Annotated in this window: 50 protein-coding genes (1 of these 50 running past the window's edge); 17 read left to right on the forward strand and 33 right to left on the reverse strand. The window is 63.3% G+C overall.

The features are described from left to right. A protein-coding gene (gene tagH / locus O7A05_RS24645) for a type VI secretion system-associated FHA domain protein TagH (protein WP_337095523.1) crosses the window boundary here: on the reverse strand, nt 1-227 show its start. It extends 853 nt beyond the left edge of the window; 227 of the gene's 1080 nt are visible here — the first part of the coding sequence; it begins with the start codon at nt 225-227; the stop codon falls past the left edge of the window. Nucleotides 228-534: 307 nt separating this feature from the next. On the opposite strand from tagH (O7A05_RS24645), the gene O7A05_RS24650 reads away from it, so the two are divergent. The 3 genes from O7A05_RS24650 to O7A05_RS24660 are packed head-to-tail and all read left to right on the forward strand — an operon-like array spanning nt 535 to nt 4383. Continuing rightward, nucleotides 535-2859 carry a type VI secretion system Vgr family protein gene (locus O7A05_RS24650; protein WP_337095524.1) on the forward strand — a complete coding sequence of 775 codons (2325 nt, stop codon included), beginning with the start codon at nt 535-537 and terminating at the stop codon, nt 2857-2859. A gap of 8 nt (nt 2860-2867) precedes the next feature. After that, nucleotides 2868-3293: a DUF6484 domain-containing protein gene (locus O7A05_RS24655; protein ID WP_337095525.1), complete on the forward strand. Its 426-nt coding sequence runs from the start codon at nt 2868-2870 to the stop codon at nt 3291-3293. A 25-nt stretch (nt 3294-3318) separates the two neighbouring features. Beyond that, nucleotides 3319-4383, forward strand: coding sequence for a HEAT repeat domain-containing protein (locus O7A05_RS24660; protein WP_337095526.1), 1065 nt, complete (start codon nt 3319-3321; stop codon nt 4381-4383). Between the two features lie 17 nt (nt 4384-4400). Here O7A05_RS24660 and O7A05_RS24665 read toward each other — a convergent pair whose 3' ends face one another. The 18 genes from O7A05_RS24665 to tssA all read right to left on the reverse strand — a co-directional run bounded on the left by O7A05_RS24665 (nt 4401) and on the right by tssA (nt 25069). Beyond that, entirely contained in the window at nt 4401-5348 is a 948-nt protein-coding gene (locus tag O7A05_RS24665) for a type VI immunity family protein (protein ID WP_337095527.1), read from the reverse strand. A gap of 12 nt (nt 5349-5360) precedes the next feature. Further along, on the reverse strand, nt 5361-5921 hold the full coding sequence (locus O7A05_RS24670) for an SMI1/KNR4 family protein (protein ID WP_337095528.1): 561 nt from the start codon (nt 5919-5921) through the stop codon (nt 5361-5363). Between the two features lie 15 nt (nt 5922-5936). Beyond that, the gene (locus O7A05_RS24675; protein WP_337095529.1) at nt 5937-6881 is read right to left on the reverse strand and encodes a DUF4150 domain-containing protein; all 945 of its coding nucleotides are present in this window, start codon (nt 6879-6881) and stop codon (nt 5937-5939) included. Nucleotides 6882-6889: 8 nt separating this feature from the next. Beyond that, nucleotides 6890-7897 (reverse strand): beta-ketoacyl synthase N-terminal-like domain-containing protein, encoded by a 1008-nt coding sequence (locus O7A05_RS24680; RefSeq protein WP_337095530.1) that lies wholly within the window; start codon nt 7895-7897, stop codon nt 6890-6892. Between the two features lie 50 nt (nt 7898-7947). Next, entirely contained in the window at nt 7948-9012 is a 1065-nt protein-coding gene (locus O7A05_RS24685; RefSeq protein ID WP_337095531.1) for a DUF2169 family type VI secretion system accessory protein, read from the reverse strand. Next, nucleotides 9012-9554, reverse strand: coding sequence for a type VI secretion system-associated protein TagF (gene tagF / locus O7A05_RS24690; RefSeq protein WP_337095532.1), 543 nt, complete (start codon nt 9552-9554; stop codon nt 9012-9014). Before tagF ends, O7A05_RS24685 begins: the two co-directional genes overlap by 1 nt. Beyond that, the gene (tssM, locus tag O7A05_RS24695) at nt 9536-13075 is read right to left on the reverse strand and encodes a type VI secretion system membrane subunit TssM (protein WP_337095533.1); all 3540 of its coding nucleotides are present in this window, start codon (nt 13073-13075) and stop codon (nt 9536-9538) included. The genes tagF and tssM overlap by 19 nt, the downstream gene beginning before the upstream one ends. A 1-nt stretch (nt 13076) precedes the next feature. Then, entirely contained in the window at nt 13077-14402 is a 1326-nt protein-coding gene (tssL, locus tag O7A05_RS24700) for a type VI secretion system protein TssL, long form (RefSeq protein WP_337095534.1), read from the reverse strand. 4 nt (nt 14403-14406) lie between these two features. Next, a complete protein-coding gene (gene tssK / locus O7A05_RS24705) occupies nt 14407-15741 on the reverse strand; it encodes a type VI secretion system baseplate subunit TssK (protein WP_337095535.1) in 1335 nt (444 codons plus the stop codon). Nucleotides 15742-15777: 36 nt separating this feature from the next. Further along, entirely contained in the window at nt 15778-16230 is a 453-nt protein-coding gene (tssJ, locus tag O7A05_RS24710; RefSeq protein ID WP_337095536.1) for a type VI secretion system lipoprotein TssJ, read from the reverse strand. Nucleotides 16231-16234: 4 nt separating this feature from the next. Further along, nucleotides 16235-17677 carry a type VI secretion system-associated FHA domain protein TagH gene (gene tagH, locus O7A05_RS24715; protein ID WP_337095537.1) on the reverse strand — a complete coding sequence of 481 codons (1443 nt, stop codon included), beginning with the start codon at nt 17675-17677 and terminating at the stop codon, nt 16235-16237. Further along, nucleotides 17677-18741 carry a type VI secretion system baseplate subunit TssG gene (tssG, locus tag O7A05_RS24720; RefSeq protein WP_337095538.1) on the reverse strand — a complete coding sequence of 355 codons (1065 nt, stop codon included), beginning with the start codon at nt 18739-18741 and terminating at the stop codon, nt 17677-17679. The genes tagH (O7A05_RS24715) and tssG overlap by 1 nt, the downstream gene beginning before the upstream one ends. Further along, complete coding sequence (tssF, locus tag O7A05_RS24725; RefSeq protein ID WP_337095539.1) at nt 18705-20579, reverse strand: type VI secretion system baseplate subunit TssF; 1875 nt, start codon at nt 20577-20579, stop codon at nt 18705-18707. Before tssF ends, tssG begins: the two co-directional genes overlap by 37 nt. Before the next feature lies 1 nt (nt 20580). Next, nucleotides 20581-21333, reverse strand: coding sequence for a type VI secretion system baseplate subunit TssE (gene tssE / locus O7A05_RS24730; protein ID WP_337095540.1), 753 nt, complete (start codon nt 21331-21333; stop codon nt 20581-20583). Beyond that, a complete protein-coding gene (locus O7A05_RS24735) occupies nt 21320-21769 on the reverse strand; it encodes an Hcp family type VI secretion system effector (protein ID WP_164772067.1) in 450 nt (149 codons plus the stop codon). Before O7A05_RS24735 ends, tssE begins: the two co-directional genes overlap by 14 nt. A gap of 72 nt (nt 21770-21841) precedes the next feature. After that, the gene (gene tssC / locus O7A05_RS24740; protein WP_337095541.1) at nt 21842-23347 is read right to left on the reverse strand and encodes a type VI secretion system contractile sheath large subunit; all 1506 of its coding nucleotides are present in this window, start codon (nt 23345-23347) and stop codon (nt 21842-21844) included. 3 nt (nt 23348-23350) lie between these two features. Beyond that, nucleotides 23351-23887 (reverse strand): type VI secretion system contractile sheath small subunit, encoded by a 537-nt coding sequence (gene tssB, locus O7A05_RS24745; RefSeq protein WP_095765809.1) that lies wholly within the window; start codon nt 23885-23887, stop codon nt 23351-23353. A gap of 6 nt (nt 23888-23893) precedes the next feature. Continuing rightward, complete coding sequence (gene tssA, locus O7A05_RS24750) at nt 23894-25069, reverse strand: type VI secretion system protein TssA (RefSeq protein WP_337095542.1); 1176 nt, start codon at nt 25067-25069, stop codon at nt 23894-23896. Nucleotides 25070-25390: 321 nt separating this feature from the next. Here tssA and tssH point away from each other — a divergent pair, with 321 nt between their 5' ends. From tssH to O7A05_RS24775, 5 genes are all read left to right on the forward strand, one after another. Then, on the forward strand, nt 25391-28219 hold the full coding sequence (gene tssH / locus O7A05_RS24755; protein WP_337095543.1) for a type VI secretion system ATPase TssH: 2829 nt from the start codon (nt 25391-25393) through the stop codon (nt 28217-28219). Between the two features lie 331 nt (nt 28220-28550). Continuing rightward, nucleotides 28551-28982, forward strand: coding sequence for a hypothetical protein (locus O7A05_RS24760; protein WP_337095544.1), 432 nt, complete (start codon nt 28551-28553; stop codon nt 28980-28982). Further along, nucleotides 28979-30199 carry an NRAMP family divalent metal transporter gene (locus O7A05_RS24765; RefSeq protein WP_337095545.1) on the forward strand — a complete coding sequence of 407 codons (1221 nt, stop codon included), beginning with the start codon at nt 28979-28981 and terminating at the stop codon, nt 30197-30199. The genes O7A05_RS24760 and O7A05_RS24765 overlap by 4 nt, the downstream gene beginning before the upstream one ends. Further along, on the forward strand, nt 30199-30558 hold the full coding sequence (locus O7A05_RS24770; RefSeq protein ID WP_337095547.1) for a hypothetical protein: 360 nt from the start codon (nt 30199-30201) through the stop codon (nt 30556-30558). The genes O7A05_RS24765 and O7A05_RS24770 overlap by 1 nt, the downstream gene beginning before the upstream one ends. A 2-nt stretch (nt 30559-30560) precedes the next feature. Beyond that, complete coding sequence (locus O7A05_RS24775; RefSeq protein ID WP_337095548.1) at nt 30561-30923, forward strand: hypothetical protein; 363 nt, start codon at nt 30561-30563, stop codon at nt 30921-30923. Between the two features lie 800 nt (nt 30924-31723). Here O7A05_RS24775 and O7A05_RS24785 read toward each other — a convergent pair. Then, nucleotides 31724-32242: a YciE/YciF ferroxidase family protein gene (locus tag O7A05_RS24785; protein ID WP_337095549.1), complete on the reverse strand. Its 519-nt coding sequence runs from the start codon at nt 32240-32242 to the stop codon at nt 31724-31726. Nucleotides 32243-32354: 112 nt separating this feature from the next. Continuing rightward, complete coding sequence (locus O7A05_RS24790) at nt 32355-32657, reverse strand: DUF982 domain-containing protein (RefSeq protein ID WP_337095550.1); 303 nt, start codon at nt 32655-32657, stop codon at nt 32355-32357. 555 nt (nt 32658-33212) lie between these two features. Between O7A05_RS24790 and O7A05_RS24795 the strand changes: the two genes are divergently transcribed. The 3 genes from O7A05_RS24795 (at nt 33213) to O7A05_RS24805 (ending at nt 35152) form a co-directional block, all read left to right on the forward strand. Further along, nucleotides 33213-33899, forward strand: coding sequence for an NRAMP family divalent metal transporter (locus O7A05_RS24795; protein ID WP_337095551.1), 687 nt, complete (start codon nt 33213-33215; stop codon nt 33897-33899). A gap of 61 nt (nt 33900-33960) precedes the next feature. Further along, the gene (locus tag O7A05_RS24800) at nt 33961-34542 is read left to right on the forward strand and encodes a divalent metal cation transporter (RefSeq protein WP_337095552.1); all 582 of its coding nucleotides are present in this window, start codon (nt 33961-33963) and stop codon (nt 34540-34542) included. Nucleotides 34543-34597: 55 nt separating this feature from the next. Then, entirely contained in the window at nt 34598-35152 is a 555-nt protein-coding gene (locus O7A05_RS24805; protein WP_337095574.1) for a sigma-70 family RNA polymerase sigma factor, read from the forward strand. Nucleotides 35153-35164: 12 nt separating this feature from the next. Here O7A05_RS24805 and O7A05_RS24810 read toward each other — a convergent pair whose 3' ends face one another. The 11 genes from O7A05_RS24810 to O7A05_RS24860 all read right to left on the reverse strand — a co-directional run bounded on the left by O7A05_RS24810 (nt 35165) and on the right by O7A05_RS24860 (nt 44117). Continuing rightward, entirely contained in the window at nt 35165-35335 is a 171-nt protein-coding gene (locus O7A05_RS24810; protein WP_337095553.1) for a hypothetical protein, read from the reverse strand. Nucleotides 35336-35515: 180 nt separating this feature from the next. Beyond that, complete coding sequence (locus O7A05_RS24815) at nt 35516-35734, reverse strand: hypothetical protein (RefSeq protein ID WP_337095554.1); 219 nt, start codon at nt 35732-35734, stop codon at nt 35516-35518. Between the two features lie 64 nt (nt 35735-35798). Beyond that, nucleotides 35799-36656: a class I SAM-dependent methyltransferase gene (locus O7A05_RS24820; protein ID WP_337095555.1), complete on the reverse strand. Its 858-nt coding sequence runs from the start codon at nt 36654-36656 to the stop codon at nt 35799-35801. 50 nt (nt 36657-36706) lie between these two features. After that, the gene (locus tag O7A05_RS24825; RefSeq protein WP_337095556.1) at nt 36707-37696 is read right to left on the reverse strand and encodes a GNAT family N-acetyltransferase; all 990 of its coding nucleotides are present in this window, start codon (nt 37694-37696) and stop codon (nt 36707-36709) included. Next, the gene (locus tag O7A05_RS24830) at nt 37693-38757 is read right to left on the reverse strand and encodes a glycosyltransferase (RefSeq protein ID WP_337095557.1); all 1065 of its coding nucleotides are present in this window, start codon (nt 38755-38757) and stop codon (nt 37693-37695) included. The genes O7A05_RS24825 and O7A05_RS24830 overlap by 4 nt, the downstream gene beginning before the upstream one ends. A gap of 60 nt (nt 38758-38817) precedes the next feature. Then, nucleotides 38818-39750: a beta-xylosidase gene (locus tag O7A05_RS24835; RefSeq protein ID WP_337095558.1), complete on the reverse strand. Its 933-nt coding sequence runs from the start codon at nt 39748-39750 to the stop codon at nt 38818-38820. Beyond that, complete coding sequence (locus O7A05_RS24840) at nt 39743-40504, reverse strand: TIGR04290 family methyltransferase (RefSeq protein WP_337095559.1); 762 nt, start codon at nt 40502-40504, stop codon at nt 39743-39745. Before O7A05_RS24840 ends, O7A05_RS24835 begins: the two co-directional genes overlap by 8 nt. Nucleotides 40505-40507: 3 nt before the next feature. Continuing rightward, a complete protein-coding gene (locus tag O7A05_RS24845) occupies nt 40508-41308 on the reverse strand; it encodes a nucleotidyltransferase family protein (protein WP_337095560.1) in 801 nt (266 codons plus the stop codon). Further along, nucleotides 41308-42408 carry a CgeB family protein gene (locus O7A05_RS24850; RefSeq protein ID WP_337095561.1) on the reverse strand — a complete coding sequence of 367 codons (1101 nt, stop codon included), beginning with the start codon at nt 42406-42408 and terminating at the stop codon, nt 41308-41310. The genes O7A05_RS24845 and O7A05_RS24850 overlap by 1 nt, the downstream gene beginning before the upstream one ends. A gap of 12 nt (nt 42409-42420) precedes the next feature. Continuing rightward, on the reverse strand, nt 42421-43017 hold the full coding sequence (locus O7A05_RS24855; RefSeq protein WP_337095562.1) for a histidine phosphatase family protein: 597 nt from the start codon (nt 43015-43017) through the stop codon (nt 42421-42423). Then, nucleotides 43014-44117 (reverse strand): inositol-3-phosphate synthase, encoded by a 1104-nt coding sequence (locus O7A05_RS24860; protein ID WP_224581654.1) that lies wholly within the window; start codon nt 44115-44117, stop codon nt 43014-43016. Before O7A05_RS24860 ends, O7A05_RS24855 begins: the two co-directional genes overlap by 4 nt. A gap of 198 nt (nt 44118-44315) precedes the next feature. On the opposite strand from O7A05_RS24860, the gene O7A05_RS24865 reads away from it, so the two are divergent. From O7A05_RS24865 to O7A05_RS24890, 6 genes are all read left to right on the forward strand, one after another. Further along, a complete protein-coding gene (locus O7A05_RS24865; protein ID WP_337095563.1) occupies nt 44316-44768 on the forward strand; it encodes a c-type cytochrome in 453 nt (150 codons plus the stop codon). 86 nt (nt 44769-44854) lie between these two features. Then, complete coding sequence (locus O7A05_RS24870; protein ID WP_337095564.1) at nt 44855-45931, forward strand: c-type cytochrome; 1077 nt, start codon at nt 44855-44857, stop codon at nt 45929-45931. Between the two features lie 483 nt (nt 45932-46414). Next, the gene (gene coxB, locus O7A05_RS24875; RefSeq protein WP_337095565.1) at nt 46415-47149 is read left to right on the forward strand and encodes a cytochrome c oxidase subunit II; all 735 of its coding nucleotides are present in this window, start codon (nt 46415-46417) and stop codon (nt 47147-47149) included. Beyond that, on the forward strand, nt 47146-49059 hold the full coding sequence (ctaD, locus tag O7A05_RS24880) for a cytochrome c oxidase subunit I (protein WP_337095566.1): 1914 nt from the start codon (nt 47146-47148) through the stop codon (nt 49057-49059). Before coxB ends, ctaD begins: the two co-directional genes overlap by 4 nt. Next, complete coding sequence (locus O7A05_RS24885; protein WP_337095567.1) at nt 49060-49656, forward strand: cytochrome c oxidase subunit 3; 597 nt, start codon at nt 49060-49062, stop codon at nt 49654-49656. Next, nucleotides 49656-50396, forward strand: a complete 741-nt coding sequence (locus tag O7A05_RS24890; protein ID WP_337095568.1) for a cytochrome c oxidase assembly protein — start codon at nt 49656-49658, stop codon at nt 50394-50396. Before O7A05_RS24885 ends, O7A05_RS24890 begins: the two co-directional genes overlap by 1 nt. 62 nt (nt 50397-50458) lie before the next feature. Here O7A05_RS24890 and O7A05_RS24895 read toward each other — a convergent pair whose 3' ends face one another. Then, complete coding sequence (locus tag O7A05_RS24895; protein WP_337095569.1) at nt 50459-50617, reverse strand: DUF3309 domain-containing protein; 159 nt, start codon at nt 50615-50617, stop codon at nt 50459-50461. Nucleotides 50618-50755: the final 138 nt, after the last annotated feature.

Consider the following 50755-nt stretch of genomic DNA (forward strand, 5'->3'; position numbering starts at 1 on the left):
CTGGACCCGTTGACGAAAGTGCCGTTGCGCGAGAGATCGTAGAGCCAGAACGAACCCGCCTGGTAGCGGATCTCGCAGTGCCGGCCCGAAATGAACTTGTCCGGGTCCGACAGTGTCCAGTCGCAATTCTCGCGGCCGATCTCGAAACTGCGGTCGCGGGCGGCATAGCTGGCGGCGGTGCCGGCCGGCAGCCTGTCGACATTGCTGATCTGGAGCGAGATGAACATCCGGAAGCGTCGCCCAACTTGGTCAACAAATGCTTATTTTCCGCGCAATTCCAGGCGGAAACGCCAACGCACCTTTCCTGGAATTGCCTTGGCATTCTAGCAGCTTGCGAGCGCGGCGGGAGAGGAGCGTTTCACACCGGCGCACGGGGCGGTTTAGCCACAGCTGTTATTTGGCGGCCGCCAAACATATGCTAGGCTGAAAGCGGTCCGGTGCGGTGGGCGTGAAAAGTTCCCGAACGTGATGCGGTTAACATAGCGGGGGCTTCAATCCATCATACTGGCGGCCGCGTCCAGGAGGGGCACGACCATGCCGAACGAACGCGCCACGGTTGTGCAGACGCCGGCGGGCGCCGACCTGACCTTCACCCATCTCATCGGCCGCGATGAGATCAGCCGCTGTTTTGCCTATACGGTCGGCTTCGTCTCGAAGAACCGCGACATCGACCCGTTGAAGATGCTGGGCGGCGTCGTTTCGGTCGAGGGCGAATCCGATCCGAAGCGCTGGTTCAGCGGCCTCGTGTCGGATTTCAAGCTGACCCGTATCGAGGACCGGCTGGCCTTCTACGAGGCGACCGTCAGGCCATGGCTCTGGTTCCTCGGCAACACCACCGATTGCCGCATCTTCCAGAACATGACGGCGGTCGAGATCGTCGAAAAGATATTCTCGAAATACGGCATCGCCAAATTCGAGAAGCGGCTGCAGGGGTCGTATCCCCAGCGCGAATATTGCGTCCAGTACGACGAGAGCGATCTCGATTTCGTGCAGCGGCTGCTCCAACACGAGGGCATCTTCTATTTCTTCGAGCACGACGAGGGCAAGCACACGCTCATCCTCTGCGACGCGATGAGCAAGCTGAAGCCGGCGCCCGGTTACGAGAAGGTGCTTTACAATTTCGAGGGCCAGGCCTCGCGGCGCGATGTCGAATACATCACCGAATGGATACCTGGCAGCGCGGTGCGGCCGGGCGTCTATGCGCATACGGACTACGACTTCGAGAAGCCCGGCGCCGATCTGATGGCGAAATCCGCCCAGCCTTTCGCCCATAAGGAAGCCTCGGGCGAGAACTACCGCCAGCCCGGCGCGCATCTCGATGTCGGGCGCGGCGACAAGATCGCCGGGATCCGCCGCGAGGAACTTCAGGCCGTGCACCAGCACAGCACGGCGGTTGGCACGGTGCGCGGCCTTTTTTCCGGCTGCAAGTTCACGCTTGAAAGCTTTCCGCGCGACGACCAGAACCAGGACTATCTGGTGGTCAGCGCCGAGTACCGGTTGTTCGATCCGGGTTATCGTACCCAGAACGAGGCCCACAGCGAGAACTTCAAGGTGGTGCTTGGCGTGGCGCCCACCAAATTGCCCTACCGGCCGGCGCGCATCACGCCGCGGCCGATCATGCGCGGCCCGCAGACGGCGACCGTCGTCGGTCCTTCGGGTGAGGAGATCTTTACCGACAAATATGCGCGGGTGAAAGTGCAGTTCCACTGGGACCGGCTCGGCAAGAAGGACCAGAACTCGTCCTGCTTCGTGCGCGTCTCGCAGACCTGGGCCGGCAGCAATTGGGGCTTCATCCAGATCCCACGCATAGGCCAGGAGGTCATCGTCGACTTCATCGAGGGCGATCCGGACCTGCCGATCATCACCGGCCGCGTCTACAACGCTTCGCAGATGCCGCCCTATGGATTGCCGGCCAACGCCACGCAATCCGGCTGGAAGTCGAATTCCTCGAAAGGCGGCGGCGGCTACAACGAGCTGATGTTCGAGGACAAGGCCGGCTCCGAGCTGGTCAATTTCCAGGCCCAGAAGGACCACCACCTGCTGATCAAGCACGACCGCAACAAGACGGTTCAGCACGACCAGTCCGACCGCATCGACCACGACGCCAAGCACTCCGTCGGCCATAACCTCGACGAGGACGTCGGCAACAACAAGACCGTCAAGATCGGCGTCGACCAGACCACCAACATCGGCTCGAACGACACCGAGACGGTGGGCAAGAACAGGTCGCTGACCGTGATGGCAAACGAGACGATTCACGTCGTTTCGAATTCGACGGAGAACATCGACGCGAACCACTCGCAGACGGTGGGGCTCAACCAGACAGTCACGGTGGGTGTCGCGCGCGTGGATACGGTGGGGGCTGCGGAAGCGAGGACCGTGGGTGCGTCTCAGACTAATACGATCGGGGCGACCCGCGCTGTCAGCGTCGGCGTCAGCCAGAGCCATGATATCGGGGCTGACGATAGCTGGAATGTCGGAGCCGGGCAGACCGTCAATATCGGCGCCGACCAAAGCGTGACCATTGGGAGCGCTCAATCGTTCAATGTCGGTGCTGCGCGCAGCGCAAGCATTGGCGCCGATGACTCGACAAATGTCGGCGGCGCTCATTCTCTGAGTGTTGCCAAGGACAGTTCAATAGGCGTCAGCCAAAACAGCGCGATCAATGTCGGCAAGAAACTGGTGATCAATGCCGGCGACGAGATCCTGATCCAGACCGGGTCTGCCAAGATCATGATGAAGAAGGACGGCACGATCGCGATCGAGGGCAAGGATATCTCAGTCAAGGGATCGGGCAAGATCGTCATCAAGGCCTCGGGCGACATCACCATGAAGGGCTCGAAGATTGCGGAGAACTAGGAGGACACATGGCAAAGCTTCGTAACCGTATCGACGGTGTGGTCATCGGCCAATTTCTCGGCTTTGACGACGAGAGGCCGCTTGTTGTTTTCCCCGGCAATCCGCGGGAGACCGCGCTTCCCGCGCGCAGTCTGGCGGCTTTGAGTTCCGACATGATCGGACAGGAGGTGGCGCTGCTGTTCGAAGACGGCAACCCGCAAAAGCCGTTGATCGTCGGCCGCATCGTGGAGCCTGCAAAAAAATCGACTGGGGCCCAGGTCTTTCGCGATGGCGAGCGCGTGACGATCCATGCCGAGGAGCGGCTTGAACTGCGTTGCGGCAAGGCCACGATCCTGATGGAGGCGGACGGCCGCATCACCATCCGCGGCACGTATGTCGCCAGCCATGCGAGCGCGATCAATCGCATGCGCGGCGGGTCGATCAGCCTGAATTGACGGTCACATGGCGGGCGCGGCGAAATTGAACCAGCCGCCTGTCGCGGCGCAAGAGCAGATCATCCCCGATATCGTACGCCAGCACGTCGAGCAGGCCGCATTCCTCTGGGCGCAGCGCGACTTGCTGGCGGCGCAGGAACCGCCGGACGAGAAGGTCATCGCGGATATCGATCGGCGGCTAGAGGCCAATCTGGACGGCGTGCGTGTCGCCGGCTCCGCCGTCTGGCCTTTCGTCATCGCTGCCTACAATGACTTTCCCGAGAAGGGCGAACTGTTCCTCTATGGCTGGACGGCAATAGAACAGACGGATGGGCAGCGTATTCTCGAAGCCGTCGAGGAGGGCCGCACGCGGGACGACGACGCGCACGGTCTGGTCGGCGCGCTCGCCTGGCATGACGCCAAGGCAATTAGACCGCTGGTGCGCAACTGGATCGCGTCCGAGGACGAGTTCAAGCGTTATCTGGCGGTTGCCGCATGCCTGGAGCACGGTGTCGACCCCAAGGATCTCCTGGTCCGCCTTGTCCGCGATCCTGATATGCGCGTGCGCGCAACAAGCCTGCGCCTTGCCGGCACTGCGAAGCGCGGTGACTTGGTGCGCGAGATCGCCACCGCGCTAGAATCTCAACACGAGGCGGTGCGCCTTTCCGGTGCCCTGGCGCTCAATGAGCTTGGTCACGCCGCCCTGGCAAAGCCCGAACTGCACAAGCAGGTCCTGGCGAACGGACCCGACGCGCTGATCGCCTTGCGCGCCATTGTAAAGATCGGGCCTGACAAAGATGTGCGTACCTGGATGGGCGGGTTGCTGAAATCGCCTGATACTGCGCCGCTTGCCGTGCGCGGGGCCGGCATGCTGGGTGACCGCACGATCCTGAACTGGCTTATTCGTCAGATGCGCGATCCGACGCTCGCCGTGGCGGCGGGCGGCGCGCTGCTTGAACTTTTTCCGGAGGCGCGCAACGCGGATCTCTTCACGCTCGACCCGGCTGATATCGGCCAGGCATTCGAGGACCATTTCGGAGATTTCAGTCCGAATTTGCCCGTGGCCGACAAAGTGGCGGCCTGGGGAAGGGCGGCTGCCCTGCTTGGCTGACCGAACCGGGTCAAGGTTCATGCGGACGTCCAGGCGCTCGGCGCGGCAAATCGATGGATCCAATCTACGGTGCATGCCCTCTCGGCGAACGGTCCTTCGAATTCAGTGATGTCCGTCAGCAACACCGGATCGAGGAAAGTCCCGGCCGCGAAATAGGAGGCTAGTTCGGGCTCCAGGCGGTGTCGATCGCCCAGGATGGGTTTCTCCCCGAGTTGAAGTAGTGCGCCGGACCCGCAGGGCTTGAGCACCGCGCTGGGGATCGTCTTCAACGACTGTAGCTGAGGCTCGAGTTTCGGATCGGCCAGGAACTTGGCGCCGATGAATGTAAGCCAGGAAATTGCCTTCATGCCGTTGTGCATGAACGGCAAGGCCGCGTTCAAATCCTCGACATCGACAGCCCAGTAGCGCTTCGCCCACGGGAAAATCTGGGCGAAAGCGGTTGCCTTGAAGTAGGGATCGTACAGGTGACAAAATCCGGCATGGCCGGACAGATATTGGATGTGTTTTCCCAATTCGTTGGCCAGGCTCGCCACGAGAGCCGGCGCCGTGTCCCAAGGAAAGAGAAACCGGTAGAAGGCGTGCTCCGGCTCGTCGGTCTGATGCGCGAGCCGGTATATGCAGGCGCTCCAGCTTTGCGAGAGCTTGCCGTCCCAGATGCGAAATTCCGTGCGCCATCCTCGGATCGTCCGATGACGGATACGGTGCAGGAACGGAAAGGTTGCGTTATCCGAAAGCGGAGCGTTGATATAGTCGCCGGCCGGCAGCCGGTTGAAGCCGATATCGGGTGAAGCTTTGACCTTCGTCCACACCTCTGCCGGCGCGTATCTACGGTAGACCTCGAGTACCGCTTCCCATTCCTCCACCGACAGGCGTTCCGCATAAATCGTGAGGTCGAGGCCGATCTCCAGCAGTGGAACGCTTGGATCCCCAGGGGAGGGCCGCGTGAGGAGCGAGGGAGACGTCATCTGGAGCGCAGCTTACTTCGCATCGGAGTCAGGCCCAGCATCCGCGCCTTTCTCCTCCTTGATCCACTCGCGCACCTCTTCGTAATTGCTCTTCAGGTATGCGAGCATGTCCTTGTGCCGGGCCAGTTCTCCCTCTTCATAGGTGTATTCTACAATATCCATTTCGCCGTCGGCTCGGCGGGTATCGATGTCGAGGTAGACGACGAAGGTCGTATCGGCGCCGGCGACCACTAGCAGATTGTTTGGATTGTAAGGGTCTTCCCCTTCGCGCATCATTCTCTTGAAGCTCGCGACGCGGTCACGGATTTCCTCTTCGCGGCGCTGCGCTATGGACAACAGGTCGGCTTCGTCCTCCATGGCCTTCCAGCCATCGTGCAGCAGCAGCATCTGGCGATAGCTTGGAGGCAACTGGTAGCCGAGGCTGCGTTCGAAGCTCTGCAGCTGTTGCTCGGAGGCGGGCGGTCCTAGAACCTGGTCGGCCGATTGCCCGAAGGCAACCTGATAGAACTCTTCCCGAACCTCATACAGTTTCGAGACCAGGGTCTGTAGCTGCGTGCGGATGTCCTTAGCCATCGGTTCTGTCCTCGTCTATTTGCAACAATCGAGTGCGACGCCCGTGTGCGCCTTGACCTTTTTTCCGTTCGCGTACGTGAAATCCGTGGTCTTAAACCCCTTCATCTTCGAACCCATCCATTCGTTCGGCTTGGACGGCATCATCTTCAGGTTCGAGAAGTCCTTGGTCAGACCGCCGACCTGGATTTCTTTCATGTGGTCGGGACTCATTCCGGGCAAGTTGGGTTTGGCGCCCTGTTCCTTCCACCTTTCATGCGCGCATTTGTGCACGAAGTTGTCCCTGATATCGTTGGGCGTTTCGCCAGCGTTGAGCCGATCGGTCAACGCCTTGCGGTAGGCGTTGGCCCCTGCGTTACCTAGCTTTCGCAGGCTCTTCCGCCCGCCTGAGCGAGGTGCGTGCGAGGCCTGACGCCGAAAATTCCCCTGGTTGTTCATCTCCAGGCATTTGGCGCACATACACTTTATATCGCATTCGCGCTTCTCTTTGTTTCTCTCTTCCTTGTAGTCGGAGCATTTGATGACCATCGGATTGTCGCCGGCATTGCACACGTCTGGTATGATTCCCGCCATACAGATCGTGTTGCCGTGATTCATCTTCAGCTTGTCGCTGAACCGGCACACGTTTGCCCCGTCCATCTTCACATCGAAGGAATACGTGATCCACGTCGCCTCCTTGATAAAGGTGCTCGACACGACGCCGCCGGCGGTTCCCGCCTCATCCCCCGAACAGCGACTGAGTTCAGAGCCCTTGATGGCGCAGGAGTTCCCGTCCGCCGTCACCGTGGTGGTGCCATTGGCCAGGTCGCTGGCGTTCGAAATGATGATGGGATATGGGATGGGCACAGGTCCGCCTGGGCTGGGTGTCTTGCACACGTCGGGAGCCGTGCTCATCGCGAAGTCGGAGCTGCCCTTGTGGACGATTCCGTTCATCGTGCCGTTGATCTTGACGGTTACCGACATCAGCGGGCCTATGCCTCCGTGCGATCGTGGACGAGGAACCCGCAGCGTTCGCCCGACTCCGAACTCGTGAATGCCGCTAGGACAGGTCCTGCGGCGTAGCGTTTCCTGGTAGCCGCCTCGGCCAGCATGAGCAGCAGCGGACCGGAAGCCGCCCCCACATCGCCCCAGCAATCCGCCGGTGCCGTAAAGGCGTCGGGCGCGCGGAACAGCTCGGCCGCGCGGATGCTCGCAAAGCCAAACTCGTCCGCCCGGTAAGGCTCGCCGTTCAAATCGCAATAAAGATGATCCACCTTGATTGCGGGCGGGTCGCCGGCCAGGATTCGAAACATCGCTAGCAGGCCTTCGCCGGTGCACACCGCATCGGTCTTGATCAGTTTGGTTTCGTGGGCGAAGGCGACCGACATAAGCTCCAGCGCCGCTGAGAGCTGGTATCTTTGAGCCGCGGCTGTGGTCGTCAGCAACACAAATCCCGCGGCCTCACCGGGGATGAAACCATAGGCATTGTTCTCCGCACCGGCCGAGTGAACCTGATCGTTTTCTTCCAGCCATTCCAGCGTTTCTGGCTCCAGGTAGGAATCGACGCCACCCGCCAGCGCGAACTCGCTGGCGCCTGACCGCAACGCCTGCCATGCCCTTTCGATCGCCATCGTTCCGGCGGCGTGCCCAGATTCGATGACGACGGTTTTGTCGATGCGGCAGAGGGGGCCTAGTTCCTCGCGCAACCGGGCGATGACGATGGGAGCCAGGTCGCTTTCGCGGCCCGGACGCGCAGGCGGCAAACCGACGAATAGGGAAACCGGCAGTTCCCCGGCCCAAGGTACCGATGAAGGTCCGACGGCCTCAGCCGCGGCAAGCGCTGCCAGTTCCGCCAACCTGGCGGCGCCCCTCACATCTATGTCGACGTATGGTGCCAAAGCCACAATCATGCTCTTGCCGGCAGTGTCCACTACGAAGGGATGTTCGCCGAAACCGGCAATACCGGCACGCACGGCGGCAGCCGTCGCCGCAGCTGTCATGCCAACGGCCGTTCGGGCTCCTGATCCGATAAGCACCACTCTCACCGCCCTCAACCGCCTTCTTCTTCAGGATCGCGCCAACCCTCATCGATCCCGGATGGGACCGAGCGCGGGTGTGCATTCGTCACCGACAACAGGCTCACGCGCGTCCGGTCCAGCCGTTGCACATCGGCGTGCGCCGGCAACGAGGTTCGCCAGACCAGCACCACCCGCGGTACGTCCGGCTCGAGGATGACGGTGTGCAGGGTCCCCCGGTGCGTAATACGCGGCTTGCCCTTGATGTCCGTTTCAAAACGGAAGGCGAGGCGAGGCAGAATAAACGCCATCCGCCCGGTCGGCGTCAGGTTCAGCAATTCCACAGGCTCTCCCCCTCGGAAGAAATGTTTCGGTCGCTGGTCCTCGGGAGAGCAAAGAAAGAAGCGGTCATCCAGGTCGAACGGATAGAGCGGGAAGCGATTTTTCTGCCACGCTTCATCATAGGTGCCGGCGTGTTGGGCACGCTGGCGCCAATGCGCGGGGATCGGTCCGAAACCGGCCGCCTTGCTGCCACCGTTAGAGCCCAAGGTTTCAATATTCGGAGCGATCTTGCCGGGCACGGGCACCAGTCCGGTCCCGACTGGGTTGTATTGATCGAAGTGGGGCCGCTCCGGATCCTTGACCGGATCGGGCTCGCACCCGCCATACGCGCGCTCGTAGACCAGCGGCATGCGCATGAAAGGCTGCGGCGATCTGACACTGACACCGGACACTGAGTGCTGGTAGACGCGATCCCCGGTGACTCGGAGAGATTTTTGCAGGTCACCTATTCTCAAACTCACGTCCACGGACGTCGCGGGTTTGCCCCCAACAGCGTAGGCATGGCCGCGCAGCAGCACGTCGGTCGTCGGTTTCGTCAGGTAGAAATCGGAATCGTACACCAGACTGCCGGCGCCCGGCCCGATGCCGAATTTGGGGGCCACGACCGGAGGCTCTTGTTCATCGGCGACAGCCGTTGTCCCATCCGGATTGACGCGCAGGCTGCATCGTACGGCGACCATCCAGACCTCGCCTCCGTCCCGGCCTCTGGTCCAGAGCCCGCTTGCTATGAACGGCGTGTCGTTCTCGACCTGCCACATCAGCTGGTCTCCCAACTAGCGGCGAAGATCTGCTCCAGCGTCGATTGAGGCGCCTGCGGATCGACGTCGAAAATATCCGTATGCGCGGTCCACATAACCAGGTCGTCGACGACATCGCCCTCGCCTTCGACAAGCGGAACCGGCATGGCGGCCACGGCCGAGTCGAGCTCGTCGGGAGTGAGCTCGCCCCGTTGCGCGGCGAAGGCGGCGGCTTCGATGCCATAGAACCAACCGTCCGAATAGGCCAGCTTCAGCGGCGCCTCCGAAAGTCGGGCGACGACGCTCAATGGAAATTGCCGGCCGACCCTGTCCGCGCTCTGCAGCACGATGCCAGCCGCAGCGCCGAACGAAGCGGGGCCGCTAAGGAACCGCAGCGCCGTGTCCGCCGGCCAGGTCTCTGCCCCGAACAGCGGCACGATGTGCTGCGCCAGCCAGCGGTCCCACACGCGCACGAAATCGCCCGGCAGCCGGCGCGTGACGAAATCGCCGGCGGCAGGCATCTTGCCATAGAAGCCGGGCAGGATCAGATCTGCGGCGGACATGTGAACTTCTTGAACATTTCGAGCGTGTAAGGGTTCTCGACGCTGGCCGCCTTGAGCTCGAAATCGGCCCACATCCCCTTGGTGCCGAGCCGCAGGCTGTAGACGTCGGTGAGCTTGGTCGCGTTAAAGCGGCCGCCCCGCAGCATCCTCAGCCATGCCCAGCTGCCAGTTTCGTTGAGCATCACTTCGGGTGAGCCGTCGACGGGCTGGAAGGCGAGCGAAATCACCCCGGTGCCGTCCTTGCCGGGCCATGTCATCGGCTGCGGCCTGGTCGCGTTGTTGTAATAAACGAGGTACTGGCCATCGAGGTTGAGCGTCACCCGCGCCACATTGGGCGACAGGTCCTTCGGCTCCAGGGTAAAATTCATCACCGGTCCGGTGCCGCCGGGGAAGAGATCGTCGCGGATATGCCGTGCCTGCTCGAACGCCGCGAGTGCCGCCGGGTCGAGGCCGAAATCGGCACGCCATTTCCACGGCTCACTGGCGGTGTCGACATAGTTGATCAAATGGTCGTTGGTGAAGGCATCGATCAGCCCGGTCGGCCCGAACAGGCGCTGGAAATCGCGCACATTGACGTCGACCGCGCTGTCCGGGCTGAACGGATAGCGGTTGTTGAGCGCGGCCTGGCAAAAGGGCAGGATGTCTGCGCGCCAGATGGCGTTGAGCTCATTGGTGACGGCCTTCTGCGACAGGCCGCTTGTGTCGCCGGCAATTCCGCCCAGCCAGTCATTGATCGGCGAAGGCAGGATCTGCGCTTGTCTCGCGACCGCGCCTGTCAGTTCGGCAAGCCCGCCCTGTTTCTTGATGGCGTCCTGCGGATCGGGGTTGGCGGTTACCGTCTGCAGCACATTGGACAGCGCCGTCAGCGCCACGACGGCGGCGTCGAGCGCAGGCGGCTGGCCGTCGACCTGGGCGATCGTGCCCTTGAGCGGCTTGAAATGCTCGGCCACCAGGCTCCCGGTCATGTCGACCTGGTCGGCCGAGCCTGCGCGGGGCAGGAGCTTCGCGCCCGTTTTCACCACCTTGCCCAATTTGCCGAGCTTGCTGAGCAGCTTCGAACCGGTCTTGGCGGCGCCGCTTTTGTCGTCGGCCGCCGCGTCGTCGGAGCGGGTGAGGTCGGTCTCCTGCACCACCGCGGTCAGCAGCCGCTTCAGCGCCGAGTCGGCGCTGGAAAGGTCCTTGAGGTTCTCGCTGGCGACGTTGAGGTCCGTCAGCGGCGCCAGCCGCATGTCGCGCAGGAAACTGTCCCACTGCGCGATATAGTCGTCGTAATAGAGCTTGAGGATGTCTTCCGACAGCGCCGAAACCGACGTCTCCGAATTCTCGGAGCAGCCGCCGGCAAACACGGCGCGGTCGAGCGCTGCCTGTCCGGCGACATCCTCGACCCGGTCGAGGATTGCGTCGTGGAAGCCGGCATAGGTGTAAGGGCCTGGTACGCCGACACGCAGCGTCTTGTCCGAGCGGCGCGCGAACACCTTGGCGCCGTTCGGTCCGGCGAAATTGGCCGGCACCCATTCCTTGACCGCCGCCACTTCCGGGTCGGCCAGAAGCTGCTTGTAGGCGCGCTCCGGTAGCGAGATCGTGCACACCGTCTCCAGCGCTTCGGCGACCAGTTCCTTGTCCGGCGCGATGTAGCTGTCGTCGACGGCCATGCGGCGGATCGCGGCAAGCTGGTGCTCTTCGGCGTCTGCGGTCGGGAAGGGTGCGGCAGGCGCAAATTGCGGCAGGCTGTTCACCCACCAGTTCTGCACGAAATCGGTGTCCATCTGCGACAGGCCGGTCATCATGCGGTAGGTCTTCAGCGCGCCGAGCATGAAATCCGGATCGCGGATCTGCCGCCACATCGTGGCTTCCAGCAGCGCGACCATATGCGGCTCCAGCACGTTGCGCAGCGCATGGTCGTAAGTGTCGGTCTGCGCGCGCACCAGCTCGGCCGAAGCGGTCGGACCGAGAAGGTTATGGATCGCATCCGGCGGCGCGGTTCTGGCCGCCGCCACCGCCTCCATCGCCGCCAGCGCGCCGTCCATGGTCGGCTGCTCGACCGCGGCCGGCGTGGCGGCGACGTCGGTCAGCGGCTGCTGCAACGCTTCGAACTGGCCGGCCTGTTCGGTGATCGCATTGCGGTTGTCGAGATAGGACCAGGTGAACAGTCCGCCGGCGAGCAGCGCCGCAAGCCCGCAGGCGGCCGCCGCCCCGCGCCAGATCCAAGCACGGCGACGCTGCGCCAGCGGATCGAATGTGCCGAGGCCGGCTTCCTTGAAGATCACCTCGGTCAGAAGGTTCCTGAGGAAGAAGCTGCGCTTCTCGACACGTGCGGCAGGCATCGCGCGACGCGGCGGCAGCCCGAAGGAAGAGGACAGCGCCGCGGTCAGCCGGTCGATCGGCGCGCCTTCCTGCGTCGCCGACGTCAGATAGAGGCCGCGCAGCCAGGCGGCTTCCTCGTAGCGGCTCTCGCCGAACATCGCCTCGACCAGCACCTGGATCGGTTCGGAGAGGCTGGCAAGCTGCGCCGGGAAGCGGAAGATTTCGGCGCGCTGGCCGAGCTTGTCCTCGTCCTCGAGCCGCGGCACCAGCCGGCGTTCCAGTTCGGCGGCAAGCCTGGCAAGTTCCGTCTGGATCGTGCCGGCGTTGACGCGGGCGTCGAGCGGGAAAGTGGTTCCCCAGACCTGCTCGCGGGCCGTGGTCGACAAGCCGCCGAAGAACGCTTCGAACCCTTTGATCAGGTCGGCTTTGGTCAGCATCAGGTAGACGGGCAGGCGGATCTCCAGCCGATCGTTCAGCTCCGCCAGCCGACGGCGAATCTTTCTGCCATGCGCCTTGATCGCGTCGTCGCCCTCCGACAGCGCGTCGATCGAGAGCGCAACAATGACGCCGTTGAGCGCGCGGCGGCCCCGATGCTTCTTCAAGAGCTCGAGGAAACCCAGCCACTCCGCCGCGTCGACATCCGGCTGGCTTTCCTGCTGGACGTAACGGCCCGCTGTATCGATCAGCACCGCGTTCTCGGAGAAGAACCAGTCGCAATTGCGCGTGCCGCCGACGCCCTGCAGATCGTCGGTGAGGTCGATCGGGAAATTGAGGCCGGATTGGCGCAATGCCGTGGTCTTGCCGGTGGCCGGCGGACCGACGATCACATACCAGGGCATCTCGCGCAGGAATTTCCGGCCGCCGAGCTTGCGCCGCTTGAGCTCGGCCATCACCTCGCCGAATTTGGCGCCGACGGCGGCGACGCTTTCCTCGCCGGGCGTGAGCTGCTTTTCGGCGACGGGCGCCGCGATCTCGGCGACGAACATGCGGTTGGCGCGGATCGCGCGGCGTTGCGCGACAATCAGCCAGATCAGCCACAGGATGATCAGCCCAGCGATGATGGCGATGCGCACATTTTCGGATTCGAACGGCGCGTATGGTCCGACCTGCACGATCGGGCCGAACACCCAGATCAGCAGCGAAAGCAGCGCGATGCCGATCAGCGTCCACAGAAAACGCGAGGTGATGACGGCCCAGAGAAAGCGCAGGATGAACATCTCAGAGCCTCTTCTCGACCAGAACCTCGACGCGCCGGTTGAGCGCGCGGCCCTCGCGCGTCGAGTTGTCGGCCACCGGATCCGTTTCGGCGCGCCCCTCGGAAGAGATGCTCTCCTGCGGCACGCCGGCCTGCACCAGAAGTTTGGCTATGGTTTCGGCGCGCGCTTCCGACAGACGCTGGTTGCTGGCCAGCGGGTTGGACTTTTGCAGGCGCACATTGTCGGTATGGCCGACGATGGTTATCTTTCCGATCAGCTCCTTGTTATCCAGGATCACCTTGGCGATCGCTGCGATCAGCGGTTCATATCCTGCCGTCAGCGTCGGTCGGGAGGACTGGAAGAGCTCAGGATTTGAGGACTGGATAATGAGCTTCGCCAGCGAGACGCTCTCGGTGCCGCTGAGCGCTCCTTTGAGGTTGTCCGGCGCTTCGGCCTTGAACTCCGGCAGCAGCGCGAAATCGACCGGTTGCGGCTCGGGCGCGGGCGCATCCTGCTTGGGCGCGGCGCGGGTGATGTCGCCGCGCGAGGCCGGCGGCAGCGTGCGCACCAGCGCGGAGAGCTCGACCGCCTGGCTGCTCAGGCCCATCGACAGGCCGATATAGGCGGCTGCGGCGACGACGATCGCGCCAAGCGCCATCACCCAAATGGGCACGATGAAGCGCGGCGGCTCGTCGGAGGCGATCACGCCTTTCCAGTTCGGCGACAGCGGCGCGTCCTCGGCATCCGCATTGCGCAGGAAGCGCGCCGCCGCCACGCGCACGGCGTTGAGCGAACGGTCGCCGGCGCGGCCGGGCACCCGGTATTTGCCGCGAAAGCCGAGCGCCAGGCAGTAATATTGCAGCTCCAGCATCTCGCGGTCGCGGTTAGGATGCCGCTCCAGCTCGTCGAGGCGTGTGAAGAACTGGGTGCCGGCATCGACGTCGCCGCGCAGCATGACGACCAGCGGCTGTCGCGGCCAGGCGCTGGCGCCGCCCCATGGCGTGTTGAGGGCGAGATCGTCGAGCAGCGCCGCCACCGCCCATGCGGCCTGGTCCGCGCGCTCCAGCGATGAGCCTGCGGCAACAGCGGCGTCGCGCGCCCGCACCAGCTCGTCGAGCAGGCGCGTGCGCATCACCTCCGGGTTCTCCGGCGCCAGCGCGCTTTCGAGCTCCGGCGCGAATTCGAGCAGCGGCGCGAAGATGTTGATCAGCGTATTGGGATGCGCGCGCGCCCGCTTGACCGGCGCCCCCGGCGCCAGCGGCGCCATCGGCCGGGGCGCGGCACCGGTCAGGCGGATGCGTGTGCGCTCGCGATCCTCCGACAGTCCGAAAGGATCATCCCGGCTCATGGCCTCACCTGTTCACCGAATAGCAGTCGACCTGCGGCTCGCTCGGCAGCACACCGGAAACGCCGATGACGAAGCCGGGGGCGTCGAGCAGCGAAGCCCAATGCTCACTCTTCTGGTCCAACTCCAGGCACAGCCGGTCGCCGTCATAAGGGATCTCGCGCGGCTGCGAATGCAGCGGCTTCAGCGGAATGCCCGGCAGGCGCGACTTCCACAGGCCTTCGAACTGGTCGGCGGAGCCGACCGTCGCCTGGTTGACGAAGATCTTGCGCAGCGCGTCTTCCGAAAGCTCGGAGCCGACGCGGATGACGATGCGGCTGGCGACCAGCAGTTTCGGGTTGTCGATGCGTACCTTCCACACATTGGTCGCGTGCCGCATGACCGGCAGCGCGCGCGATTTCGGCTCGATGTGGCGCAGGCTGAGGATGAGCGAACGCAAGGCGTCCGCCAGCGCCATATAGGCGGGGCCGGGCGCCATGTGGTCGTAGGCCGGCAATTCGCCGAGCCGCCGCGAGCTCGAGCCGTAGGTGGCCATCTCGCCGGCAAGGCCGGCAAGCTCGAGATAGAGCTCGGCCGGATGGAAGACATCCTGCGCCAGCATATGCGCAAGGCGCGGCCGCGCGGCATTGGCGAGATGCAGCATCAAAAGGTCCTCGACGCTGCGGCCGGCCCCGCCCATCACCATCTTGCCATGCGCCTCGGCGATCTGGTCGAGGCCGGTGACGACCTCCTGCAGCAATTGCCGATACCAGTGGACGGCGCCGGTGATCAGCGTCGGCGGCAGGAAGGCCTGGTCGAGCGAGACGCCGCCATCGGCGCGCACGCCTTTGATGTCGGCGACCGGCAGCGCCGTGTAGCCGCCGACCGATTTGCCGGGCGCCAGCAGCACCGCTTGCGGCAGCGCGATCTCGATCTCCTCCGGATCGGCGCCGCCCTGCACGGCATCGCGCACCGCAACGATCTTGCCGTGGTAGCGCGCGCCCGTCGATGCGGCATGCGCCGGATCGAAGCCGACGCCGCCGGGCGGCTCCAGCGGCAAGGCCACCAGCACCGACCCGGCGCCGGTGTCGGCCGTGACCGGCAGCGGCTTCGGCGCGTCCATCAGTTCCGGGATGGAGAAGGGCGTGCCGTCCGGGAAGATGCCTCGGGCGGACACGATCGACACCTGGCCGGCGTCGAGCAGCGACTGGTCGAGCGTCAGCTGCTGGAAGCCGAACGTATGGAGCTGGCCGGCCTGCAAGGCGCCGCGCACCATCCCCTCGAAAAACCGGTCCTGCTGCTGGAAGTGCTGGGTTCTCAAGAAGAGTCCCTCGGACCACAGCACCCTGTTTGCGTCGCTCATGCCACTGCTCTCTGCACTGCCGTGCTTGTCTCGCCGTCAGGCGGAAATGCCGCCCCTGCCGAGGCTGACGTTGATGGTGAATTTCGACCCCGGCGATACCGACTTGGTCGTGCGCCAGTTGCGTCCGCCGGGCTCGCGGATCAGCGCGACGAAGCCCAGCGCCGTCGCGTTCGGTTCGACCGTGATGGTCTTGGCCGCCGTCTTGCCCGGAGCGACCGAGATCGCGTCCGATCCGATGAGGTCGGCGCCCAGCGCCGAGCCGGCATCGCCCTGCAGTGCGAAATAATCGGCCGAGTTGAACTTGCCGGTGCTGGCAAGCCGCATCACCAGCACGGTCACCGGCCTGTCGCCGCCGCCCGGTCCCGGATTCATGCCGGCGCCACCGGTCACGTTGACCGTGATGACCGATGGTTTCGGCGGGCCGCTCTGGCAAGCCGCAAGCAGCCCCGTCGCGCCGATGGCGACGATGAATTCACGTCTGTCGATCATGTCCCTACTCCTCTTCATATGCGTCCCTGAAGTCTGCGCCGATCTCGCCCAGGAAGCTGGATTCCGCGCTTTGGGCGATGTCGCGATGGCGTTTCCGGTAGAGCTCCCACAGCTTGGCATTGCGCCCGCCGGCAAGCAGATTGCCGATCGCGGAATTGGATTTGAGTTCTTCCTCGATCACGGCCGGATCGAAGCGGTCGATCATGCGCCGAAGCGCCGCCTGCACGCCGCGCCAAGCGCGCACGTGGTGCTGCGCGAGGTCCTTCACCGCGTCGCCGATTGCCGCCTCGCCGGAGAGAAAGCCGGGACTGCGTTCCGCGATGATGGTGACGATGACATCTTCGACCGTCGGCAGGAATTTGAGCGGGTTGACCTCGGACGCGCCGACCATGGTCTGGGCGACACGCGCGCTTCCCTTCTCCTCGGCGCGCTTGCGCAGGAGCTGCATCAGGCCATCGAGCATCAGCCGGTATTCCCGCCCGAATTTTTCCATTTCGGCGACCGGGTCGCGTCCGGGGAAATCGGCCTCCTCGACGCCCATGCCGCGCAGGAACGCGGCGCGCAGCGCCATGTCGCTGGCCGCCGGTGACGTCGGGCGTGACGGTTTAGGAACACGGCGCGGCGGCGGCGCTGACGCTTCGGCCTGCACCGGCATCTCCCGCGGACGGGCGGCCTTCGCCTTCTCTGCGGCCTTTTCGACGCGATCGGCTGGATCGGCGCTGTTGCCGGAAGCGCGCGCCGCGGCCGGTCCGAAGCTGAAATCGTCGAAGCCGGACGGTTTCGCCGCGGGTTCGGGCATATCGCTGCGCAATGGCATGTCGCCGAAGCCGAACGGATCCGACCGGCCGACGGCGGGCTCTTCGTTCGATGCCGGCGTCGCCACCGGATCGAGGCTGAACGGGTCGTCGAAGGCGGGCGAGCTGCGCTGGTTGGAAGTGCGATCGTAAGCTCCGGGCACAGGCTGCTCGAACGGATCGGGCAGTCCTGCCGGGCGCGGCCGCTGCGGCTCTTCCGCGACCTTGGCCGAGAAGAAGTCGTCGCCGCCGATGCTGGCTGGCGGCCGCGATTGTGGCGACCATGCCGGCGCGGCGTTGGCGATCGGCGCCTGACCGATCGACGTGCGGCCGGCGCCGGGCTGCACCTCGACATGGAGCACATAGTCACCCATGCGCAGCCGCATGCCGCTTTGCAGGCGCGTCGACCTGCCCGTGCCGAGCGGGCTGTCGGAATCGTCGATGAACAGCCCGCTGCTCGACGTGTCGGTGACGTAATAGCCGTCGCGGCCGCCGCTGATCTTGCAATGCGCGCGTGAGACGAACATGTCCGGGTCGTCGATCTGCCAGCCGGCATCGGCGCTGCGGCCGATCACCAGCTCGCCTTCGTCCAGCCGGGCCTGTCTGACCACCTGCGAGCGCGGGCCTTGTTCCAGGGTCAGCAGCAGGCTCATCAGGCTGCCTCCGCCATGTCCGGTCGCCAACCGACGATGGTGCGCAGCCTGAGATCGTCGGCATCGCCCTTTTCGGCAGGGCGCGAAAGCCAGGAAGTCCGGCCGAGCTGGATGGTTCCCATCTTCGGCGCCGGCACCTTATCACGCGCGAGCACGATGCGCAGATCGACGTCCAGCGCCTCGCCGATCATATCTCGCACCGCCTTCTGGAACAGGGCAAGGCGCCGTTCTCCGGGCAGGAACGATTTGAAGTCGTCGAGGCTCAGCGGGCCGACGCGCAATTCGATCCGGCTCTGCCGGCTGAAGACGCGCGGGCCGATTGTCGCGCCGCCGCCGAGCGCCGCATAGGCCTTGCCGATGCGGCTCTGCAGCGCTGTGGGAATCGTGATCCAGGCGGCGACGAATTCCTTGATCTCAACCGGCACCTTGAAGGCTGTGGCGAGAAACAGCGTCAGCCGCTCCGCGCCGTCGACTTGGTTGGCCAGCGATCCGGCCTGGCGCAGCCGCACCGTGTGGAGCTCAGGATCCTGCGTGCCGGGAAGGCCGATGCCGGCCATGGCCTCCAGCATGGCGCGCACACGCCCGCCGACCGAACGTTCGACCTGCACCGCCGGATGCGCATCCGCCCAGGCGCGATAGTAGAGCGCGATCATGCGATGCTGCAGGATGTTGACGAAGTCGACGAAGGTCGTGTCGCTGGTCTGCTCGGCGTCGGCGCCGGTGAACCAGCGCTGCGACAGCCGGTCGAGCACCCAGCGCGTCAGATGCAGCGGCATCGGCCCTTCCGGCCCGAGCAGGCCGAGATTGGCGACGGTCACCCGCGCCGGAGCCTTTTCGCCAGCATCCTGGAATTTGATCACGTCTCTGGCCGAGAAGCTCAGGCGCACATGCTGGCCGAGCCTTGCCGGCTCGCGGTCGGCGGTTCCGGAATGCCCGAACAGTCCGCGTCGCTGCTCCAGGCGGCGCAGCAGCTCGAAGAAGTCGAAGCTCTCCGACAGCGCCTCTGCTTCATTCGGGGCCGGTTGCGCTAGATCAGGTAGCGATTGCCGGGCGTCATCGGCCATGGCACATCCTCCTGCTTCTGCAGCAACCGCGTACGCGTCCGTACGAAACCATTTATCCCGGCATGGCGGGCGAACAGCCGCGCAAGCAGGGCCGAAAGCAGCAGCGTGCTCTGGCCCGCCAATACCGACTGGTCGACATGCAGCGTCACCTCGGTGCCGCGGCCGAAACACATCGGTCCGTCAATCTTGAGCCGCTCGATCACCGGTCGCGAATCGATGCGGGTGATCGAATGCACGTTGCGGGCAAGACTCGGATCGCCGCGATCGGCGTAGAGGTCGAGCAAGGCGTGCAGCGGATCGACGCCGCGGCCTTCCTTGGCGAGACTGAGGAAATTGAGCGAGAGCTGCGCCACCAGCCGCCAGGCGAGATTGTCGGCGCGGGATTCGCCTTCGGCGCCGGCCGGCAGCGCCGCCGGGATCGCCGGCTGCGGCGGCCGCAGCGCACCCAGCAACCGCACCGCTTCCACCGGGTCGGCGGTCTCCAGCGTTAGCGATGGCGTATCGTCGAGGATCGGCAGGTCGCGGTTGGTGCAGAGCGCCATCACGTCGAGCCGCTTGAGCGCACGGTTGGGTTGGCTTCCGGCCGGCCGCGAGATAGCGAGGAAGACGTCGTCGCCGGTGTAGGAGGTGCGGGTCAGACCGTCGCGCCGCTCATCCTCCGTGGCCCGCCGCGGGCGCCGCTCGGCCGAATAGACCCAGCCGCTGCCGCGGTTCTGCCCCAGGCTGAACAGTTCGGGAATGATCGCCTCGCTGCCTTCAGCGTCGGCGTCCTCCACACGGGTGACGCGGAAGATCTCGAAGTCGCGCGCCCGCGTGCGGTCGGCATGCAGCACCTGGCGCGTCCGCCGCGGATCGATCTCGATGACGTTGCACTCGCGTTCGAAGAGATTGATGATCGGGGTCGCGAACAGCTCGAAATCGGCCGCCGTCACGTCGGCGAGTTCCGGCACCGGACGCCGGAACAGGAAGATGATCTCCATTCCCCCATCGCATGTGCGCACCACCGGCTGCAGGCCGGCAACGCGCACATAGTGGAAGCGCTCGGGGATCATGAAATATTCGCGCAGCAGCCGGTATCCCTCGAAGGTCGGCCGCGTGCGCGGCATCAGCGCTTCATCGTCGTGGATGCCGATCATTTCGGGTTCCGGCAGCGCGGTGAGCGGATTGGGTTTGCCTTCCGCCCGCGCGCCGACGGCTACGCAGGCGCCGAAGATCGCGTCGAAGATGAGCGGCGCCTTGGTGCGTCCGGTGAAATAGAGGTCGAGACGGTCGAGCGACAATTCGCTGAGCTTGCCTTTTCCGGTTCGCGCGAACGCGATGCGGAACGCCGCTTCGCCGCGCTGGCCGCCGACCGGGGCGATCCCGGCGGCGGCCAGCGCGCTGCGATCCTGGAAATAGCTGACCGAATTGATCGCAATCGGCCACAGCGTGACCTCTTGCGCGGTGGTGAAGGTCGAGCGTGTCGAAAGCCCCGGATGCAGGCTGGAGACCAGCCGCGTGCCGCGCGCGACGGCATGGCCAGCGATCATCGACTGCACCTGCTGTCCGGGTTTCAGCACGGCCATCGCCGTCGCCGGCGCCGGCGTCACCAGGTCCGGATAGAGCACGTCGAGCACGGCGCGCGAAAAGCGTGACCGCTCCGCGTCGACCTTGAGCCGCGTGCGCGCGGCAAGAAAGGCCACGCCGTCGAGCAGCCGTTCGACATACGGATCGGGACAGGGGACGGTCTCGAGAGAAAGGTTGCGGGCCACCGCCGGATGCATGTCGGCGAATTCCGCGGCCAGCGCGCGGATATGGGTCAGTTCCTCTTCGTAATACTCCACGAAGACCCGATCCATCTCAGGTCTCCCGGAATTCGGTTCGCGCCAGACCGTTGTCGAGATTGATCGTGGTGCGCAGCCGCATGCGTTCCGGCGTCGGTGTCATGATCAGCACGGCGTCGATCTCGATCTTGAGGCCGACAGTCTTGTCGCCGAGCGTGACGTTGACGGTCGTGGCGCTTTCCTTGAGACGCGGCTCGAAAGTGGCGAGCACCGCGCGGATCTCGCGCGCTAAAGTATCGCGGTCGAAATCCCGCGACGAGCGGCCTGAAAAGGACGGCACGCCGTAATTCACGACGCTGCGGCGCACTTCCGGAAAGTCGGCGAGCGGCGGCAATTCGTCCAAAGGCTGTTCATGCTCGGCGTCGGAAAGCATCGGGACGGATTCGAAGCGCTCGGTGTTGAACAGGGCTTCTATGTCGCGCCGGACCGCTTCCCTGAGCACGCGTGCCGATACCACCACGCCGCGGTTTTCGATCTCCGCGCGATGCTCGGTCTGGAACACCAGCCTGTGCAGTCGCCGTTTCTGCTCGGATGTAAGTTCGGCATTGGCATCGATGGCGCGCGCGCTGCCGGCAAGAAGAGCCTCGACGCGCTCGGCGCCGAGTTCTTCGTCCAGAAGACGGCGCAGCCCGTCGATCTCCGACGTCAGCCCGGGCAGATCGTTTACGAGGCGGTCCCAGAGGGAGGGCTGGACCGCCTCGCGTTTTGCCCGCGAACTGCCGGCGAGCTGCGCTTTCGCGCCAGGCCGCTTGGCCTCACTTGCCGACATAGACGTCCATTTCGATCTCGTCGTCCTTGTCGTAGACGAACTTGATCTTCTTATAGGCGAAGCTGACCTCTTCCTCGATCAGGTCCGCCTCGTCGCGAGCCTGCCGCATGTCGTATTCCATGATCGAGGCGTCGGTGAGAGTGACCACCAGATAGTCGCTGGTCTCGCCGTCGATGGTGCGGCGCGCCGAAAACACCACCTCGTCCAGCGCCTTGTTCTCGAACAGCGCCTTCTTCAGGTAGGGCGACGACTTGTCGTAATGCTTGAAGAATTTGATCATGCCCATCGACACGCGGCCGCGCCGCGACAGCGAATTCGGGTCGTAAGGCGCGATCATCTTGTAGTCGACGCCGTGAATCTCGATTTCGTCTTCATGGCCGTCGCGCTTGCTCGGGCCCTTGATGTCCGGGACTTTCAGGAAGCCGTCGATCTTCATCGAAGGCGCATCGGTTCTCTCTGGCATTGTCTTTCTCCACCGCTACGAAACAAGATGCTTTGCTTAACGATTTCAGCCCTTCACCGACGGCAGTTCCGATACCAGCCGGAGCGAGGCGTTGATGCCTTCCAGCTGATAGTGCGGACGCAGGTAGAAACGGGCATTGTAGTAACCGGGCCGGCCCTCAACGCTGTCGACTTGGACCTCGGCCGCGGCAAGCGGGCGCTTGGCGCGCGCCTTGTCGTCGGCGAAGGCAGGGTTGGCCAGCACGTATCGGTTGATCCATTCGCTCAACCAGATCTGCATGTCGGTGCGTTCCTTGAACGAACCGATCTTGTCGCGCGCGATCGCCTTCAAGTAGTGCGCGAAGCGCGACACCGGGAACAGGTAAGGCAGGTTGGCGCTCAGCCGTTCGTTCGCCTGCGCGTCCGGATCCACCAGTCGCCCGGCGCGCGTCTCGTCGTCCTGCAGCGAATGCGCGCCGATGAAGGCCGCGAGATCGGTGTTCTTGCGATGCAGGATCGGCATCAGGCCGAGCTTCGCCAGTTCCGCCTCGCGCCGGTCGTCGATGGCGACCTCGGTCGGGCATTTCATCGCGATCGAGCCGTCGTCGGTCGGGAAGGCGTGCACCGGCAGGTTGAGCACCGTGCCGCCATTCTCGACGCCGCGGATCTGCGTGCCCCAGCCATAGAGCTTGTGGCTGCGGTTGATGTTGACGCCCATCGGGAAGGCGGCGTTCATCCAGACATATTTGTTGTGGTCGCCGCCCACCTCTTCCTCGAAGGTGAAGCCCTTCACCGGAACGGTTTCCGAGCCGTAGGGCAAACGCGCCAGCACGCGCGGCATGGTAAGCCCGATATAGCGTGCGTCCTCGCTCTCGCGCAGCGACTGCCATGAGGCATAGGCCGGGTTGTTCACGATCATCTGCAGGTCCTGCGGGTTCGGCAGTTCCTGCCAGCTGTCCATGCGAAACAGCCGCGGCGAGGCGGCCGCGATGAACGGCGTGTGCGCCGAGGCGCAGACGCCGGAAATGTTGCGCAGCAGGCCGACGTCGCGGGGGTGGTTGGAGAACTCGTAGGCGCCGATGATGCAGCCGATCGGCTCGCCGCCGAGCATCGAATACTCGTCCGTGTAGACCTTCTTGAAGATCGGGCTCTGGTCCCACATCTGGCCTTCATAGTCTTCCAGCGTGTCGGCCAGCTGCTCCTTGGAGATGTTCATCACCCGGATCTTGAGCTTGGTGTCCGTCTCGGTGTTGTTGATCAGGTACCAGAGGCCGCGCCAGGTGCCTTCCATCTCGCGCACTTCCGGCGCATGCAGGATCTCGTTGACCTGCGTCGTCAGCATCTTGTCGATGCCGGCGATCAGCGACTTGATCGACTTGATCGCATTGGAAGAGATGGTCGTGGTCTCGGAGCGCGACTGCGCGGCCAAAGCCAGATTGCGCACCAGCTGCTGCAGCTTCTCGCTGTCGTCCTTCTTGACCTTGAAATCCTTTTCAAGGAGTCCACTGAATTCGCCGAGATCTATGGCTTCCGCCTCGGCGGTGGCGGCTGCGGTCTTTTGCTGTTCGGCCATGACTTACTCCTCGCCCTTGCCGTCATCCATCGCCTGGCTGGCGATCTTGCTCAGCAACGGCTCGTTGTTCAAAAGCTGCGCGATGCGCTTTTCGGCGTCGACGCGGCCGTCCATGAAGCCCAGCAGCTCCTCGAGCTGACGGCGCATCTTCAGGATCTCGGCCAGTTGCGGGACCTGCTCGGCGATCTTGTCCGGCGCGAAGTCGCCCATCTTCGAGAAGGTGAGATCGACCATGAGCTCTTCCTCACGCTCCTGGCCCTCGGCCTGCGGCAGCGTGTTCTTCACCCGCGCCTTCACGCGCGGCCCCATCGCTTCCATGAATTTGGGGAAGCGGTTGGCGTCGGTTTCGACGAAGTTGCGGTCGAGAACCGACTTCGACGCTTCCTTGGTCTGCGACGCGCCGGCAAGATCGGCCATCACGGCCATGACGAATGGCAGTTCGATCGTTGTCGGGCTGCCGTAGGTTTCGACGTCGTAGGCGATCTGCACGCGCGGCGCGCGGTTTCTTTCGATGACCTTCGCTTTGCTCTCTGCTGGCATGCTTTTCTACCTTTCATCCTTCTGGGCCGGCTTCTTGGGATCGGGGACACCGGCAAGCAGCCGGAATTCCTTCAGCCCCGACGGGGCGAGATCTTCCATCAGTTCCACGAAATCCATGTGCACCATCCGGCGCACGCGCCGGGCGAGATGCGGGATGGGACTGGACGGCTCGGTGCGGTCGTAGAAGGAGACGACGAGGTCGAGGCATTTGACGACTTCGTCGCGCGAGTTGATCCGGTCCGGCAGACCGGTGCTCGCCTCCACGGCGCTTGCCACACTTGCCATCGTCTCGGCTCCATGACCGTTGCGGGCGGGCATTGCTGGTTCCGCCGCTGCCTGCGGAGCGGGCTTGGCGGCACCGTTCGCCGTGGCGCCGGCACCGGAATTCCGCTCCAGCGTCGTCAGCAAACGCTGCAGGAACTTCTTCAATTCCGGGACAGTGGCGCCATGGCCTTCGATGCGGGCATTGAGCGCGGCGTCCACCGCGTCGAGGGCGGCGATCGCGGCCCGCGCGTCGGCCAGCAGCGACGTCATCGCCTCGCCGGTCTGATCGATTTGCGCCGCGCATCCGGCGCGCACCCGGTTCAGCAACTGGTTGTGTGCGCTTACCAATGCCGCCTTTTCGGCAGCGTTCAGCCCCGAGGCCGCTTCCTGCAGCATGACGCGCTCGTCGAGCGCACCCTGTTCCAGGTCGCGCCCGCTGATAGGCCCGACCTGGCGCGGCGAAAAGAAAACGGCCCCGCGCAAGTTGGTCAGCAGGCCTTCCTGGGCGTTCTGGAGGTCGAGCAGCGCGTTGATGCGGCGCAAGGCGGCCTCGCGCGGCGGCGCGTTCGCCCGCAATGCAGGATGCATCGTGTCCCAATGCTGGTCGAAGGTCCTGGCGATGAGCGTCAGACCCTGGGCGAGGCCGGCCAGCCCTTCCTCGTTGGCCAAAGCCCGCGCGACAATGACCAGCAGGCGCAGGTCCCGGCCGCGGGAGCGCAACTCTTCGGCCTTTTCGAGCACCGCCGCCCAGTCGACCGGACTGGATTGCGATGTGGGTTTGCCGTTGCCGTCGTAAACAACCTTGAGCTGAGGCTCGGTCAGGCGTTCCAGCTCATGAAAGGCCGGGTCGCTGCGCAAGTCCTCTCCCGACGGATTCTCACCGTTCAGAGGATTCAGCCAGAGTGCGAGATCAATCACACCAACCCCCAGCCAGCGGCCCTGAGACCCCTATGTGACGTGACGTTATCACTGGCCTCATGCGACGACAATTGAGCATCTGCGCAAAAACTAACGGAAGCTAAACGCGACCGTTCTCTTCGGCGAAACCCATTGCGCGATTGCCGGACCCGGTATGTGAAATGGCTCGCATAGCCCGGACAGCAATCGTGTTTGTTGGCCACGAGTTTGCAAGGCTTGTGTAACCGGGCGGTGCCGCCCGGCGCCTTATCCGCCGCACGGCTTTGTCAAGCAGCCGCTTATATGGCAGGGTAGGGTCGGCAGAGTGCGGGAGCAGGTTCGATGGAACAGCGCCGGTCATCGCAGAGCTTCAAGCGTAAGGAACTGGTCGCCAAGCTCAACGCCACCGGGGTGCGCGCCTTCAAGGCCGCGGCCGACACGGCCAAGCTGCGCGGCAATCCCTATGTCGAGCTCGCCCATTTCATCCAGCAGTTGGTGCTGTCCGAGCGCTCGGATGTCCAGATGATCGTCGCCGACGCCGGACTGGATGTCAGCCGGCTGACGGCCGACATGACCCGCGCCATCGATAAGCTGCCCTATGGCGCCACCTCGGTGGAGGAATTCTCCGACCACATCTTCCATGCCATCCAGGAGGGTTGGAACCTGGCGACGCTGGAGTTCGGCGTCGAAGAGGTGCGCAGCGCTCATATCCTGCTTGCCTGCCTGAAGACGCCGGCGCTGGAAGGCCTTGTCTCCAAGATCAGCGCCGAGTTCGACAAGATCGACGCGGATGGTGTCGTTTCCCGTTTCGCCGACGTCACCGAAGGCTCGCTCGAAGCCGGCTCACCGCCCGCCGAGCCCGCCGCCGAGACGCCGATGAAGCGCGGTCCGGGCGGGGATTCGGCTTTGGCGAAATACGCCACCGACCTCACCCAGCGCGCCCGCGACGGCAAGATCGATCCGGTCGTCGGCCGCGATCCGGAAATAAGGCAGATCGTCGACATCCTGATGCGACGCCGGCAAAACAACCCGATCCTGACCGGCGAGGCCGGCGTCGGCAAGACGGCGGTGGTGGAGGGTTTTGCGCTGCGCATCGCCCAGGGCGACGTGCCGCCGACGTTGCAGAATGTCAGCGTGCGCATGCTCGATGTCGGGCTGATGCAGGCGGGTGCCAGCGTCAAGGGCGAGTTCGAGAAGCGGCTCAAGGCGGTCATCGACGAGGTTCAGGCCTCAGAGGTGCCGATCATCCTGTTCATCGACGAGGCGCATACGCTGATCGGGGCCGGCGGTGCGGCAGGAACCGGCGATGCCGCCAATCTCTTGAAACCGGCATTGGCGCGCGGCGAGCTTCGCACCATCGCGGCCACGACCTGGGCCGAGTACAAACAGCATATCGAGAAGGATCCGGCGCTCACCCGTCGCTTCCAGGTGGTCAAGATCGACGAGCCCTCGGAAGCGGTGGCCGTGCTGATGCTGCGCGGCGTCGCGGGGGTCCTGGAGCAGCACCACAAGGTGCAGATCCTGGACGAGGCGATCGAGGCGGCGGTCTCGCTTTCGCATCGCTATATCCCGGCCAGGCAACTGCCGGACAAGGCCGTCAGCCTGCTCGACACCGCCTGCGCGCGCGTCGCGGTCTCGCAGCATGCCACGCCGGCCGAAGTCGAGGACATCCTGCGCCGCCGTCAGGCGCTCGAGGTCGAGAGCGGCATCATCGGCCGCGAAGCCGCGATCGGCATCGATGTGGCCGACCGGCAGGCCCGCGTCGATGGCGGGCTGGCGGAAACCGAGACGACTTTGGCCGCTGCCCAGGCGCGCTGGGACCGGGAAAAGGCTTTGGTCGCCGAAATACTCGACCTGCGAGCAAAATTGCGCGGCGAGGGCGTGCCGCTCGATGAGGCGGGCAAAGAGGCCGCCGCGGAGACGGAGAGTGTGGAGGGCATGGAAAAGACGCCCGAGCAAAAGGCTCCCGAAAGCAAGATTGGCGATGGCAAGGCTGACGAGACCAAGAAGGCCAAGGCCTCGAAAGCCAATGGAGCCAAGGCTGCGAACGCCGAAGCGGTGTCCGCCGAGCCGGCAGACGAAGCCGCTGCCAACCTGGCGAGACTGCGCGAACTGATGGCCGAACTTGCCGCGGCGCAAGGCGAGACACCGCTCATCCTGCCGTCGGTCGACCGCAATGCGGTTGCCGCCGTGGTGCAGGACTGGACCGGCATCCCGACCGGCCGCATGCTCTCCAGCCAGACCGAGAAGGCGCTCAAGCTCGCGGCGACCCTGTCCGAGCGCGTCGTCGGACAGGACCATGCGATGGAGATGATCGCCAAGCGCGTGCAGACCAGCCGCGCCGGCCTCGGCGCGCCGGAAAAGCCGGTCGGCGTGTTCCTGCTTTGCGGCCCCTCCGGCGTCGGCAAGACCGAGACCGCGCTGGCGCTTGCCGAGACGCTCTATGGCGGCGAGCAGAACCTGATCTCGATCAACATGTCGGAGTTCCAGGAAGCGCACACCGTCTCGACGCTCAAGGGCGCGCCGCCCGGCTATGTCGGCTACGGCAAGGGCGGCATCCTAACCGAGGCGGTGCGCAGGAAACCCTATTCGGTGATCCTGCTCGACGAGGTCGAGAAGGCGCATCCCGACGTGCACGAGATCTTCTTCCAGGTCTTCGACAAGGGCATGATGGACGACAGCGAAGGCCGCCGCATCGACTTCAAGAATACGCTGATCCTGCTCACCTCGAATGTCGGTTCCGACGTCATCATGGATCGCACGAAGAACGGCGCGGTGCGGACCGGCATCGACGATCTCGACACCGCGCTACGCGCCCCGCTGCTGAAGGTCTTCCCGGCGGCCTTCCTCGGCCGGGTCGTCACGATACCTTACTACCCGTTGTCGGATTCCATGATCGAGGCGATCGCCAGGCACCAGTTCGGCAAGATCGCCAAGCGCCTCAAGGCCACCAACGATGCCGAACTGGTGATCGGCGACGGTGTGATGGACCTGGTCAAGGCGCGCTGCACCGAGATCGAGTCCGGCGGGCGCATGATCGACGCCATCCTCACCAACACGCTGCTGCCGGAGCTGAGCCGCGGCGTGCTCAACCGCTCGCTCGAGGGCAAGAAGATGGCAAAAGTCACCGTGGGTGCGTCGCCGGAAGGATTTACCTACTCGTTCGAATAGGCCTCCGGTGAGGGAAGCCGTCCTTAGATGGACCAGAGCGCTCACGCTGTAGCGCGCCTGTCCAATCTTCTTGCCCAAACCTTGTAAAATCACTGATCGATACCGTCCCCCGACGCCAGGCATATGGTGCAGCGGACGGCCCTCAGGTCTGCTTGCCATGATCGACAAGATCGCTGCTCTTTCGGCCGCCGGCGACGCGAGGCTGAGCCACTGGTAATCGGCCGGTTGGCAGAGCTGGCCAACGGCCACTGCTGTCCAATTGGTCCGCCATGCGGAACCTTCCGATCGGCGCGGCCTTATCTTCATGTTGCAGCAGTAGCGAGGGAGGCCGTTGAGCAGCATTGCCTGGTGGAGACTGGCGCTACTGCAGGTGCTTGCACCGATGCTTGCCTCCTGCTCCTCATCTGAAACGGTCGATCAGCAATCGAAGCTTGCGGCCTCGACGGCGCAGGCGGCAGTGCTGGTGAGCGATGCCTGGACCTCCGGCGCCGCGCCGTCCCACTACGCATCCTCTGCCTTGCAATCTTTCGCCGAGACATTGGCCGACGCCGGCCGGCAAGTGGAATCGGCGGCTGCATCCGACCCGGCAAAGCGAGATGCGTTAGCAGCGGCTGCCAGCCGGCTGTCGAACGCGGCAAAGCGGGCCAAGGATGCGGTCCACGCCGAACAGCATGCGCAGGTCGGTCAGGCGCAACAGGAGCTTCGGGCCGCGCAAGGCGATCTCGCCACCGCTTATCGAAACTATTTCGCGCCACAGCGATGAAGAAGCTTCTGGAAATTTCGCTCGGTGTCGTGACCAGCGTGGGTGGTTTCCTGGAGGTCGGGTCGATGGCGACGGCGGCGCAGGCCGGTGCATTGTTCGGTTACCAGCTCATCTGGGCGATTGTACTTGGCACCGTCTGCATAGCCTTCCTGGTCGAGATGGCTGGCCGGTTCGCCGCCGTGAGCCATCACACCATCGTCGACGGCATTCGCGAACGTTTCGGCTTCCATGCTTTCATTTGGCCGCTGCTTGCGGTCTTGCTGGTCAACTTCCTGGTGCTTTCCGCTGAGATAGGCGGCGTTGCCGTTGCCGCCGAGCTTGCCACAGGAATCGGTTTCCAGTGGTGGGCCTTGCCGGTCGCTTTCCTTGCCTGGCTGCTGCTGTGGAAAGGCACGTTCGGCCTCATCGAGAAAGGGGTATCGATGCTTGGCTTGGTCACGCTCTGCTTCGTGGTCGGGGCGGTGATGCTCCGCCCCGAATGGAAAGAGGTGGCGGTCGGGGCCGTGCCCAGCCTGCCGCAGCACGACACGGCAAAATACTGGTTCATGGCCGTCAGCATTCTCGGCGCATCGATCTCGCCTTACCTTTTCATGTTCTATTCCTCGGGCGCGATCGAGGACCAATGGGACAAGAGTTACCTCGGCACCAATCGGGCGATTGCCGGCCTTGGCATGGGCTTCGGAGGGACGATCTCGGTCGCCGTGCTGATCGTGGCCGCGCTGGTTCTCGGTGCTCATGGCGTTACCGAAGTGAACGACTATAACCAGCTTCCGCTGATGCTGATCCCGATCTTCGGCTTCTGGGGCTTCGTCCTTTTCGTTGCTTCGCTAGGCATCGCCTGTTTCGGAGCCGCTCTCGAAGTGGCTTTGCAGCAGGCCTATCTCGTCGCACAGGGATTCGGCTGGACATGGGGTGAGGATCTGAAGCCGCGCGACGATCCCGGATTCAGCCTCGTCTACACATTGACGCTCTTCCTCGTCGCCGTCCCGATAGCGCTCGGTCTAGACCCGTTGAAGCTCACCATCTTCTCGATGGCACTGACCGCGGCCAGCCTGCCGCTGACGGTCGTGCCGTTCCTTTTCCTGCTGAACGACGACCGCTATGTCGGCAAACATCGCAACGGTGTCATTTCCAACGCGGCCGTGATCTTCGTCATCGCGCTCGGCTTCGTGCTGGCGGTTGTGACCATTCCCCTGCAGATATTCGGAGGCACATGATGCAACTGCTGCGCGATATACTGGACAAGCAGGTCGTCGATCGCGAGCAGGTCAAGATCGGCAAGGTTGATGGCCTGGTCGCCGAGCTGAGGCTGGGGAAGCCGCCCAGGCTCGTTGCCGTCGAACTTGGCTCGATCGCATTGGCGCGCCGGCTTGGCGCACGGCCTGGGCGATGGACCGCCCAGCTCGCGGCAAAGCTCAGCGGCAAGCGCCAGGCAAGGCCGCATCGGATCGTGTGGAACAAGGTGCGCGACATCGGCGTCGACATCGAATTCGATATGGACGTGCGCAGGACCAAAATCTTGGCCTGGCAGCACTGGCTGCGCGATCACGTCGTCGGCCGAATCCCGGGAGCCTGAGGATGGCGACTGTGAATCTCGAGCATCTTGCCGGCAGGCCCGTGTTCTCCGAGCGCGGCAAGACCATCGGCTATATCGAGGAGATCATCGCCGAGCAGGATGGCGACGATCTTGTCGTAACCGAATTTCATGTCGGCATCTTCGCCGCATTGGAACGTCTGTCCGCATCGACCGTCGGCACCGCATTGCTCGATTTCTTCGGACTGCGTCGCCGGCAAGGCGTCTATCGCATACCTTGGGACAAGCTCGACATTACCGATCCGGCGCACCCGCGGCTGCTCTGCTCGGATGACGAGCTTTCCGGCTTCGAAGGTCCTGGCAATTGTCGGACAAGCCCAGCCGCCCTCCACCAGCGCGACAGTTGAGACGGAAGCCTTCCGATGTCATTCGAGACGCTTTGCATCGACCGCACGCGCGCTGCCAATGTCCAGATGAGCCCCGACTTGCCGGCGCCCAGGCCGCTGGACCGCCTATTCTCGCCATCGCATTTTGCCCAAGGAAACTCCTCCTATGCCGGAACGATCGAGTCCAACTGCCGATACCGTCAAAAGGCAGGAGCGAGCAATGACTGGACGCAAGACCCACGATCAGCAGATACGTGTCATAGAGGAGCGTGAGAACGCGAAGAACGCGCCTAAGGAATTCGAAGCCGAAGCGGAGCTGAAGCGATCGGCGGCGGAGCGCGAGGCACGGCGGAAGGGGTCGAACCTCAGGGGCGATACGCCTGACCTGGTTGATCCAGACGATCGCAATATCCTTCGCGGTAAAAATCAAGAAAGTCCCACAACAAGAATCGAGGCTCCAAGTAGGACCGCCTTCCGCGGCTGCCCCAGCTGGGGCTCCCGGCAGCAATCGGCGTTCTGTCCTTCTCGATAATTTTGTCGCAGCAGTCCTTGCGCAACTTGCCCCGGCTAGAAAGATTCTCGGTCTCGACGGGTGATTGCGTTTTCGGTGATGAGCACTTTGTCGTCAGGCCGCCCACGGCCGTTACATCAACCAAGCGAACTCCTGCGGTCGCCATGTTTCGACCGGAAAGGTCTCAAGGCTGTCCCCGCCTTTGCACGCTCCTGGCGGTTAGTCACCAAAGACCGTGGCCCCGGTCTCAGACCGGGGCCGCATCGCCAAACTTGGCCTTTGGCAATGCAACGAGCTTACACCAGGCGCCTTACGCGGCCTGCAGGGCCCGCTCGTTCGCACCGCTTTCCCCGAGTCTGGTAAGTGCCTCGTCGGTGGCGGATTCTTCCTTGAGGGTCTCGCGCAGCAAGGGGAGGGCGTCTTTCAGCCCCAGTTGCTCCGCCCAGGCGATCAGCGTGCCGTAGCGCGCTATTTCATAGTGCTCGACCGCCTGGGCGGCCGCCACAAGGCCTGCGTCGAGCGCCGGCTCGTCCTTGTATTCCTCGAGGACTTCCGAACCCTCTTCGATGATGCCGTCAATCGCTGGGCAGGTCTTGCCCCGTGCCGGCTTGCCGAGCATTTCGAAAACCTGCTCGAGCCGGTCGACCTGGCCTTCCGTCTCGGTGCGATGCTTTTCGAAAGCCGCGCTCACGTCTTCTGCCTGCGCCGCCTTGGCCATCTTCGGCAGTGTCTTCAGAATTTTCTTTTCCGCGTAGTAGAGGTCTTTCAGACCATCCACGAACAGGCTTTCCAGGCCGTTCGCCTTGCCGGACGAACTTTTCTTCACCATCGACGTCTCCTTCGGTTGAGTTGCTGATCCAAAACCAACAGGATCAAACGATGTTCCCGGTGAGATATTTTGTGACCTTCATATTCGACAACAGCACCGCCGGGGGCCTGCGTCATCTCGGCGGTCCCTTACGGTCGCGTGACCAGAGCTGGTCGAACATGCTGAGCGCGGCACTTGGCCCGACAGGGTCCAGCAGCCCTTGCTCGGCGGCTGCCTTCTTAAAGGCCGCGAAGGCGATAGCCGGACGGCAAATCCCATTGGCCGCGTCTTCCACCAGGCGCACCGCCTTTACATAGGTCGCCGCATCCTTGTTCTTCCAGGTTCCATCAAGAGCTTTCCTGGCGTCCGCGATCGAGGAGACCACCATCGTGCCGCCGTGGACGAAGCGGATGGTGAGCGGCAAAAATCTGCTCATGTTTAGTCACCAGCCTAACCACTCGCTCGCGCGCCAGGCGAGCCGACAAAGGGCGCTATCGAGGCCGCCGACGCGAGGGCGAGAAGGAATGAGTTCATCTGAAAAGATTTCATGGGCGCCACCACATGGATCGAGACCGCCATAACGAAATTGCCGCCACCCGGTTGCATCGGAAAGTCGCTGATCGGCTGGCAAATCGGTAGCAGTTCGGTCGCGATCCCTATGGCGCCGCTAGCGCGCTGAGGTCGCGCTGCTTGAGTTTACTCGGTCCAGATCTTTCTTTTCGGCGCCGAAATTATGCGCACCTACTCGGTGAGAAGCGGAAGCCGCGCCGAAAAGAGGTAACGACAGGCAGGCCGGGCCGGCACGGTATGTCGTCCTCCACACATGCCCAAGAGCTATCGGAATTTCCCCCTTGGAAGCCACGCAGAGGTCAGAGGCTCAACTACCAGGCCGGAACAAAAGAGCCGATGCGGCAGTTCGGCCCAAGGAAGCAAAGGCGGCATCCACTACGCACGTTCGGCCGATCCTTTCCGACGACGTTGAGCGCAGGCGATGACCGAACAAGCCAACAAAGGGGCAGACAGGCCGACGCGCAAAGGGATCGGGAGAGCCGCTGGTTTAGCCTTGATCGCCGGTGCGGCCGACGACGATTGCTCCGCGATCGGGACATATGCCAGTGCGGGGGCAAGGTTCGGGCCGGACCTGCTTTGGACCGCACCCGTGACACTGCCGATGATGTACACGGTCGTGTACCTCTCGTCGAAACTCGGCCAGGTATCGGGGCGGGGACTGTTCCAGGTCATTGCGGATTTCTATCCCCGGTGGCTGCTATGGTCAGTTCTGGTTGGAGTTCTGATCGGCAACACGATCGAGGCTGCCGCGGATCTCGGCGCCATGGCGGCTGCGGTCAACCTCTTCTTGCCGTTGCCGATTCCGCTGATAGTCGCTGTGGTTGCGACGTTCATGTTCGTTCTTCAGGTCTTCGGTTCTTACGATCTTCTCAGGAAACTATTCCGAGTGCTGGCGTTGGCGCTGCTCGCCTATGTTGTCTCCGCTTTCCTCGCCAAGCCCGAACTGATGCCGGTGCTAAGCGGTACCTTCTTGCCCAAGGTGCATTTCAACCGTGAGTATTTGTCGATCCTCGTTGCGATCATAGGAACAACGCTTTCGGCCTACCTTTACACCTGGCAATCCAATCGGGAGGTGGAAGGAGATCGCGGCCGGCCGAACCACGCTTGAAAAACGCAAGGGAGCGACAACGGAAGAGTTGCGCCGCTCACGCCGGGATATTCTGGTCGGCATGACCTTTTCCAACCTGATCATGTACTTCATCATTCTTTCGACCGGCTCGACGCTTCACAAAGCCGGCCAAACCCAGATCGAAACGGCGGCCCAAGCGGCCGAAGCGTTGAGACCGCTGGCCGGCGATGCGGCAGGCATACTCTTCGCCGCCGGCGTGATCGGGGTCGGCTTTCTGGCCGTTCCGATCATGACGACCGGGGCCGCTTTCGATCTAGCGCAGGCAATGGGCTGGAAGCACGGCATGAACCACGCTGGTTGCGGTTGGGCTCAACTTTCTTGGTTTCAATCCAATGCGAGCGCTGGTCTGGGCAGGCATCGTGCAAGGCTTTTCCACGCCTCCGCTTCTGCTGCTGGTTCTTCTGATGACCAACGATCACAGGATCATGGGCGACAGGGTCAACAGCCGCAGCACGAACATCCTCGGCGCCGTCACGACCATCCCAATCTTTGCGGCCTCGGCCGGCCTGGTGGCGAGCTGGTTCCTCTAACTCGAACGCGGCTGTCAAGCCGTTGGCCAAAGGGCATTCGAGCAAGTTCGTTTCGGATAGGAACGATCATCTTTGTCACGCATTGTCTCTAATCAAGATTCGTCTGTCTTTGCTGGGGTTCGAACCGTGTTACCCAATGGTCATGCCGTGCCGGATTGCGCACTGGGGGAAATCTCCGTCGTCGACCTGATCCCTGCCTTGCGCGCTTTTGCGCGTACCTTTTGCCGTGTGCCTGAGGATGCCGACGACTTGGTGCAGGAAACTCTCGTCAAGGGGCTTGCGAATTTGGACAAGTTCGAGCCCGGGACGCGCTTGAAATCCTGGCTGTTCACCATCATGCGCAATACGCACTATACTCGGATCAAGGCGGCCGCCAGGGAAGCTCCCGGATTGCTCGACTGCGCCTCCAGCCGACCGATTTCGGAAGCCTCCCAGGAATGGTCCATCCGGAGCAAGGAGGTCTACCGGGCCATTCAGAAGCTTCCGGAGCATCAGCGCGAAGTACTCATGCTGATCGGTGTGCTGGGCGTCAGCTACGAAGAAACGGCTGAGATGTGCGACTGCGCGATTGGAACCGTGAAAAGCCGTCTCAACCGCGCGCGGGCAAGCGTCGTGGAATTCCTCGATGAAAGTTCATCGCAAACGCTGGTCGAAAGATATGACCATCTCTGCGAGGATCAGCACGCGGCGGATAAGATTTGACGATCGTTTGCGTCAGTTGCTGGTTTCACATCGACGCTTTTGGAGCAGCGCATTCTGCAACGCAATCGCGAGTTCGGTCAGGCGATCCGGAACTTTTTCCTGTTCGATAGCAGCCAACAATGACGCAATCTCTTGGTCCACGCTTGCGTTGTGAGTGAAATCGCGCTGGCTCGGACGAGTCATGGTATTCTCTTAGCAAACAGGGTCCCTTAAATTCACCTGAGACCACAGACAGCTGGAGTTTGCAAGGCGGCTCCAGCCACCGATCGGCTTCGGCTCCGCACAGGCTGTGGGCAGAGCGAAACCTTAGCTGATTCCCTTTGCGCGCTCACCGAGTCCTAGAAGATGAGAGCCGGCGCGAGCTCAATCTTTGGGGAGCCGGCTTGCCGCGTTGTCCTGATATTGATCGGACTTGATGCGATTGCCGTCGAGGCCGCGCTCTTTCGTGTGTTGCTTCTTATCCCGGTTCGACAGGACGTCGTTTTCGCCAACCATGTCATTCGGAAGCTCGGTCTTCGCTCCGGTCCCGGAACCTTTGCCCTGGCTGCCGCGTCCCATGTGTTTCTTGCTGCCGGATGCCATCTTCTTCTCCTCGGCGTCCCAGTCACTGCGAGAGGCGTTTGGCGTCCGAACTTCGCTCTCTCGCTTATGTTCCGTCGCGACGGCGAACAAGAAACACGGTGCCGTCCCAGTGACGGAAAGGCATCTCGCCATCGATGACGACGTCCATGCCGCATGTGCGCGCGAGATGGCGGACATCGGAAGAATCGACGGCTGGTGACATGCGATATGAATAGTTGAGAATCACCGCCATTCCTGTTGGCCGCAACACCCGCGCCATTTCGCTGAAGTGCCGCTCGGCGATGCCGGCGAGCACCAGATAGGGGAAACAATCTACGGCCAGCACACCATCGAAACCGGCGATGGCGAATTCGCCGAGGTCGAGGCCTGAGGTCTGCTGGAACTCCACATTGCCAAGCCCGGCGCACCGTTGGCGCGCGATCGCGAGCATCCTGGACGAGATATCGATGCCGACAATAGACTTTACCCTCGCATGGAGCGCGCGTTCGAAGCGGCCGATCCCACAGCCTATATCCAATATCGTCTTGTCTGCGCCGGTGAAGTCCTGTTGTTCCAGCCACGAAGCGATCTCGGCCGTTGTAGCCGAAAGCATCTGCTCATCGCCAAGCGACGAGAGTTGCACGCTGGCGGCCGGAGAGATGGCGGCCGCCTGGTCAAAGCCGCTTGCCAGCCGGGCGACAATCATCTCGCGCGTCTCATCATCCGAGCGGTCATGACGCACCGAAGCTGCCGTGGTCCGGAGATCGTCGAAGATAACCGTCTTGTGGGAAAGGAGCATGGCCACCTGCTCGAGCCAGCCGCGCCGGTGCAGAGTATCTGAACGCATGTCCAGCGCGATATCGGCCAGCTCCGCCGCCTTGATGTCCGTCAGGTAAAGGGCCAATCTGGCAATCGCGACTTCGGCGGGAAGATCGTTCGCCATGCAAGTCTCGAGAACGCGCCGCGCAATCGTCCTCTCTGTTTCCGCTATGGTCATGACGGCGGCGCGTTCCGGGTCCAGACCCTTTGCTCCGTCCACCGGTCAACGGCTCCCCAGCTGTATTTGTAGCTTTCCCGGCCGCGCAGAAAATCGAATTCCCGTGCTCCCTCCCGAGCGGCTTCGGCAATGGCCCTGCCGATCAGAATTGCGCCGGGACTCTCCTCGGCATAGGCCGGGTCGAAACCTCCGAGATAGGCATAGGCGCGATCACGGTGATGGAACCCGTAATAGGCGCCCGCGACAGTGCCGCCGATCTCGACCAGCCAGCATCGGGCCAGGCCCTTTGCGGTCAGGCGAGGCAAGGCCCTCCTATGGAATTCCTGCGCGCTGTCGGTGAGTACACCCTGTCCGGCCCAACGGGCGCTGTGCAGTCGGACCAACTGATCGATGAATACCTTCGGATCGGCCTCATATCGCCCGATGGCGACACGCCCTCGCCGTTGCGCGGCTCTCTCGGCGCGGCGCAACTGCCGCCGTCGCCGGGCAGGTACCGAGCTTGCAAGCACGTCATCGCCATGAAGTGAGAGCACTGGACAAGCGGCATGGTTCGAAGTTCGGGTCTCCTCGACGTTCGTCAGCCCAAGGCGAAGGGAGGTAGCCCCAGCCGGCAGATCCGGCAGGATCCATTGCGACCATTCCAGTGAGAGCGCTGCGTCGGCGATGGCGGCGGTTACCGCTGCTTCCTGGTCGGGGGCGCATAGAATATCGAGGTAATCGCTCAGCGAGATCCCGACCGGCAGCAGTCGCCGGCCAGAAACATGCGGTTCAAGATAGAGGGGCGCCAGGCCGACAAGATCATGTCCGCTCCACACAACGATCATGGCGAGATCCCCCGGCGAGAATGTCCGCCACCACGGCACCAGCCAGGCGGGCGACTGGAAAGGCGTAGCGGTGACGCTTTGCGACCAGAGCAGCCACCAACCCGGCTCGAGGTCATCGAACGCGGCTTGGTCTCGGATGACACCGGCATGCAGACCGCTCATTGAGCCGCCCTCAGCCCCGCGCGGGAAGCGCCGAGCTTTGCCAGCGCCTGATAGGCATCCATATAGGCCGAAACCATGCGATCGAGCGAAAAGCGGCGCCGCGCCTCGGCCCGGCATGTCTCGCTGTCGAGGTTGGCGCAGGCAAGGATCGCTTTCGCCATCTCATCGATGTCATTGACGAGAAACCCCGTCTTGCCGTGTTCGACCACATCGGGCAGGGCGCCATTCGGAAAGGCGACGACGGGCGTGCCGCAGGCGAGGGCCTCCATGGCAACCAGCGAGCTCGTTTCCGCGGCAAGGCTCGGAACGACCAGACAACGGGCGGCGTTGAGAAGCCGCCGCTTGGCGGAAAAACCCAGCGGTCCCAGGAAGCGCCGCCGCCTGTCGAGGCGCGGTGCTACCTCGTCGACAAAATACTGGACATGTGTCTCATAGGGGTAAATCTGGCCGCCGATCGCAAGTGGAACGGAGGCGCGCCTGGCGGCTTCGATCGCCAGGTGGATGCCCTTTTCCGGGCAAACGCGGCTCAGCACGAGCGCGAAATCGCGACGCGACCGCGGCCCACAGAGCGCATCGACGTCGACGCCGTTTGGAATGGGCGCGATCAGCCTCGACCCAGCCGGCGCGGTCTTTTGCTGTACCTCCGACACCGCGTGCAGCCACAGGTCCTCACGTGCCGACCTCAGGACTTCGGACGGATACCAGGCGAGCGGCAGGTGCAGCGTCACCAGCGTTGGGCCGTCGTCAGGCAGGTAGGCGCCGAAATCGATACCGTGCAGGTGAACGACGTCGATCGGCCAGCGCGCCCGAGCGGCAGCGATCGCCGCGCGATGCGCTTGCTGGGCACGGGCCTTGGCCGCCTCGTCGAGCGGGCCTGTTTCGGCAGGCGTCTCAACGAGGGTACCGGCTGCGCTGGAACCATGGCAGGCGACCACGATGGAACGATGGCCCTGCCGCACCAGTGCGCGATCCAAAGCGGACAGCACCTGCTCGGCGCCGCCGACCGCATCGAGGCCGACGGGCGCAAGCGGGTAGGCGACGTTGAGCACGGTGAGCATCATGGTCGATCGGCGAATTCAGCCGGCGCATGGGACGACCGATCGGCGGATGACATGATGATCTCACGCGGCCGAGGCGCGCCGCACCGGCATCTCGGCGTTGCGCGCGCCCGGGGCGTAGCGGCGGACCATGGCTTGGCAGAATTCGGCGAATTCCTCGGGCGCCTGTGGCGGGCTGGTGTGATGCGGCTGCAGGCCGCGATGTTCTGGCGTGAAGCAGAAGGTGACGGTGACGTCGAAGTCGGCGAGCGCTTCCATCTGGCGGTCGAACCAGTCGAGGGCATTCGGCCTGAAGCTGTCGGCCCAGGAGAGGCCCGTGCGCAGATTGGTGACGCCCAGACGCTTCATCCAGGCGACGGCATCGTCCAGCCGGTGGTCCTCAAAGTGGAACCACTGGACCAGCCCCATATCCGGCGTATGGCGCGCGAATTCTTCGAGCGCCGGCTTGGGCGTGCCATCCTCACGCAGCAGACCCATGTAGAAATGGCGGTAGTATGATGAGCCTTCCACCTCGCGATGCCGCGTCGTGGCGCCCCACGCATGCGGCAGATCGTAGAGGCTGTACCATTGCACGCGGGGCGCATTGCCCAGCAACAACTCCGCGGTCCGGCGCAGACCCCAGAGCTGGACCTCCTCGGCGCCGAAACTCGACACGCCGGCCTCGCTGATCCAGATCGGCAGATCGGTGACTTCGGCGATCTCGCCGAGCTTTTGCGGCCACTCGTGGATCTGCCAAAGGTTCCAGTCGAGCGGGAAGCCGTGCACGGCGACGGCATCGACGTGATCGAGCACGCCATACCCCTTCATCAGCGACATGAACCCGGCATCGATCGGCGAAATGCCGCCGAGAATTCTGGTGATTGCCGGATTTTCGAGGCCGATGGCGTCGGCCGCCAGGATCGCCATGCTGGCGAAGCGGCTCCAGTCCGGATCGAGCTCAGGGTCCCAATGCGACTTGTTGTTGGGCTCGTTCCAGATCATGGCGGCTTCAATCATCATTTCGTCCTTTCACAGGGTAGACCGCGCCTTCGCCGGCCGGCTCACCAGCCGCGCGGCAGAAATAAACCTCGTCCTCCGGGTGAATCAGGATCTCGAAACCGGCGCTGCGCAGCATCGCCTCGATGCAGCCGCGGTTCGGGATCCACCAGTTGGTCGGGTCGTCCGCATAGCGGTGCTCGATGAAATGCAGCTTCGGGAATTCGGGCCGATCGAACAGGTCGTGCGTCCAGAAATCGTAATTCTGTTCGAGCGCGAAGACCTCGCTGCTCCCGCGTTGCATCGATTGGAAAATCATCACGTCCCGCGCGACGTGCTCGCGGATCAGGTCCAGCGCCAGCAACGGATGCCGCAGGTGATAGAGCACTCCCATGAAGAGCACGATGTCGAAAGTCTCGCCAAGCGCGCCGACGTCATAGACCGACAGTTCGCGGAACTCGATGTCGCAATCGGCGACTTCGGCGGCGAAGCGCGCCTGTGATAGATAACCCGCGTCGAAGTCTATGCCGAGCACCCGGTCGGCGCCCCGCCGCTTCATTTCGATCGAATAGAAGCCGGCGTTGCAGCCGATGTCGAGCACGGACTTGCCCGAGAGATCGGCAGGAATCGCGTGCGCGAATTTGCGCCACTTGATCAGGGGATAGTTGCCGAGGAAATGATCGGGAGCGGTCTGCACGCCGGCCAGTTCCATGTTGTGAAACCATGGCCCCAGCGCGTCGATGCGGCGGCGGATTTCCGCGTCGGAATGCAGCATGCGTCAGCCTCCTTCGCCGGGCAAGGTCGGTACCGGCGAGCGGCCTGAAGGCACGGTTATTGGCGTGCCTTCTTCCGCTATATCGTTGTTTTCAAGCAATCGAAGCGCCGTGCGATAGCCGTTGAACGTCCCGACATCGACATAGGCGGTCCCCGCCTTGACGCCCCAGGCTTCGCCACCGGCGGCCAGATAGGCATTGACCAGCGTGCCGAAATACTCGTCGCGACCGTCCCGCTCGCGCCAGAGAGCCGCGAGCCGGTGAAAGATACTGCCCGGCATTTTGAATGCACCCCAGACCCACTCCGTGGCCGCGTTCCGCTGCTTGACCTGGATTTGCTCGACCCGGCTATCCTGATCGACGAGCACGGCGTCAAAAAGCTCGGGGCGGTCTACAGGGAACAGCAGGAACGACAGCCGGTCGTCCGCAAGACGGCAAAAGCCGTCCTCGGGAAACCAGATCGTATCCGGGAGCCCGATCAGCACCGTCTCTTCCGACCCGACGAGCGGTTCGGCGCGGAAGATCGCGTCGCAAAGGCCGACCGGAGAGGGCTGCGCCACGAAAATTGCGGCAGCTCTGTCATAGCCGGCAGCATAATATTCGAGGATATCCGATTTACCCGAACCGATGACGAAGCAGATCCTGTCGACCCCGTTGCGCACCATCCTGCGCACCAGATATTCGCTGACAGCGCAGGGCCGTTCGGTGTGCCCGTCCATTCGGCTGCCTACGGGCAGCAGTTCCTTGGAAAAGCCAAGCGGTTGAATGCGACTGCCCCGCCCGGCAGCAGGTACGATGCCCAGCATCAGACGGCTTCCTCCATGGCTTCGCTTGCTTGCGCCCGAGCGGCCTCCTTCAGGATCCGATCTAGTTCCGCGGCACGCCGCGTCGATGTGTGTTCATCGAGGACGCGCTCGCGGGCCCGGCCGCGCAGCGTTTCGAGCTCCGTATCCGGCAAACCGAGCGCGGCGACCACGTCCTCGGTAGAATGTGCAAGCAGGATTTCTTTGCCAGGCTCGAAGAAGCTGTCGAGGCCCGGCCAGTCGTCGGAAATGATCGCCGCGCCGCAGGCCGCCGCTTCGAACAATCGGCCCGACGGACACCAGCCCTTGCGCGCCATCGCTTCGCGGGTGACGTTCAGGGTCAGGCGTGACGAGCAGAAGAAGGCCGGATGGTCGGCAGGCGGCAGATGCCTGACAAAGAAGATGTTGTCGCTCCACGGAAAATCCTGAGGATATTGCGCCCCGCCGATGACGAAGCGGCGATCCGGCATCCGCAGAGCTGGCGCGACCAGCAATTTCTCGACGCTCGGCTGGCGATCTTGGGCATAGGTACCGAGATAGGACAGATCGCCGGCGAATTCGGGCCTGGGCTGCGCCGGCCGATGGCGGTCGGGGTCGACATGACCATAGAGCGGTAGGACCAGGCGCGCGCCCAGCGTGGTCTTTAGCGCATCGAGCGCCGGGCCGCCGGTGTAGCTCAGCACCAGGCCGAAATCGCGAAGGCCTTCCGGGCCGAAATAGGATGGCGGATCGCCTCGTTCGATACGTGCCAGCGTCACCGCGGTGTCGAGATCGTAAAACACCTTCAACCCGCGACAGGACTCTTGCGCCAGGTGCGAGGCTTCAACCGCATCCGGGCAGTAGGACGTAACGATCACAACGTCAGCTTCCCGGACCACGTTGGCCGCGGCCTGCGCGATGTCGTCCCAAGACGTGTAGAGCACGATGTCGCCACCATCGAGGTGATCGAGATCCCTTGCACCGGCGTAGTAGGGCGTGTCGCGTTCGAAGAAACTGATGCGCCAGCCGAGCGGCGCCAATGCGCGTATCAACCCGCGCCAGAGCGTGGCATGCCCGTTTCCCCATGAGGAGGTGACAGTGAGGCCGAAGATCGCCATCCGCATCGGGCTGCTCCGTCAAGCGACTTCATTCAGGCGAATGAGCTTCGAACCCCAGTCGCCATGAACGATGGTGGTGATCGATGCGGGTTCGACGTCGAAGCGGAAGCAATCGCCCAGCTGAAGGCCGAGGACCTTGCACACGGCGGCCTTGATGACATCCGCGTGGCTGATCAGCGCAACATACTGGTTGGGAGTTTGCCGGCGCAGCGCATCCATCAAGCCGATAACCCGGTGCTGCGTGTCCTGCATGGTCTCGCCGCCCGGCGTGCGTGCGCTCTGGCGCTGGTCATTCCATATTCGCCAGGCGGCATCGCCATTCAGCTCTTCAAACGTCTTGCCGGACCACGCGCCATAGTCGATCTCGTCCAATTCCTGGCAGATCGCGATCTGCTCGACGTTGCAGGCAATGGCGATCGGCTTCGCTGTTTCCAAGGTGCGCTTGCGCGGACTGCTGAAGATCGCGGCAAGAGGCTCCTTCGCCATGCGCCGCGCAAGCTGCAGCGCCTGCACCTGGCCGGCGCGGCCGAGGTCCATATCCTCCAGACGGCCGGCCAAACAGCGGTCGACATTGTCATGTGCGGCATGCCGGACGAGGAAGAAAGTGGTGGTCATTCGGCTGCGTCGAGCATCGGCTCGTCCCTGCCGGCGATGAAGGCGAGCGTGCGCAGGCGGGCCTCGGCATCGGTAAACTGCTCCGGCGGCGACTTCATGAAGTAGCTGCAAGGCCCCGTGAGCGCGCCGGCAATGCCGCGATCGAGGGCCAGCTTGGCGCAGCGCACGGCGTCGATCACCACGCCGGCGGAATTCGGCGAATCCCAGACTTCCAGCTTGAGCTCGGCATTTAGCGGCACGCCTCCGAAAGTCGTGCCTTCGACGCGGATATAGGCCCATTTGCGATCGGTGAGCCAAGGCACGTGGTCGCTGGGTCCGACATGGATGTTGCCTGGCTCGAGCGGAATATCGATCTGGCTGGTGACGGACTGCGTCTTGGAGATTTTCTTGGATTCCAGCCGCTCCCGCTCCAGCATGTTGAGGAAGTCGGTGTTGCCGCCGAAATTGAGCTGGTAAGTGCGGTCGATGCGCACTCCGCGCTCGCGGAAGAGATTGGCGAGCAGCCGATGGACGATGGTCGCGCCGACCTGGCTCTTGATGTCGTCGCCGACAAGGGGCAGGCCACGCTCCTCGAAGCGCCGGCGCCATTCCGGCCGCGAAGCAATGAAGACCGGTATGCAGTTGACGAAGGCGCAGCCGGCTGCCAGCGCGCATTCGGCATAGAAGCGGGTGGCCGCTTCCGAGCCGACCGGCAGATAGGACACCAGCACCTCGGCTCCGCTTTCCCGAAGCCTCGCGGTCACGTCGGCGACCGGTTCGTCTGCTTCCTCGACGATATCGCGCAGGTATTTGCCGATGCCGTCCAGGGTCGGTCCGCGGTGCACGCGCACGCCGATCGGCGCCACATCGGCAAAGCGGAAGGTGTTGTTGGGCGCGCTGTAGATCGCCTCGGCCACATCGCGCCCAACCTTGTCCTTCGCGACATCGAAGGCGCAGACGACTTCGACGTCGTCGACGTGGTAGCCGCCGAGATCGGCATGCATCAGTCCGGGGATCGGCTCGTTGCTTTCTGCCTGGCGATAGTAGGTAAGGCCTTGCACGAGGGAGGATGCGCAATTGCCGACACCGACGATGCCGATGCGAACCTTTTTCGATGTCACGAAACCGCCGCCTCTGCTGTTGGGGGTATATTCCTTGCCGCCGAACTGGGACCGGCCAGGAATGTTCCTTGCCGGCGGAAAAATTGCGGATCGCTGGTCAGCGCTTACGACGGCGCGTCGCTGCCGAACCGAGAAAGGGGCGCCTGCGGGAATGGAACCTCGCCCATCCTGCAAAGTTAAAGCGCGGGAGCGGTTGTCATGTCAGCAAACGCCGGCTTTCTGGTAGGCTGCGCATTTTGGTTTCTTGCCTATGGCAGCAGCTGGGTCGCAGCCGAGGAACTCGGGCATCAACAAGCGAAGGTCGTCAAACCTGCGATCGATCGAGCGACTCCGGCTGCGCCGCAATCCTCGAACCCAACCGCATCCCAAGACCCGCCGGGCAGCGGGCTGTCGCTGTTCCTTAGCAACGGTTGCGGTGCATGCCATACCATAAGAGGCACCGAGGCCCGCGGGACGATTGGTCCGGACCTTTCCCATGTCGGATCGCGAACAGCGATCGGTGCAGGGGTCCTGCCGAACACCGAGGAAGCCTTTGCACGTTTCGTCGCTCGCCCTGATCTGTTGAAGCCAGGCGTGAAAATGCCGGCGTTCGACATGCTGCCGCAAACCGAAATAGAGACGATCGCGCGATATTTGAAAGCCTTGCAGTGATGCCTGGTTCTCATACCGAATCCGGGACAACGTCCTCCAACGCTACTGCCGAAAAAGATGCCGTTCACGTGGCAAACCAGCCGACAATGATCCGCCTGAAATATGTCGTATTCGGCGCCATCGGTTTGCCTGTCGTCTTGTTGCTTGGGGCATGGATCGGCTTTTTCAACGTCGGCGCCAGCAGCGGCCATTGGAAGGTGACGGCCTGGTTCCTTCAGCTCGCCATGCGCTCGGCTGTACGCACTTATGCATTGGCCGTGGACGCGCCGAAAACGCTCGACCGGCGGGGGCTTCCGGCGGCAGCCGGACATTTTGCGCGAGGCTGCGCGATCTGCCACGGCGCGCCTGGCGAACTCCGCTCGCCGGCGGTGCTGCGGATGCTTCCGCAACCGCCGGATCTCGCGCTCACGGTCGGAGATTGGACCGACGCCCAGCTCTTTCGGATCGTCAGGCATGGAATACGGTTCACCGGCATGCCCGCCTGGCCGGCCCGCGACCGCGATGACGAGGTCTGGGCAATGGTTGCTTTCCTGCGGGAACTCCCAAAACTCGATCCGAATGAATTTCGAGCACTTGCCTTCAATGGCAGCGGTGCAACTACCAGCAGCGATCAGCAACCCGCCACCCCGGATGTTCTCTCCGACTGCATGCGCTGCCACGGGGGCGACGGCGATGGCAGAGGTGGCGCCGTGCCCGCGCTGGCCGGGCAGAAGGAAGCTTACCTGCTCGCTAGCCTTCAGGCCTATGCCAAAGGCGATCGCACGAGCGGCTTCATGGCTCTGCCGGTGACTGGCGTCGACCCCGCTGATCTGGCTGCGCTTGCCCGGTATTTCGCGGCGCAGCCGCCAGTATCAGCGGACCACGATCAAGTTTCGGCGGAGGTGATCAACAAGGGACAGCAAATCGCTGAGGCCGGAATTCCGGAGCGGAACGTGCCTGCCTGTTCCGGCTGCCATCTCGGCTCCGACAAAAATCCGGTTTATCCACGCCTTAACGGTCAGCATGCCGCTTACCTGGAGCGGCAGCTGAAGCTGTTCCGGTCCGAGGACCGAGGCGGCACGCCGTTCTGGCATATCATGGCTACCGCAGCCCAACGCCTCACGGACGACGATATACAAGCGGTATCGGCCTATTTTTCCAGACGTGCTGAAGTTCCTCGGTGAGCACAATGCGCCTGCTGTACAAGGCGCCTCGAAATCGGTTCAAGGAACTTTATCCCATCCTGCCAGTTCCAACTCCGCACAGACGGCCTGAGCAGACAGCCGGCTGAAGCATCCTTTGCGGGTGAACCAGGCTGAATGCATTTCCGGCGGCCTCACGAGACATGGAATTTCGGGACTGCAGCCTGTCCCGGCCTCCTGTCGCAGCTATGGCGCGTAGATGCCGCAGAACAGAAGAACGCCCCCGATCAGGCAGAAGGCGAGGAGTGTCGCAACGTAGAACCCGTGTTCGCGGAAAATCCTGGTATCGCGTTTCAGACTCACGGCTCAGCCTCTTCGGCACTCTACGAAGCCCTCAACACGGAACGGGACCGGCGAGTTCCGGATGCTCTGTTTCCTCTGTTTCGAAGAGCCCCCAATTGGCGGGTGTTGGCCGGCCTCGCGGCTGTCGCAAGCGGATCCGCTCTCGCCTCTGGCTGCACGGGTGTGCAGTCGGCCCTCGATCCACACGGCGAGCAGGCTGATGCTCTGGCTGTTCTGTTCTGGGTATTCACGGCCGTGCTCGGACTTGTCTGGCTGGTCACCATGGCCGGGTTGTTCTTCGCGCTGACACGCCGGCGAGACAGTCGCGGCGAACCGGCGCAAGCGCATCCAGCCGTCAGACGGCCGATGCTTATCGCCTTTGTTGCGATGCTGTCATCGACCGTCATCATTCTTTCGGGCCTGACCGCGCTCAGCTTCGACGGACAAAGGGCGGTTTTCGGGGATGGGGCCGGGGCGGCCGTAACTATATCGGTCATAGGGCACCAATGGTGGTGGCAGGTCCGCTACGAAGGAAAGAATGGTTTCGAGACGGCAAACGAGATTCGCATTCCGGTAGGCAGCGCGGTCGACATCAAGCTCACCACGGGTGACGTGATCCACTCGTTCTGGATACCGAGCCTTGCCGGCAAGCTCGATCTCATTCCAGGCAAAAGCAATGAACTCCGCATCCAAGCGGATAAGCCCGGCGTGTACCGCGGCCAATGTGCCGAATTCTGCGGCCAACAGCATGCGCATATGGCGATCTTCGTGGTGGCACTGGAGCCGAGCGAATTCGAACGCTGGCGCGCAAAACAGGCCGCGCCGGCAAGGCCGACGGCTCATCTTACGCAGCAACAAAATGTCTTTGCTTCCGCTGCATCGTCTCCATCCCCCGCCCTTTCGGAGCATTCGCGATGAGCCAGGCGGTCGAAGAACGCCACGAAACCCGTGACACCGATCTGGGTGACAAGGAGCTGCGCGCAAGACTGAGCAAGACCTGGGGCACGGCGCGTGGCCTGATAGGCATTCTTTCGACAGTCGATCACAAGATCATCGGCATCCGCTATGCCGTCACCGCCTTCGTCTTCCTGTTGGCCGGCGGCATCATGGCGATCATCATGCGGCTGCAGCTCGCACGGCCGGCCAGCCACCTCGTCGACGCCGAGCTCTACAACCAGCTTTTCACCATGCATGGCACAACGATGATGTTCCTGTTCGGGGTGCCGGTCGGCGAGGCGTTCGCCGTCTATCTGGTGCCGCTCATGGTCGGTACCCGCAACATCGCCTTTCCGCGTCTCAATGCCTTCTCCTACTATGTCTATCTGTTCGGCGGCCTGATGTTGTGGGGCGGCTTCGCGTTGAGCATCCGCCCTGATGTCGGCTGGTTTTCCTACGTACCCCTCGCAAATCTGAATTTCACTCCAGGCAAGGGGCCGGACTATTGGGCGCAGATGATCACTTTTACCGAAGTCGCAGCGCTCGCAGTCTCGGTGGAGATCGTCGTCACAGTCCTGAAGCAGCGCGCGCCGGGCATGACGCTCGACCGCATTCCACTCTTCGTATGGACGATGCTCGTCCATTCCTTCATCATCATCTTCGCCATGCCGGCGATCATGCTCGCCTCGTCTATGCTGATCATGGAGCGGCTGGTCGGCACGCAGTTTTTCAATCCAGATGCGGGCGGCGATCCGCTGCTTTGGCAGCACCTTTTCTGGTTCTTTGGTCACCCCGAAGTCTACATCATCTTCCTGCCTGGAACCGCTTTCGTGTCGGCGATCGTAGCGACATTCTCCCGGCGGCCGGTCTTCGGCTATTTGCCGATGGTGCTGTCGCTGATCGCGATCGGCTTTTTGTCCTTTGGCTTGTGGGTTCACCACATGTTCGTGACCGGCCTGCCTGAAATCGGCGCCGCATTCTTCACCGCCTCCAGCATGGCTATAGCCATTCCGAACGGGGTCCAGATATTCTGCTGGATCGCGACGCTGTGGGACGGCAAGCCGGTGCTCAAGACGCCGTTGATCTTCGTGCTCGGTTTCTTCTTCATCTTTGTCGCCGGCGGGCTCTCGGGTGTGATGCTGGCGTCGGTGCCAATCGATACGCAGGTGCACGACACCTATTTCGTCGTTGCCCATTTCCACTACGTGCTTATAGGCGGCACCGTCTTTCCGCTTGTCGCGGCCGTCTACTACTGGTTCCCGAAAGTGACGGGCCGGCTCATGGATGAGCGGCTCGGCAAATGGCAGTTCGTCCTCGCCTTCACTGGTTTCAACGTCACGTTTTTTCCGATGCACCTGCTCGGCCTGCACGGCATGCCGCGCAGGGTCTACACCTACCCCGCGGAGATGGGCTGGGGCGGGCTCAACCTGCTCGCCAGCGCCGGCGCACTGCTGTTCTTCGCAAGCTTTCTGCTCATGCTCTACAACATGATTGCCAGCGCCCGCTCGGGCGCCCTTGCCGGCGACAATCCCTGGGGCGCCGACACGTTGGAGTGGGCGACCAGTTCGCCGCCCCAGCCGCAGAACTTCGATCGCATTCCCTGCGTCACAAGCGGTTCGCCGCTATGGGATAAGGGCGATGACAAGGCGATGGTCGGCGGCCTCAAGGTTGATGAGCGCGAACTGCTCGTGACGAGCCTCACGGAGGCCCGGCCTGACATTCGCGAGGAATCGCCGGCGCCCTCGATCTGGCCCTTTCTGGCGGCGTTTGCCACAGCCGTCGCGTTCATCGGCTCGATCTACACGCCTTGGGCGGTTACTTGGGGTTCGCCCGTCGTTGCCATCGTGCTGGTCGCCTGGTTCTGGCCGAAAACCATCGAGGAGAATGTCTAGATGGCCCGCAGCGTCATCGATGTCTCGGGTTTGCCGACCTATGCCTTCGGTTCGCGTGTCACCCCCTGGTGGGGGACCTTCTCGTTCTGCCTGCTGGAGGGAACTGGCTTCGCCCTCGGCATCGGCGGTTATCTCTACCTGGCCGTCACCAACAAGGAGTGGGCGAAGGACGCGGTGCCTTTGAGCCTGCTCTGGTCGGCGCTCTTCACGCTCGTCCTTGTCGTCAGCGCATTGCCGAATTTCCTGATCAAGCGAGCAGCGATGCGGGAGAGCTTGCGCTCGGTCCGTCTGCTGCTGCTGATCATGAGCGCGATTGGGCTGGTGCTTATCGGGCTGCGCATCATGGAATTCTCGGCCTTGCCGGTACGCTGGAGCGACAATGCGTATGGCTCCTTTGTCTGGCTCCTTCTCGGTCTGCATGGCGTGCATGTGCTGACCGACGTTGCCGACACGCTGGTCCTGGCCGTGCTGATGTTTACGCGGCACGGAACGGGCAAACGCTTCAGCGATGCCGAAGACAATGCTTTCTACTGGTATTTCGTCGTGCTCTCATGGTTTCCCCTTTACGCCGTGCTCTATTGGCTGCCGAGGTTCTGATGCGGATCGCCCGCTCCGTCGGCGAGGCGTCTTTGCTCGCAGCATTTGTTTCGGCGCTGTGCACCATGCCGGCGCCCGCCGCATTCGCACATGGTGCAGGCCAAGGAACCGGCGGCTGGTCCGTCGCCGGCTTGACTGTTGTTTCGCTTGGCATCGTGCTGCTTCTCTACAGCGGTGGCATTGCGCGGCTGTGGCGGCGGGCGGGAGCGGGGCGCGGCGTCGCATGGTGGCAACTGGCCTGCTTCGCGACAGGCTGGTCTGCGCTTGCCGCGGCCCTGATGTCGCCGCTGCATGAATTGGGCGACCGGCTCTTTGCGGCGCATATGCTCGAGCATGAGCTCCTGATGGTGATCCTTGCTCCTGCTCTTGTCTTGTCGCGACCGCTCGGCGCCATGTTGTGGACGTTCCCGCCCGTCATACGACGACGCCTGGCGCGCGCGGCGCGATGGCCGGTCGTGCGAATAACATGGCGAGGCCTGACCGAGCCGGCCTCCGCAACGATCCTGCACGGCCTTGCCATCTGGGCACATGCCGGTTCTCTTCGATGCTGCACTCGCAAGCGAGCCGGTGCACTGGCTGCAGCATTTCCAGCTTTCTGGCAAGCGCGCTGGTCTTCTGGTGGGCTTTGCTCAATGGCCGGGCGCGCCGGAGAGGCTACGGCGCGTCGGTGTTCTATCTGTTCTTCACCTGAAGACGAATCTTCCGTACGGGAGAAACTCGACAGGTCCTTTGGGATTTGATGCACGGCGCTGCGCCATGCGGCCCGGAAATCACCTCACGCCTGGCAGAGGCTATCCAAGCGTCAAATGCGGCCCATGAGAGCCATGATCACCAGGATGACAAGTATGACGCCGACCAGGCCTGAAGGGCCATAGCCCCAGCCCGACGAATATGGCCAGGCTGGGATCGCACCGATCAGCAACAAAATGAGGATAATGATGAGGATTGTTCCGAGACTCATGTCGGTTCCCCGTACGCCTCCGGCGAGGGCCGCCTTGCGCGAGCATGGCATGGTAGCGAGGCTGCGCTCTTAAGGTCGTCCTTACGAGCGTAGTTAGCAGCACAGCATGAGCCATGTGACGTTATTGACCGGGCCTGA

This window comes from Mesorhizobium argentiipisi (SeqCode) (genome assembly GCF_037179585.1).
GTDB classification, from domain to species: Bacteria; Pseudomonadota; Alphaproteobacteria; order Rhizobiales; family Rhizobiaceae; genus Mesorhizobium; species Mesorhizobium argentiipisi.

Bases quoted from the DNA above. Each gene is read 5' to 3' on its own strand.
- O7A05_RS24855 (WP_337095562.1), bottom strand. From the start codon at position 43,017: ATGACCACCACTTTCTTCCTCGTCCGGCATGCCGCACATGACAATGTC.
- tssC (WP_337095541.1), bottom strand. From the start codon at position 23,347: ATGGCCGAACAGCAAAAGACCGCAGCCGCCACCGCCGAGGCGGAAGCC.
- O7A05_RS24795 (WP_337095551.1), top strand. From the start codon at position 33,213: ATGACCGAACAAGCCAACAAAGGGGCAGACAGGCCGACGCGCAAAGGG.
- O7A05_RS24775 (WP_337095548.1), top strand. From the start codon at position 30,561: ATGGCGACTGTGAATCTCGAGCATCTTGCCGGCAGGCCCGTGTTCTCC.
- O7A05_RS24865 (WP_337095563.1), top strand. From the start codon at position 44,316: ATGTCAGCAAACGCCGGCTTTCTGGTAGGCTGCGCATTTTGGTTTCTT.
- O7A05_RS24850 (WP_337095561.1), bottom strand. From the start codon at position 42,408: ATGCGGATGGCGATCTTCGGCCTCACTGTCACCTCCTCATGGGGAAAC.
- O7A05_RS24840 (WP_337095559.1), bottom strand. From the start codon at position 40,504: ATGCTGCATTCCGACGCGGAAATCCGCCGCCGCATCGACGCGCTGGGG.
- O7A05_RS24895 (WP_337095569.1), bottom strand. From the start codon at position 50,617: ATGAGTCTCGGAACAATCCTCATCATTATCCTCATTTTGTTGCTGATC.
- O7A05_RS24835 (WP_337095558.1), bottom strand. From the start codon at position 39,750: ATGATTGAAGCCGCCATGATCTGGAACGAGCCCAACAACAAGTCGCAT.
- tssE (WP_337095540.1), bottom strand. From the start codon at position 21,333: ATGTCGGCAAGTGAGGCCAAGCGGCCTGGCGCGAAAGCGCAGCTCGCC.
- tagF (WP_337095532.1), bottom strand. From the start codon at position 9,554: ATGTCCGCCGCAGATCTGATCCTGCCCGGCTTCTATGGCAAGATGCCT.
- ctaD (WP_337095566.1), top strand. From the start codon at position 47,146: ATGAGCCAGGCGGTCGAAGAACGCCACGAAACCCGTGACACCGATCTG.
- tssF (WP_337095539.1), bottom strand. From the start codon at position 20,579: ATGGATCGGGTCTTCGTGGAGTATTACGAAGAGGAACTGACCCATATC.
- O7A05_RS24800 (WP_337095552.1), top strand. From the start codon at position 33,961: ATGACCTTTTCCAACCTGATCATGTACTTCATCATTCTTTCGACCGGC.
- O7A05_RS24665 (WP_337095527.1), bottom strand. From the start codon at position 5,348: ATGACGTCTCCCTCGCTCCTCACGCGGCCCTCCCCTGGGGATCCAAGC.
- tssH (WP_337095543.1), top strand. From the start codon at position 25,391: ATGGAACAGCGCCGGTCATCGCAGAGCTTCAAGCGTAAGGAACTGGTC.
- O7A05_RS24765 (WP_337095545.1), top strand. From the start codon at position 28,979: ATGAAGAAGCTTCTGGAAATTTCGCTCGGTGTCGTGACCAGCGTGGGT.
- O7A05_RS24825 (WP_337095556.1), bottom strand. From the start codon at position 37,696: ATGAGCGGTCTGCATGCCGGTGTCATCCGAGACCAAGCCGCGTTCGAT.
- tssG (WP_337095538.1), bottom strand. From the start codon at position 18,741: ATGGCCGATGACGCCCGGCAATCGCTACCTGATCTAGCGCAACCGGCC.
- O7A05_RS24685 (WP_337095531.1), bottom strand. From the start codon at position 9,012: ATGTGGCAGGTCGAGAACGACACGCCGTTCATAGCAAGCGGGCTCTGG.
- O7A05_RS24790 (WP_337095550.1), bottom strand. From the start codon at position 32,657: ATGAGCAGATTTTTGCCGCTCACCATCCGCTTCGTCCACGGCGGCACG.
- O7A05_RS24650 (WP_337095524.1), top strand. From the start codon at position 535: ATGCCGAACGAACGCGCCACGGTTGTGCAGACGCCGGCGGGCGCCGAC.
- O7A05_RS24675 (WP_337095529.1), bottom strand. From the start codon at position 6,881: ATGTCGGTAACCGTCAAGATCAACGGCACGATGAACGGAATCGTCCAC.
- O7A05_RS24785 (WP_337095549.1), bottom strand. From the start codon at position 32,242: ATGGTGAAGAAAAGTTCGTCCGGCAAGGCGAACGGCCTGGAAAGCCTG.
- O7A05_RS24670 (WP_337095528.1), bottom strand. From the start codon at position 5,921: ATGGCTAAGGACATCCGCACGCAGCTACAGACCCTGGTCTCGAAACTG.
- O7A05_RS24655 (WP_337095525.1), top strand. From the start codon at position 2,868: ATGGCAAAGCTTCGTAACCGTATCGACGGTGTGGTCATCGGCCAATTT.
- O7A05_RS24735 (WP_164772067.1), bottom strand. From the start codon at position 21,769: ATGAAGATCGACGGCTTCCTGAAAGTCCCGGACATCAAGGGCCCGAGC.
- O7A05_RS24885 (WP_337095567.1), top strand. From the start codon at position 49,060: ATGGCCCGCAGCGTCATCGATGTCTCGGGTTTGCCGACCTATGCCTTC.
- tssM (WP_337095533.1), bottom strand. From the start codon at position 13,075: ATGTTCATCCTGCGCTTTCTCTGGGCCGTCATCACCTCGCGTTTTCTG.
- O7A05_RS24845 (WP_337095560.1), bottom strand. From the start codon at position 41,308: ATGCTGGGCATCGTACCTGCTGCCGGGCGGGGCAGTCGCATTCAACCG.
- tssJ (WP_337095536.1), bottom strand. From the start codon at position 16,230: ATGATCGACAGACGTGAATTCATCGTCGCCATCGGCGCGACGGGGCTG.
- tssB (WP_095765809.1), bottom strand. From the start codon at position 23,887: ATGCCAGCAGAGAGCAAAGCGAAGGTCATCGAAAGAAACCGCGCGCCG.
- O7A05_RS24680 (WP_337095530.1), bottom strand. From the start codon at position 7,897: ATGACAGCTGCGGCGACGGCTGCCGCCGTGCGTGCCGGTATTGCCGGT.
- tssK (WP_337095535.1), bottom strand. From the start codon at position 15,741: ATGAGCGACGCAAACAGGGTGCTGTGGTCCGAGGGACTCTTCTTGAGA.
- O7A05_RS24770 (WP_337095547.1), top strand. From the start codon at position 30,199: ATGCAACTGCTGCGCGATATACTGGACAAGCAGGTCGTCGATCGCGAG.
- O7A05_RS24810 (WP_337095553.1), bottom strand. From the start codon at position 35,335: ATGACTCGTCCGAGCCAGCGCGATTTCACTCACAACGCAAGCGTGGAC.
- tagH (WP_337095537.1), bottom strand. From the start codon at position 17,677: ATGAGCCTGCTGCTGACCCTGGAACAAGGCCCGCGCTCGCAGGTGGTC.
- O7A05_RS24830 (WP_337095557.1), bottom strand. From the start codon at position 38,757: ATGATGCTCACCGTGCTCAACGTCGCCTACCCGCTTGCGCCCGTCGGC.
- O7A05_RS24870 (WP_337095564.1), top strand. From the start codon at position 44,855: ATGATCCGCCTGAAATATGTCGTATTCGGCGCCATCGGTTTGCCTGTC.
- O7A05_RS24890 (WP_337095568.1), top strand. From the start codon at position 49,656: ATGCGGATCGCCCGCTCCGTCGGCGAGGCGTCTTTGCTCGCAGCATTT.
- O7A05_RS24815 (WP_337095554.1), bottom strand. From the start codon at position 35,734: ATGGCATCCGGCAGCAAGAAACACATGGGACGCGGCAGCCAGGGCAAA.
- O7A05_RS24820 (WP_337095555.1), bottom strand. From the start codon at position 36,656: ATGGCGAACGATCTTCCCGCCGAAGTCGCGATTGCCAGATTGGCCCTT.
- tssL (WP_337095534.1), bottom strand. From the start codon at position 14,402: ATGAGCCGGGATGATCCTTTCGGACTGTCGGAGGATCGCGAGCGCACA.